Origin of the sequence: Rahnella aquatilis CIP 78.65 = ATCC 33071 (assembly GCF_000241955.1) — a bacterium.
Classification (GTDB): domain Bacteria; phylum Pseudomonadota; class Gammaproteobacteria; order Enterobacterales; family Enterobacteriaceae; genus Rahnella; species Rahnella aquatilis.
Genome location: NC_016835.1, coordinates 1 through 57,671, shown reverse-complemented (window position 1 = coordinate 57,671; position 57,671 = coordinate 1). Strand labels below are relative to the sequence as shown.

Genomic DNA, 57,671 nt, shown 5'->3' with positions numbered 1-57,671 from the left:
TTCAGCGCCGGATTGTCAGTGTCTAAAATCACATACGCGGCGGAATAATCCGGATCCGGGTTCATGGCATCCGAGCCATCGAGCGCCAGCGAGGTCGGGAAGCGCACATCTTCAACACGTAAAGCCGTAATCGTTGTCATCGCAAAATTCCTTTAGCGTAAAGGGGTTATGCCTGCACTGTCTTCTGACGCTGCTCACCCAAACCTTCAATCCCGAGGCGCATGACCTGACCGGCTTTCAGGTACACCGGCGGTTTTTGCCCCAGTCCGACGCCCGGCGGTGTGCCGGTAGAAATGATGTCACCGGGTTGCAGGCTCATGAAGCGGCTGAGATAACTGATGATTTCGGGGATCCGGAAAATCATGGTGCGTGTGTTGCCGTTCTGATAGCGCTTGCCGTCAACTTCCAGCCACAGATTTAACTGGTGCGGGTCAGGGATTTCATCCGCCGTCACCAGCCACGGACCGGTCGGGCCGAAGGTGTCACAGCCTTTGCCTTTGTCCCAGGTGCCGCCGCGTTCAATCTGAAATTCACGCTCGGACACATCGTTGATCACGCAGTAACCGGCGACATGCGACAGCGCATCGGCCTCGCTGATATAACGCCCGCCGGTGCCGATCACGACACCGAGTTCCACTTCCCAGTCGGTTTTTACCGAGTCCCGTGGGATTTCCACATCGTCATTGGGGCCGACAATCGCGCTGGTCCATTTGCTGAAAACCACCGGTTCTTTCGGGATCTCCGCGCCGGTTTCAGCCGCGTGGTCGGCGTAATTCAGGCCGATACAGATGAATTTCCCTACCTTGCCGACACAGGGGCCCAGACGGGGTTCACCGCTGACCAGTGGCAGGTTTTGCGGATCGAGCTGGCGCAGTTTATCCAGCGTTTCAGATTGCAAAAATTCGCCGCTGATATCGGCGACATGCGCGCTGAGATCCCGCAATTTGCCGTGGTCATCCAGCAGGCCGGGGCGCTCAGAACCTGGGTTGCCGTAACGTAATAATTTCATGGGTCAGTGTCCTTCTGTGAAAGTCAGGTCGGTGAAAATAAGGAATTCAAAGCCGCTGTCGCGTCAGTTGCTCCAGCCGCCGTCAATAATTTGTACCGTGCCGGTAGTGTATGAACTGGCGTCAGAGGCCAGATAGAGCGCCAGTTGGGCGATTTCTTCGGTTTTACCGATGCGCCCGATCGGCTGGCGGGAAACAAACGCCGCGTACACCTCGGCTTCGCTGCGGCCTTCGGCTTTTGCCTGTGCCGCGATGCGCTGGCGCAGGGACGGCGATTCCACCGTGCCCGGACAAATCGCATTACAGCGAATGCCGCGGGTGACGTAATCTGCGGCAACAGAGCGGGTCAGGCCAATCACGGCCGCTTTTGAGGCGCTGTAAGCAAAACGGTTCGGCACACCTTTGATGCTTGAGGCGACCGACGACATGTTGATCACCGAGCCGCTGTTGCGCTCAAGCATGGCGGGCAGAAAAGCGCGGATCATACGGAACATCGCGGTGACGTTGAGATCGAGCGCGAACTGCCATTCCCGTTCGGTGCAGGTCAGGATATCACCGCTGTGTACTACGCCGGCGCAGTTGAACAGCACGTCGAGCGCGCCGGTTTCTTCTGCCAGCGCGGCAATGGCCTGCGGGTCGGTGACATCAAGCAGGCGCGGGGTGATGCCCGGAATATTGTGTAACGCCTCAATGTTGATGTCGGTGGCAATCACCTCTGCACCTTCAAGGGCAAACAGCGTGGCGGTGTTGAAACCGATGCCTTGTCCGGCGGCGGTGATCAGAACTTTTTTCCCTGCCAGGTTCATAGCAACTCCCAATAAAATAGCGTTTTATAGGTCTAATGGTCAGGCCATTGGAGGTGAAAAAAATGCGTTAAAACCAGTGCTTTTTGCTAAGATGTCCGGCAAGCTTCTGCTTAAAACGCCATTTCAGTTAACCAATTTTTTACATGCATAAAACAAATCAGCAAGATTTTTGTCCGGAAAATGCTAGCTGAATCACTTAATGAGAATTGACCTCAGGTGTCCGATGCCGATAAAAAAATTAGAAAATCCCAGAATATACAGGCAGATAGCTGATCAGCTTAAGACGTTAATAGATAACAAAGAATTTCCGCCCGGCAGCCGTCTGCCGTCCGAACGTGAACTGGCGAGTCAGTTGCAGGTCAGCCGCGCCTCGGTGCGGGAGGCGCTGATTGCGCTGGAAGTGATCGGGCTGGTGGATGTGAGGGTGGGAAACGGCGTGATTGTCCGTCAGCCCCCGGCCGTTCCGCTGACGCCTTCGCAGGAACCGGTAATGTCGCAGGCGGGGCGCAATCAGTGGACGGACGTGGATGACGAGCTGAATATCGCGCTGGATTTTACCGCTGAACTGCCACCGTTTTCGCTGTTGCAAACCCGCCGTCTGATTGAACCTGAAACAGCCGCACTGGCGGCAAGAAACGCCACTGATGCGGAACTTGCGGCGATCAGGCAGGCATATGAACAAAACTGTCGTGATAACCGCAATGGCTCGGCAACCCACCCCGGCGACCGTTTATTCCATATCCGTATCGCGCAGGCCAGCGGAAATCCGGCTTACGCTTTTATCATCGCCCACCTGCTCGGCCACCGTTATGGCACCATGTTCCGCAGCCTGCAATTACACTACACGCCGCAGGACATGCCGCACCGTTCTGAGATCGAACACCTTGAGATCCTGACCGCGCTTGAAGCCCGTGACAGTCGTGCAGCGAAGAAAGCTATGAAAGAACATCTGGATGCGGTGATTAAGATTTTCGGGCAAGGGTAAGAAAGGCTGCTGGAAGTAATCTCTTATTTCAATGTGATTTCATTCCGGCGGCCGTCATCATCATTCTGAATAAGAATGCCACCACAGCCAGTGACAAAACGCTTAACGTATAAATGATTATCAGCCAGACAACGCGTTTCCAGAATGGCTTCTTACTATTAACGGTCAGACTCTTCATCAGGACCTCCTGTGATAACCGGGCGAAAATAATGCCGTCACGCCGCCCGGTAATATTCAGATCAATGGTAACCCTCGTTTTCCTTGATTTTCCCGCGGAACACGTAATAACTCCAGAAGGTATAAATCAGGATAACGGGAATAATCAACGCCGCGCCAACCAGCATAAACGCCAGGCTTTTTTGCGATGATGCCGCATCCCAAATCGAGATTGCCGGAGGAATAATATTCGGCCAGATACTGATCCCGAGCCCCGAAAACCCGAGGAAAACAAGCGCGAGGGTCAGCAGGAACGGCATATAATGTGCGTTGCTTTTTATTGCCCGCAAAATTCCCCAGGTACTGGCTAAGACCAGAACCGGCACCGGCAGAAATGCGATCAGATTCGGCATGCTGAACCAGCGATGCGCGATATCGGCATGCGTCAGCGGTGTCCAGATGCTGATAATACCCATGATCACCAGCAGTGTGATGACCAGAGGTTTAGCGAGTCTGCACATCTTCTGATGCAGGGAATTTTCGGTTTTCATGATTAGCCAGGTACAGCCGAGCAGCGCGTAGGCGACCACCAGGCCAACGCCACAGAAAAGGGGGAAGGGAGCCAGCCAGCTTAATGCGGAGCCGGTAAACGTTCTGCCCGTCACCTCAAAACCATTGAGTACCGCGCCGACAGCCACACCCTGACTGAAGGTGGCCACAACAGAGCCGGTAATGAAAGATTTGTCCCAAAACGGCCGGTGCTTCTCGGTGGCTTTGAAACGAAATTCAAACGCTACGCCGCGAAAAATCAGACCGAAAAGCATCAGGGTTAACGGGATGGTGAGTGCGTCGGCGATAACCGAATAGGCCAGCGGGAAAGCGCCGTATAAGGCCGCACCGCCCAGCACCAGCCAGGTTTCATTACCGTCCCACACCGGCGCAACGGTGTTGACCATCATGTCGCGTTCGGTTTTATCTTTATTGAACGGGAATAAAATACCGATACCCAGATCAAAGCCATCCATCACGATGTACATCAGGTTCGCAAATACGATAATTCCAAACCATATAATAGTGTAATCAATCATATTTTTTACTTCCCTCAGGATTGCTCAGCCCTTCGTGCGCAGCAGACAGCGGACGTGCGGGTGTGCTTTTCTTACCGGGTCCGCCATGCGAAACCTCATCGCCTTCACCGGTCACCGGCCCTTTCTTAATCAGGCGCATAAGATAGACGTATCCGATACCAAAGACGGATGAATAAACCAGCAGGAAAGCTAACAGGCTGAGGCTCATGTGCATTTCACCGTGTGCGGAGACAGCATCACGGGTGCGCTGAACGCCATAAACCACCCACGGCTGACGGCCAATTTCTGTGGTAAACCAGCCCGCCAGCAGGGCAATCAGACCGGAAGGCCCCATCAGCAGCGTAAACCACAGGAACGGGCGGGACTGATAAAGCCGCTTTTTATAACGCAGCCAGGCACCCAGCACGCCTGCCGTGATCATCAGCAGACCGAGCGCGACCATGATGCGGAAAGACCAGAAAATCACCGGTGAGAAAGGACGATCTTCTTTCGGGAAACTCTTCAGCGCAGGCACTTGTTTCTGCAAACTGTGCGTCAGGATCAGGCTGCCAAGATACGGGATCTCCAGCGCATACTTCGTGCGTTCCTGTTCCATATCCGGCATACCGAAAAGAATTAACGGTGTGGCTTCTCCGGGCGGGTTTTCCCAGTGGCCTTCTATTGCCGCAATTTTCGCAGGCTGATGTTCCAGGGTATTCAGGCCGTGAGCGTCGCCGACCATGGCCTGTATGGGGGCGACGATCAATGCCATCCATAACGCCATGGAAAACATTGTCCGAACCGCTGGCGTATCGTTGCCGCGAAGCAGATGCCAGGCACCGGAAGCCCCCACAAAGAACGCACTGGCGAGGAAAGCCGCGATGGACATATGGAACAGCCGGTAAGGAAACGAGGGATTAAAAATGACCTTAAACCAGTCCGTCGGCACCACGACGCCGTTCACAATTTCATAGCCCTGCGGGGTATGCATCCAGCTGTTCGACGCCAGGATCCAAAAGGTGGAGATAAGCGTTCCCAGCGCCACCATGCAGGTCGCAAAGAAGTGCAGGCCCGGACCGACCCGGTTCCAGCCAAACAGCATGACGCCGAGAAAACCCGCTTCCAGGAAGAACGCGGTCAGCACTTCATAAGTCAGTAAAGGGCCGGTAATACCGCCGGCAAATTGCGAGAACCCGCTCCAGTTGGTGCCGAACTGATAGGCCATCACCAGACCTGACACGACCCCCATGCCAAAGTTAACCGCAAAAATTTTGGACCAGAAATGATACAGATCCCGATAACTGCGGTTGCCGGTTTTCAGCCACATCCCTTCAAGCACCGCAAGAAAACTTGCCAGCCCGATCGTAATGGCAGGAAATATGATGTGAAAAGAAACGGTGAATGCGAATTGTATTCTTGCCAGGTGAAAAGCATCTAATCCAAACATTGCTGATATCCCCTCAGGAGAAAGTGGGACAAGTTAATTAAAATTAACATATATAGTACACTTGTGATTTATATGTGATTAACACGCAAGGATTGTGCACTGATATTATTTTTAGGGGTATATACAGTTTGGTGATCAAATACTATAACAGTTCGGGCGATTGTCATTTTTATCATTATAATTCAAAGGGTTGTTGTCTTCTCCGCTCACGGGGCGAAAATGATTTTATTTCCCGGCCAGATTTTATAAAAATGGAAAACATTGTCACCCGTAAAATATAATTTCTTGATTTATATGTATTTATATTTTATGTGTTTGCTTTTACTCCGCCGGGAGTAAAACGTATTCCTAAAACGCAGACTCAATTTTACTATAACTGTTATAGCTCAAATCCGTTCAATGAAATTAGCCGGAAAGAGTTTTAACATAATGATAAATTAAGTATTCGGACACGATGGCAACAATGTTTGTGCGGAATTAAATTTAGCTATTTTTAGGAATTTACTGAATGATGATCAGCGGATTTCCCTGAGGTTATCCTTGCTGAAGGGACGCGGTTTCTGCTCCGTATCCGGGCAGACCGACCCTGACGCACAAGGCAATGATCAGCGCGGCACTTAACATCACAATACCCGCCGTAATAAATACTCCGGAAATCCCCCCCAGTCCGAACATGACACCTCCCAGTGCCGCACCGGCCGCGATAGAAGATTGCACGGCAGCCACTACCATGCCTCCTGCGCTCTCAGCCTGATCGGGCACTGAGCGGGTTACCCAGTTTGACCAGGCGACGGGCACACCGCCGAATGCCAGCCCCCACAGCAAAACCAGCAGAGTGAGTCCGGTTATCTGAACGGGCAGTAATATCATTCCCAATGCCGCGATGCCCACCAGGCAAGGCATCACAATGAGCGTCAGACGAAGGCTGTAAGTCATTACCCAGCCCGCCAGCAATGTGCCTGCAAAATTGGCCACACCGAATCCGAGCAAGAGCAGGGCCAGTCCGCCCGCATCTACATGACTCACGCTTTCCAGAGAAGGGCGAATATACGTAAACAGGGCATACTGCCCGGTATGTGCCAGCACGCAACCGAACATCCCCGTTGCAATGCCGGGACGGCGCAGTAAGGTTAAGACGGATTCTGTATGCGTAACCTGACGGGGCGCCATGCGCGGTAATGTGAACCACTGAAAAGCAAGCGTGACGCCTCCCACCAGAGCCGCGGCAATGAACGCGCTGCGCCAGCCATAGAGTTCGCCGAGAAAACTTCCCAGCGGCACCGAAACGACGGTTCCCACGGCGATACCACTGAAGATAACCGACAGGGCTCTCGGTACGAATTTCTCCGGAACCAGCCGCATCGCCACCGCCGCGGCCATACTCCAGAATCCGCCCAGCGCGACGCCAAGAAGGATCCGCATTGCCAGCAACACGACAAGGCTTGAGGAAAGGGCGACCAGCAGGTTTGAGGCGATCATCAGCACGGTAAAACTTAACAGAACGGTTCTGCGGTCAAGCTTACGTGTCAGGCCCGGGACCAGCAGCCCGGCAAACAGCGCGATAACAGCGGTGACCGTCACCGCCTGACCCGCTAAGGCTTCCGTCACCTGCAGGTCTGAGGCCATGGGGGTTAACAGGCTGGCTGGCAGGTATTCCGCCGTGAGCAAGCCGAACACGCCCATGGTGAGGGAGAAGACGGCCATCCACGCCGGCGGAGCCTGTTGCACATCTCGTTGGATCGCGGGCGTTGAGCCCTGTGTTTTATGATTCATTTCAAACATTCCTGAAAATTAACGTAGCGCAAATTCTAGGCAGGATGGTTGAGATGATCTATGATTCATAATCCTTGTTTTTTGACTATTACTCCTGAAATGACACAGCACGATCCCTTTGCCCTTTCTTCTGACCTGATCAGTGAACTCCTGACAGGCATGCGTCTGCGCGGTGTGCAATATCGTCGCATCCAGACCGGCCCTGAGTTTGGCATGGCTTTCAAACCGAGGCCCGGCCATGCTTATTTTCACTATCTTGCCGTCGGTTCTGCTGTCCTTAAAACCGGGGATGGCGTGCTTCATCCCTTGTCTGCCGGTGATGTCGTTTTTATGCCGCATGGAATGGCACATCAGCTTCTTTCTGAACCAGACAATACCGCTCAGGACATTGACGATTTCGATGTCGCGCCACTGGGGGACGCCGTGAGTGGTGTGGATACCTGCCCGAGCAGGGACACGATACCGGGCGTGATTCTTTTTTATGGCTGCATGGAGTTTGATCTGGGCGGAATGCAAAGTCTGGGCAAACTGATGCCGGACACCATGGTGGCGGATGCCAAAGGCGAACGTTATCCCGGACTGCTGCCGGTAATTGATGCGATGAAACGTGAAATATGCTCCGGCCGCATTGGCTTTGCAGGCATTCTGGCCCGGCTTGCGGAAGTTGCTGCGGCAATGATTGTTCGCGGGTGGGTTGAATGCGGATGTGAAAATGCCTCAGGCATTGCCGCGGCATTGCGGGAGCCCCGGCTGGCAAGGGCTATTCTGGCGCTGCACCGGCAGCCGGGCAGAAACTGGACAGTTGCGGAGCTGGCGGCAGAGTCGCACATCTCACGCTCGGTTTTCGCCGCGCGCTTTCAATCCATGATTGGCGTATCGCCGTTGCGTTACGTGACAGAACTGCGGATGCAACTCGCCACGCAGTGGCTCGCAGACAGCAAGATCCCTATCGAGACCGTCGCATTTCGTCTGGGTTATACCTCACAGGCCGCTTTTAGCCGGGCTTATAAGCGCATTTCCGGGCAATCGCCCGGTGCCAGCCGTTAATCAATCCGGGTCAACGCCAGACGAATACCCCCCTTTCAGGCTGCTTCGGCATAGTTGCGACGCAGCCTGCAGGCATCATCAGAGTGAACCGTGGCTCGCCAAAAATGCCTCCACGCATTTCATACAGGCTTCCCGTTCCTCGACGTGGGGCATGTGACTCGAATTCTCGAAAATTACCCATTCGGCGCCTTTGATCAAATCCGCAAAAGGTTGTACCACTTCGGGAGCGGCTTCGTCGTAGCGGCCGGAAATCAGCAATACCGGCACATTAATGGCGGGGAGGCGGTCGATCACTGTCCAGTTTTTCATGCTGCCGATAACGTGGAATTCGGTCGGGCCGTTCATGGCCAGATATACGGTCGGATCGGCGTCCATCGCCGCAAAGGTGCGTTTTACTTCTTCCGGCCACGGATCGAGGCGGCAGACATGACGGGCATAAAACACCTGCGATGCGGCTTTGTATTCCGCGCTGTCGAGGGTTCCGGCGGCTTCATGTGCCAGTAAGGTTTCCTGAACGTCCGGCGGCAGTTCGCTGCGCAGGCGGGCGGCGGCCTGCAGCCAGAGTGCCATTGAGGCCGGAGAGTTGGCGATGACCAGCGCTTTCAGGCCGGGAGGTTGCGTGACCGCGTGTTCGGCACCGAGCATGCCGCCCCAGGACTGGCCGAGCAGCGCGTAATTTTGTCCGATGCCCAGATGGTGCAGCAGATTGTCCAGTTCCGCCAGAAAGAACGACGGCTGCCAGAAGTCTGCCGGTTTGTCAGGCAGGTGGGTTGAGCGGCCATTACCAATCTGATCGTAATGGATCACCGCGCGTCCGGTTCCGGCGATATCGCGGAAAGCATCCACGTAATCATGGGTGCAGCCGGGGCCGCCGTGGGCAATGACCAGCGGCGTTTTGCCGTTATGTAAATCGCCACAGATGCGATACCAGGTCTGGTATTCCTGAAACGGCGCATAGCCTTCAGTGATGTTGTACATTTTGTTTACCCCGTCGGTGAATAATATACAACAGGGTAAACATCGGGGCGGCACTGAACAGCTAGTAAAAAAGATAGAAAACAGGGCAGATCAGCTGTCGAGTAAACGGTAATGCATCGCGCGCACCACTGCCTGCACACGGTTGCTGGCCCCCAGTTTGCGGGCGGCGGTATTAAGATGCAGCGTGACGGTGGCAATGGACCGGTTGAGTTTGCGGGCGATCTCTTTAGCGGTTAATCCTTCCGCCGCCCACGTCAGACATTCACGTTCTCGCTTGCTTAACCGCACGTGGCGGCAGGTGAGAATACTGCTGTCGAACAGCGGAAACACGCACTCCTGAAAGGTCAGCGCCAGCAGGCTCAGTTCGGCCAGTACATCATGAATATCCAGCTCATGCCCCGCACCGGTATGAATGCCGGTGACGGTCACAAAGCCGCCGTTCGGCAGGTGCAGCGGTACCGTTGCACCGCTCGGCATGTTGTTATCGCACATGTAATGGGTGACAGGTTTGTTGAGATCGCTGAGGCGGTTTTGCAGCGAAGTATTGTCCGGACGCTGATAAGACCAGACAAACGGTGCGCAGCTTTCGAGGGCGTAATGCTGCACCGGATCGACCTGATAATACCCGTTTTCCAGCCATAACCGCTGCATGTCGCCGGGCACATTGCACATCCGCAACAGCGACGGCGTGATCAGTTCGCCCTCGAGCGTTCGCGGCACCGGCGTGTAATCGTAAATCAGGGCATCAAACCCCAGGCGTGAGGTTTGGGCGAAAAGCTGATCAAACGCACCATCAACGGTGGTTTCCCGCAAAGACACTGCACTCTCTTGTACCGCGAGCTTCATGAATTTATCTCCGCATCACTTCTTTACCGGCCTGAATGGGCTGATCGGGCACCGGTTTTGCTCAATCCCACGTGTTAAAGAAAAGTTATGCAATCGCGGTGCCACATCGCTGCGGGTGCAAACCTAGTATTTTTGCTAACTACCGGGGGAGTCTGACTGCGGCTAACGTAAAGCCACAGGGGAAAAGACTCTCGCTCTGCACCAGAAACTGCCATTAAGAGGATTGTCATGCACCGTTACCGATTTTTGCTCTGGCGCCCGCTGCAACTGCTGCCGGTGTTGCTGGGGATAAGCATTCTGACTTTCGTGATGGTGCGTGCCATACCCGGCGATCCGGCGCGGATCCTGCTCGGGGTGCGCAGCACACCGGAAGCCATTGCCCGCATCCGGGTGCAGTACGGTTTGGACCTGCCGGTCTGGCAGCAATATCTCTATTTTCTGCGCAACCTGTTTCATGGCGAGATGGGCAAGTCACTGATTTACCGCGTGGATACGCTAAAGCTTATCATGTCGCGCATTGAACCCACGCTGTATCTGGTGCTCGGCAGCGTGGTGCTGGCGATGCTGTTCACCGTGCCGCTGGCGGCCGGGGCGGCGCGACATCGCGGGCGGCTGGCGGATCAGGTGATCCGCTTGCTCTCCACGATCGGCCTTGGATTACCGGCGTTCTGGCTGGCGATCATGATGATTTTGCTGTTCAGCCTGTCACTCGGCTGGTTTCCGGTGTCGGGCTATGGCAGCGACTTTGGTGAGCGGGTTCATCATCTGTTTCTGCCGTGCCTGACCGTTGCGCTGGCGCTGTCGGCGGTACTGACCCGTAACCTGCGCGCCAGTCTGCTGATGGAGTTACAGAATGATTACGTCACCGCCGCCCGTGCGCGGGGACAGAACGAAAACCGTATTTTCTGGCGACATGTGATGCCCAATTCACTGGTGCCGACAGTCAATCTGCTGGCAGTAAATATCGGCTGGCTGATTGGCAGCACGGTGGTGATTGAAAGTGTATTTGCCATTCCCGGGATGGGGCAACTGCTGGTGAAAGCCATTATCAGCCGCGATTACATGGTGGTACAGGGCGTGGTGCTGGTGTTTGCGCTGGCGACGGTCGCAGTGAATTTGCTGGCGGACTTACTGACTGTGGCGCTGGATCCGAGGGTGAAGCTATGAGCATGACCGGAAAGATTGCGACACAACGCATGGGATATTTTCATCTGCGCGGGTTGCCGCGTCAGCAGGCGTTGCGGCTGGGGATTGTGATGCTCAGTGTCTGGGTTCTGATTGCGCTGCTCAGCCCGTGGATCGCGCCGTTTGACCCGATCGCGCAGGATGCAACAGTGACACTGTCACCGCCATCATTCACCCATCCTTTCGGCACCGATAACTTTGGCCGCGACATTCTTTCCCGTGTGATGTGGGGTGCGCGGATTGATCTGCAAATCTGTCTGATTGGCGTCATTTTTCCGTTTACCTTCGGCACGCTGACCGGCGCGTTTGCGGGGTATCTCGGCGGTGCAGTGGACACCTTTTTCATGCGGGTGATAGACGTGGTGCTGGCGTTTCCTTTTCTGGTGCTGATGCTGTCGATTATTGCCATTCTCGGGCCGGGACTGGGCAGTTTTTATATCGCGATGGCCATGGTCGGCTGGGTATCGTATGCCCGTCTGGTGCGCTCGCAGGTGCTGACGCTGAAACACCGGGATTTTATTCTGGCCGCGCGCAGCCTGGGCTACAGCCATCCGCGTATCTTACTTTTGCATTTGCTGCCCAACGCGCTGACCAGTTCGCTGGTGTTCTCAATGTCCGACTGCGTGCTGGTGTTACTCAGCGGCGCGTCGGTGAGTTATCTCGGCCTCGGCGTTCAGCCGCCGGTGGCGGAATGGGGTGTGATGGTCGCCGAAGGCCAGAGCTTTATCACCACGGCGTGGTGGATAACGACCTTCCCTGGTTTAGCCATTGTGGTACTGGCGATGAGTTTCAGCCTGCTGGCGGACGGGCTGGGTGACAAACTGGGGGAACGGCCATGACGTTAATGCAGGTTTCCGGCCTGACCATTGAAGACCGGCAGGGTGTGGCGCTGGTGGACAGGCTTTCTCTGACATTGAATGCGGGGGATATTCTCGGACTGGTCGGCGAAAGCGGTTCCGGTAAAACGCTGAGTTGCCGTGCCATGATGCGCCTGCTGCCCGGTGAAGGGCTGCATATCCGCGCCGGGGAAATCCGCCTCAATGGCACCGATTTACTGACGCTGAACGATAAACGCATGACGGCCATTCGCGGGCGGGAGATCGGCATGATTTTCCAGAATCCGGCCAGTCATCTGAATCCGGTGATGACCATCGGCCAGCAGATTGCTGAAAGCCGCCGTCTGCATTTTGGGGCCAGCCGCCGTGAGGCACAGAGACAGGCGGTGGAACTGCTGCGTCAGGTCGGTATTCCGGACCCGCAGCGACGGGCAGATAACTACCCGCATGAGTTTTCCGGCGGCATGCGTCAGCGGGCAATGATCGCCGTGGCGCTGGCCTGCGAACCCAAAATGCTGATTGCCGATGAACCGACCACGGCGCTGGATGTCACCGTACAGATGCAGATTTTGCATCTGCTCCGCGATCTGCGTGACCGGCTGGGTATCGCCATCATTCTGATCACGCATGATCTGGGCGTGGTGGCACAAACCTGTGACCGCATCGCGGTGATGTATGGCGGACGTTTGTGTGAAACCGGCGACAAAAGGCCGGTCCTGGCACAAGCGCAGCATCCTTATACGCGCGGCCTGATTGACTGCCAGCCGGTCAGCGAGGGGGGCGCCGGACGGCTGATCACGTTACCCGGTCAGCCGCCGGTCGCGGCGCGATTCCCGTCCGGCTGCCGTTTTCATCCGCGCTGTACGCAGGCGACGGCGTTGTGCCGGGACAGCCAGCCCGCGATGCAAACGGGCAGTCATGCCACCGCCTGTCATCATCCGCTGATCCACGGGAGGGAGAATGAGTCATTTGCCTGATCTCAAGCCGCAGCCGTATCCGCTGCTGGAAGTGGAAGCCCTTTGCGTGACGTTTCCCGTCTCAGGTTTGGGTTTTACAAAGCGCCATGTTCAGGCCGTGAACGATGTGTCACTGCACATCCGCGCTGGCGAAACGCTGGGACTGGTCGGTGAATCGGGCAGCGGAAAAAGTACCCTTGGCCGCGCGATGTTGCAGCTGGAAAACGTCAGCGCCGGACGGGTTCGTTTTAACGGCCAGCTGATCACCGGGGGAATGAAACCTGACATTGCCCGTCTGCGTCAGCAAACCGCCATGATTTTTCAGGATCCGTTTTCCTCACTCAATCCGCGCCAGACGATTGGCGAAAGTATCGGCGAGGTGCTGCGGGTACACAGGAAAGTGACGAAAGCGGAGATTCCCGCGCGGATTAATACGCTGCTGACCCTGGTCGGGCTAAGCCCGGAACATGCCACACGCCGTCCGCAGGCATTGAGCGGCGGGCAATGTCAGCGCGCCGGTATTGCCCGTGCGCTGGCTATCGAACCGCGCCTGATCGTCGCCGATGAATGTGTTGCCGCGCTGGATGTGTCGATTCAGGCGCAGATCATCAATCTGCTGATGGATTTGCGTGAAAGTATGGGGCTGGCGATCCTGTTTATCGCGCATGATCTGGCGATTGTGCGCCGCCTGTGTGACCGCGTGGCGGTGATGTATCTCGGGCGTATTGTCGAGAGCGGGCCGACGCAAACGGTGTTTAACGCGCCGCGACATCCTTATACCGCCGCGCTGGTGGCGGCCATTCCTGAAATCGACCCCGACCGGCCGCTGCCGGAACATCCGTTACAGGGTGAACCACCCAGCCCGGTTTCGCTGCCTGCGGGCTGCGCTTTCCATCCACGCTGTGCCTTTGCGCTCCCTGAGTGCAGGCATGGCGCAGTACCTGAAACCCGGCATATTGCCGACCATGCCTTCGCCTGTGTTCTTGAAAATCACAAAAGCGACGGGATCAATCCGATGACTGAAGGAATGTTACATGAAACAAAAGCATTTTAACGTTGTGGCCGCCGGGGTGCTGCTGGCGTTGAGTCTGGTCAGCGAAGTGGCGCAGGCGGCGGGGGTGCTGACCATTGGTCGTCGTGAAGACAGCACCACATTTGACCCGATCAGGTCAGCGCAAAACGCCGATAACTGGGTGTTCTCCAATGTTTTTGATCCGCTGGTGCGCGTTGACAATACCGGCACCCAACTGCTGCCGGGTCTGGCGGAAAGCTGGACGATTTCGCCGGACGGTAAAACCTATACGCTGAAAATGCGCGACGCGAAATTTTCTGACGGCACGCCGGTGACTGCTTCTGATGCGGTGTTCAGCCTGACGCGTATCCGTGATGACGCCGGATCGCTGTGGAAGGATTCATACAGCATTATCGATACGCTGAAAGCCCCCGATGCCCATACGCTGGTTATCACCCTGAAAACGCCATCGGCGGCATTCCTTTCTCAACTGGCGCTGCCGAATGCCTCGGTGATTTCGCAACAGGCGCTGACCAGACAGGGTGCGGATGACTTTGCGGAACACCCGGTCGGTTCCGGCGCGTTCAGCGTGAAAGAGTGGACACGCGGCGAGAAAGTCGAACTGGTCAAAAACCCGTATTACTGGGACGCCGCGAAAGTGAAACTTGATGGCGTCGAGTGGCTGACGCTGCCGGATGACAATACCCGCATGCTGAAAGTGCAGGCCGGAGAAATTGACGCGGCGCTGTCGATCCCGTTCTCGCGCATTTCATCGCTGCAAAAAGACCCGAAACTGGCGGTCGAACTGGATACCTCCACCCGTGAAGATCACCTGCTGATCAACCATTCGCACGGTGACCTGGGCAAAGTGGAGGTGCGTCAGGCGCTGGACTTCGCCATCGATAAAAAAGCCATTATTGATACCGTGACGTTCGGTTACGGCAAAATCGCCAACTCCTACATCCCTGACGGGGCGCTGTATCATTACGCCGGTAACCTGCAACGCCCGTACGACCCTGAAAAAGCCAGACAACTGCTGGCGGCGGCAGGGGTGAAAAACCTGACCCTGAAATATCTGGTGAATGCCGGTGATGAGGTGGATGAACAGATTGCCGTACTGCTGCAACAGCAACTGGCAAAAGCCGGGATCACCGCCAACTTGCAGAAAGTGGATCCGAGCCAGAGCTGGGACATGTTAGTGGCGGGAGATTATGACATTTCGGTGATGTACTGGACTAACGACATTCTCGACCCGGATCAGAAAACTACCTTTACGCTGGGCCACGACTCGAACATGAATTACATGACGCGTTATCACAATGACAAAGTGAAAGCGCTGGTGGCCGCCGCGCGTGTGGAGATGGATCCGAAGAAGCGTGAACAGATGTACATCGATTTGCAGAAAATGGCGAAAGCCGACGTGAACTGGATTGATCTGTATTACAGCCCGTATCGCAACGTGACGCGTAAAAATATCAAAGATTTCCACCAGAATCCGTTAGGGCGTTTCACGCTTGAGGAGACGGTGAAAGAATAAGAAATCCTGCACCAGGGAGATAATAAGAAAGTTGAGACAAAAGTCTGTTTTGTGGTTTTTAGCCCGCTTCCGAGCGGGCTTTTTTCTTGCCGAAATCCGCTATTTCTGGATTTTGTCAGGCTGGTGCCGCAGAAATAAAAAAGGAGAAGATATAGCAGAGTCGTCTGCTAAACCCTCTCCCGATCTTCTTCATTTAATGACTTCTCATTCCCGCTGCAAACATCAGCAGATGAAACACCGATGCCACAACAAATAACGCCAGCACACTGCCGCCCCAGATGACGGCCATCCAGCCGACACGCTTCAAAAAGGGGGCTTTAGTGATGTTGCTGTCATCCATTTTTCTGATGAGATTCATAATGCGATTCCTCAGTGATAACCCTGATCCGGTGTGACTTTCCCGCGGAACACGTAGTAGCTCCAGAAGGTGTACACCAGAATGATCGGGATGATGAACAGGGCACCCACCAGAATGAAGCCCTGACTTTGCGGCGGTGAAGCGGCTTCCCAGATAGAGATAGACGGCGGAATGATATTCGGCCAGATGCTGATCCCCAGACCGGTATAACCGAGGAACACCAGCGCCAGCGTCAGCAGGAACGGCGCGTGATGCGCATTTTTGCTGATGGCACGGTACATCCACGCCGAGACCAGCACCACCAGCACCGGCACCGGCAGGAACCAGTAAAGGTTAGGGCGCGAGAACCAGCGGGTGGCGATATCGCTGTGGGTCAGCGGCGTCCACAGGCTGACGGCCAGTGTCACCAGCAGGAATACCATCAGCAGCGGTTTGGCGATTTTGTGCATCGCTTCCTGCAATTCGCCTTCGGTTTTCATAATCAGCCAGGTGCAGCCGAGCAGGGCATAAGCCACCACCAGCGCAAAACCACAGAACAGCGTGAACGGCGTCAGCCAGTCGAGCGCGCCACCAGCGTAAGTACGGTTCACCACCGGAATACCGTTGATCACCGCGCCCAGCACCACGCCCTGACAGAAGGTGGCGATGACTGATCCGCAGATGAAGGATTTATCCCACACGTGGCGTTTGGCCGGGCTGGCTTTGAAACGAAATTCAAACGCCACACCACGGAAGATCAGACCAAACAGCATCAGGGTCAGCGGGATAGTCAGCGCATCCAGAATCACCGAGTACGCCAGCGGGAATGCGCCATACAGTGCCGCACCGCCGAGCACCAGCCAGGTTTCGTTGCCGTCCCAGACCGGCGCGACGGTGTTCATCATCACGTCACGGTCATGCTCTTTTTTCACCAGCGGGAACAGCAGGCCGATACCCAGATCGAAGCCGTCCATCACGATATACATCATCACGCCGAAGATGATGATCAAAAACCAGATCAGCGGTAAGTCGATACCCATTATCAAGCTCCCTTATTTTCGTCGGTCAGTGATTCTGAAATCGCAGACAGCGGACGCGCAGGTGTGCGGTGCTGGCCGGGACCCCCGTGATCAACACTTTCACCTTCGTGCGCCTGCGGACCCTTGCGGATCAGACGCATCATGTAGCCGTAACCGACACCAAACACTGAGCAATAGATCACGATGAACAGGATCAGGCTGACGCTCATTTGCAGCACGTTATGGTTGGATACCGCGTCTTTAGTGCGCAGCAGGCCATAAACTACCCACGGCTGACGGCCCATTTCTGTGGTGATCCACCCCGCCAGCAACGCCAGCAGACCGGAAGGCCCCATCAGGAAAGCAAAGCGCAGGAACGCTTTAGAGGTATACATTTTGCCGCCACGACGCAGGATCAGGCTCAGTACCCCCAGCAAAATCATCAGCATGCCGAGACCGGCCATGATGCGGAAGGTGTAGAAGATAACCGAAGAGTTCGGACGGTCTTCTTTCGGGAAGGATTTCAGCGCCGGGATCTGATGCGTCAGGCTGTGCGTCAGGATCAGACTGCCCAGATACGGGATTTCAATCGCGTAGCGGGTTTCTTCACGGTTCATATCGGGGTAGCCGATCAATACCAGCGGGGACGGTTTGTTGTCTTTATTTTCCCAGTGGCCTTCGATGGCTGCGATTTTAGCCGGCTGATATTTCAGGGTATTCAGGCCATGTGCATCGCCAAGAAATGCCTGAATCGGAGACACGATCAGCGCCATCCACATGGCCATTGACAGCATGGTACGGATAGCTGGCGTATCGCGACCGCGCAGTAAATGCCATGCCGCGGCAGAACCGACGAAGAAGGCAGAAGCCAGGAACGCGGCGGTGGTCATGTGCATTAAGCGGAACGGGAAGGACGGGTTGAAGATAACCTTCATCCAGCTGACCGGCACCACCAGGTTGTTGACAATCTCGTAGCCCTGCGGGGTCTGCATCCAGCTGTTGGAGGCGAGGATCCAGAATGTCGACATCAATGTGCCGAGCGCCACCATGCAGGTCGAGAAGAAGTGCAGGCCAGGTCCGACGCGGTTCCAGCCGAACAGCATCACGCCGAGGAAACCGGCTTCAAGGAAGAACGCGGTTAACACTTCATACGTCAGCAGCGGACCGGTAATACTGCCCGCGAACGAGGAGAACATGCTCCAGTTAGTACCGAACTGGTAAGCCATCACCAGACCGGAGACCACGCCCATACCGAAGTTAACGGCAAAGATTTTCGACCAGAAATGATACAGGTCGCGATAAGCCTCTTTCTTTGTTTTCAGCCACATGCCTTCGAGAACAGCCAGAAAACTGGCAAGCCCGATAGTAATAGCGGGAAAAATGATATGAAAAGAGACGGTGAAGGCGAACTGGATCCGGGCCAGTTCTAGCGCATCAAGACCAAACATAACAACCTCTTTTTGTGTGTCAGGTTACCCTTCCAAACAGCAATGCCGGTACGGGAACCGGCGATGTCTGACATTCGCAGGTGAAGTCTTGAATGAAAGGGGGACTGCCAGGGTTTCGCGAGGAGCCGATTTAAGCACATCGCGCGAAGGGATGAACAGGGACGGTTCCGGGGGGGAATGAGTCGCTGAAACACTTTCAGGGGATTAAAAAGCTACAGGCAGGAAAACTAAATTCGCGGAAAAACGACGGGAAGAGAATTAACCATAAAAAATGAGAGGTCATGTTGTTGCATTGATCTGGATCAAAAAGTTTTGATGTTTTTCAAATGTAATTCCCCTGCATCCGGTAATGACCTGTTGTGTGCAAAATTGGTAACAAGAAAGTTAAATTTGCAGAAGTGGCAGCGCATTCTTATTTTTAATGCAATGTAAATTTATGTCATCGATTTTGGCCAAAAATGCAGCCGGAAGGTAATGCTTGTAGCATTTTTTTACATTTGAGCTGCGCTTTATCGGGGTGATCGACAAAAAAAGACGCCCGAAGGCGTCAGGGTAATAATCCTTCAATCAGTTCAAAAAAGAGCTCTTCGCCAAACGTCCGCTCTTGCGCCGTGAAAGGATTCGCGGGACGCCATGTCCAGTCTCTGTTCTCACCCGCGCGCATAAATAACCGGCACAGAACAGTGACCCGGCCTTGCGTGCAAAGGCTGGTTTCCACACAGCCCGTGACGCCTTGTCCGTATAAAAACACCGGTGTGAAGGTCACCTGGCTGTCTTCATAGGTCAGCCGGATGCCCGGAATGCTGAACGATTTCCCGCCAATCAGGCATTCAACCAGCGAGACGGTGGTGCTTTCGACCCGGATACCGGTGCCTTCCAGCCATTCTTCTATGTTTTCCTGCAACAGGGTGATCCGCTGCCGGAATTCGGCGATATCCGCCTGACCTTTATTTTCAAATGAGCCAGTGCGGGGCTGGCTGTCCTGTAGTTTTTTAAGGAACCGTTCTTTTGCTGACATACTTCCTCTGTATTTAAGATGGCCGACGTCATCACATTTTCTGATCACGTCGCCATATTCATTGGTCAGTTATCTGCCTGACCATTTTTACCGGCGGTCGCCGGTAAGGTTTGAGTAAGCAACACATACCGGTTCAGCAGCTGCGTGAACTGATTATCCAGTTGCATCATCAACTGCGGTGAAACATCCTTATTTTGCTGTTTGTCCTGCGCCAGTTTACGCAGCGATTCTTCTACCGGCGGTGAACCGTTGAGCGCCTGCTGGATGGCAAAAACGGAGGATTTTAGCTGCGAGACAGTCATATATTTACCGCGCTGCTCATCCAGCCCGTTGAGTTTGTCCGCCAGTTGTTGCAGCTGAGTATTGGCCTGTTGCCAGCCGCTGAGGTTTTCCAAAGGCACGGCATTGGCGTTCAGTTGCTGCGTCCAGCTTTTCGCCAGCGCAGCGGTCGCCGGATTATCAGGCCACAGTATCAGTGCCTGACTGACCAGATGTGACCCGGTATCCTGCGCCCAGCGCGGCGACAAGGTGGCGAGCTGGCGCGTTTGCTGCTGCATGGCGGCCAGATACGCCGGTGCCTCACGGTGCAGCATCTCAGCCTGCCGGTTCTTCAGCGTTTCCAGTGTCTGGGCATTCAGCGGTTTTGGCATTACCGGCAGCGTCGCCATCAGTTGTTCACCGGAGGGCGGATGATAAAACGCCGTGATAGCTGCGCAGACTCCGCCGCCAGCCAGCAACGTTGCCATGATTCCGGCGATAAACCCTTTCCATTGCACCGGATGCTTCACCGGCGCGGGTGGCGTAATCGTCACCTGTGGTTCGGCAGGCTCAGCCTGTGCAACATACACCCACTGCTCGCGGGCTTGCGTAGCCCATCTTTTTTCCGTGTTCTCTGTTGCCGCCGCAGGTAATACGATTGTCGTATCGCTGGCCGCGTGCATATTTTCCAGCCTCACGGCAGCACCGTGCATAAAACTGCTCAGTGCTTCCAGTTGGCTGACATGCTTCAGCTCCAGACGCTGCAAGACCTCGCACAGCGCATTGATCAGTTTTTCGGCCTGATAGATCTGCGACAGATCGTGATAATCCAGGGTCATGCTGCGCAATGTCTGTTGCAGACGCTGGCTCAGGCCGGAGAGTATTTCCATCCGCGCATGCACCGGCTGCGGCCACAGTCCCGGCCACTGCCGTGAAATCAATGCCTCGAGGATCGCCAGCCCTTCATTTAATCCTGACATACCCGTTAACCGCGTTCTGGCCTGTGTGTACCACGACGCCGTTTGCAGTTCGATACCGTTCTGCTGAAACAGGTTCAGACACAGTTGTTCCACCTTTTTCCAGTCCACATCCGGACGCGCCGGATGGGTTAATTTGCTCAGTTCTTCGCGTAAAACGGCGTAATCAGCCAGCGCACGCGGGTCACCCCCGGTGCGTAGCTGGCGGTTTATGTCTTGGGCCATCATTTTGTCTTACCTGAGAAAGCGTTATTCGGTGTTGAAGTTTGTGCACCCGACTGTCTGGGTGCACATTGACTAGCATTGTAAATTAATAATTATCCCCGCCTAAAAATGCGATACGTTCATTCGTCATTTTTGTCTGACAATCATAAGTATTAATCCTGTTTTGAATCGGCGTGGTTTCCATATCCGCATCAGATAATTTTCCGCATTTAAGCGCTTTATCATTCACCCAGGCTTGTTGTGATTTCTTCATGGATGTCTTAATCGAGTCCGGCAGGCTTTTCCAGATATCATTCAGATTTCGGTCGCTTCTTGCATAATTGTTTTTTGAGCTGGATAATTTTACGGTGAATTTAGAAGTGATGATGTAATCTTTATTCACTGCGAGCGTGGACATTTGATATAAAGAGTTCTGAATGTAATTAATTCTGTTTACAGATATATCCTTTTTGTTATCTGCCAGGCTGAGGCTGTAGGGATAATTACTCCACACAACCTTGCCATTATTCATTTTTCCATTATCTGAAATGATACCGGACAGATACTCCGGGTTGTTTTTTAACACTTCAAGGGTTTCTGGTGGAAGTTGTGCCGCTATTGTTGCACTACAGTTCAGCATTCCGTCGGTTGTGGATGTTGTTGAGACATTTGAAATCGTCATGGGTATTGAATCGATTTTACTCTGAAATTCCTGAATGTCCTTTTTATGAAATATCTCAGGGCTGGTAATGTAATCGTTCTGCAGTTTCGCTCCTGCTTCACTTTTGATGTAATCCTGAACAGCTTTGACAGCATCATTTCTACCACATTTGAAGTCTTCGCCTCCAAATAGCCCCGCTTGTGCGCTTAAAGAAAATAATGAGGCGGTAGTCAGTAAAAAAATACCTTTAAACATTTATAAAAACCCTTTGTTAATTAAATTGACCAGGCAATGCGTCTGGTTAGCTTTTCCATGCATATCATCTGTTTTGTTTAGAGGTTATTTCATGATTGTGGGTTACCCCTCCCGATTGCCATTAAATTTTAAAAATAGGGATTAAAATATTTTAAATTTGTCACACGTAATTCTGCTGTTTCATATGGCGCATCAGTACGCGGCCTTCCGGCATAAATTCGGTACCGAATCGCACTAAGCCAAGCTCTTTCAGCTCGGCGTCAATGGCATATTCAAGATGTCCGGGGCTGGACTGGGGCAATAAAATAACGTGCAACTTTTTGATGCGCGGCTCGTATTTCAGCAGGGTTTCTGACAAGACATCCAGCAGTGAATGTGCCGTACCGGGCATCCCCTGCAGGATTTTGCTCATGTCCGGCAGGCCGTAATCCGGCAGATGGCTGAGCGTGCCGGCACGACAGTTGAGAATACGCTGCATGTTGTCGAGCACGGAGAGGATCACCTGATTCTCTTCGCTGACGTTGTGCAGATCGAGGCCGCCGGCAAAATTGCCAGTGAGGATTTCATACAGAGAAGGGGATTTTGAGTTCATTCGCGTTTAAATTCCTTTTTAAGCACACAGAACAGCCGCGCGTGCAGGATCAATAGAAACCAATCCGGCGAGCAGTTTGTCCATTTCAAGTGTGAGTTTGGCTTTATCAGTATCGCCGCGCTGGAATTGCATTCTCAGCAGTTTGAGTCGTCGTGCTTTTACTTCAAACAGCAGGGCAGGCTCCCATTGTTTCAGCGTCAGGCGATTTCCTGTGCTGTCCAGTTCTCCAAGTAAGTGGAGTGCCATTTCATTTTTTCCATATTGTTCAGCAACACGAGCCATGAGCAGCCGTATTAGCCAACGTTGGCGAGGTGTAGTGATCCCCGGGCGAATCTGCAACCAATTGAGTGCAGCTTCTATACCTTCACTGTCTGCCTGCGCCAGTGCTTCGGTTTCAAGCTGAAGGACATCTTCATCGCCACTTGCAGAGACTGCATTGGGTTCAGATTGCCATCGTCCGTCATTGTCCTGAATATCACGTGTGATCCAGCCTGCGGTCACTTCGTCGGCAAAGGGGGTACCGTCACTGTAGGCGAGCGTTTCCAGTCCCGGTAAACGAAGCAACAATAAACGCAGATCCTGCTCGATGAATTCTGCCCAGCTATCATAAGGAGCCCCCGACTTGCTGAGCGCCTGGTGCAAATACCACTGGATATCCAGCCAGAAATGATTCACGCCTTCGGTAAACATTCGATCGGCGTTTTCCAATAATTCGGTCCAGCTTTGTTGCAAATACAGGCGCTTGAGTTGGGCACGATATTCAGTTCTTGGGGGGGCCAAGCGAGTACAACCCTTGGCATCCAGCGGAGGCAGTTGGTCGACAGTGTCCCAGCGTATCGTAGTCATCAACCTGTGCCCTGATAACCAGCCTTGTGGCTGGTCTCGCAGGTACTGAGCTAACGCCTTAGCCTGATCGAGTAACTCACGACCAGACTGTATTACCTTTAATGTCGGCATGTCCGGCGATAAGGAGCGCGAATCAGACGTCGCCTGACCGCCGCTGTTTTGCGGAACAACGGCATCGAAGCCACCAGACTGAGCCAGTCGGGATTCTAGGGCATCATAAAGTCCGCCCAACTGTGGTCGGTTTACGTCCTCCCATGATGTAATAACGTCTTCAAACAGTGTGAGTGCAGCCAAAATGCGTTCAAATTTTGGCTTATCGACTTCGGGATACAGCGACAGGCTGTCGAGAACTTTACTGCCTGCCAGCCACTCCATGGCAGCCCGCCGGCTATTTTTTCGTGATGGCAACAACTGGTCGCCATAGCGTGAGACCAGTCCGCTCAACAGTTCCAGCCCTTCGGCCAGACCCGATTCGCCGTCGCGATGCAATCGTGCCCAGAGATAATAAGTGGCTACCCTTACGTCTTTGCATACAGTGGTCAGTAATTTCTCCGCCAGTTGGCACACCAGTTCAGTATCCGCGCCTGAAAGCTTATTAACTTCTTCACGCATACGTTGAAAGTCATCGTCATAACCGGGATCTTCACCAGTTGCGTTATCGCTGCTAACCGGGTTTAGCCATTTTTCCCACAGTGCTGTTTGCACTTTGGCCTTTTGCATCAATATATCTGGGTTTTCCTGTGGGCATAGCGCTAACAGGGTGTGTAATGTGGCCATGAGACATTCCTTTTCGTTATGGCATTTAATGCGGCGGTACTGGAAAGTGAAAATTTATACAGGTTTAAAATTCCTAACCTGATGAAAAAAATAAATTAAGTAGCAAGAAATACACAAGCAAGAGGAGATTTAAAATATTCCAAATAATATTATTGTGGGTTGGGGCAGCTTTTTTTGCCAACCCTACATTAAACTCATAGCTATACAGCTGGGTTTTGCCGTATTCGGTGGCGAGCTTGATGTGCTCCTCACCGCGCCGGTTCTCCATCCGCAGCTTGTTATTGGACGGGGTGCGCAGAACGTTGCGGGTGTGGTTCCTTTCCGTCACGTGGTCAGGATGTTCGGAGTCGTGCAGCGCGGCGGCGATATACGGCCGGTCGGGGTCGCCTTTGATCGGGCTTTCCACCCGCGCCGGTATCGTGCCGCTGAGCTCCGGACGCGCCGGCGGTTCGGGGCGAAAACAAATCGTTTCGCGGTAGGCCATGCCCCAGATATTGAGGCGGAAGTGGTCGGTGCGCGAGCCTTTGGCGGCGATGCGGGTAATCAGGATACCGTCCGGCAGTTCGCTGAACGGGTGGTTCTGCGGCTCCAGCACCTGACCCGGCGCCAGCGGCGGCGTCCACGACCTCATCGGCCTCGCGGTAGGGGCCGGCGTACCGCTGGTCACCGGCATGCCTCCTACCAGAATACCTACCATCAGAGACCTTTCCCTTCTCTATTAATCACGACATGTTTGAGTCTCTCAGGAGACCCTATGTAATCACAGCTAGAGTTCTGTCATTAGCGGCAAAAATCCAAGGTCTAACAGTTTGATCTCAATATCATTAGATTTTGTAATATGTTCTTCATTTTCACCATCGAAGAGTTCCTCAGTTGAAACGATAATAGTTCCTCTTTGCCGCCCATTATCCATGACAGGAATAACTCTGGTTCTTTATTTTATTAATGTCGATTATTGAGTTGGAGGTTGTTGATATACTAGTAAAGACAATAATTATAATCCCTTCAGTAAAGGCAAAAATCCATCAGCAGCAAGCTCTATCTCTACATTATTAGCATGGGAGATGTGGAGAGGGTTTTTACCATCAAAAATCTCGCTTGAGATAATTATTGTTCCATTTATTTCTTTTCGCTGAATGACTTTAAATGCCGATCGGGCATGTTCTGATGAAATCAATTGTGGTAAAAACAGAATCCAACCAACCGCCAATCTATCTTCGAAAACAGATAATTCTTTTCTTCTATATTGTTCTGTATCTAGAAAAATATATTTGAATTTCCATTCGTCTAAAGATGTTAATTTATTAAATATATCAAGAAAAACATTAAAATCATTTAGTTTTGAAAGTGATTTAATTGTAAGTGAGAATGTATACCTGTCTTCAGATATTGCTTGGGTGTTTTTAAACCATAGCGTTAGTATACTATCATCTTCATTTTCATCAGCAAGTATGACACTAATACTATTATTTGATTTTATCATTTCATCGACATAGCTAAGTGCATCTTGGGATGTTTGACCATTTTCGATACCTTTGACACTCCCTTTGGGAGTCGCTATAAACCATAGCTTCGGTTTTTCACTCCAGTTTGGTAGTGTATTAATGAATTTAATCAATTCATTGAATATATTTTCCGATGTTACTTTGTTTTTTCTGTAAATTAAACCTTGTATTTTATAAAACATATTTACACCTATTGTTTGTTTGTGATTATTGTTCGGACATACTCGGTGGGCATTGGCTTATCAATTACTGAAATATCTAACCCTTCTTCTGCAAATTCTGAACGCGCATATCTGGCACTAATGGGTTGCATGAAATACCAATGTAAACGACCGGGTGGCATTCCCTTCAATGCACAAGAGTTTTGAGAACGCGCTTGCTTCAGGAAAAGTCCGTCAGTTCCTTTAGTTATGTTCATGAAAAATTTAAGCTCTTCATTCATATCAAAAAATTGATCGTAATTAGCTTTCGTCTCAATCAGCAGGCATTCTTTAGGTACAAAACCATCGAATGCAACCCCATATGTCCACTCCATTATTTTCATTACCTGAAAATGGATTGGGAGCTTACAGATGTAGAACTGATATGCAATGCTGATATCGGACCAGCCTTTAATATTCTGGAGTGTCACTTCACCCTGAGTATAGACGCACTGGTCACATCCTTCCTCACTTAACTCCTTGGTCAAACTAGCTGCTTCTTCCTTAACATTCTCCATTTCAGCCATATAGGCTAAATATTCCTGTCTATGGGCTTCAAGATCTGAAAGAATACCAACAACGCCCCCCAGACGTCCTCTGGTCCCGGGTATAGTCCCGGTGCGGCCAGCTGGGACTGGCATAGTTGCTCCAACATTACTCATTTTCAACTCCAGAATTTCTTTTTAAAAAGTTGCTCCTGATTTGCTGGTATTTTACATATTCACGTTCAGGACTTTCCGTACCATTTAAAATCCAGTTCTGCATCGTATTTGTTTTGTAAAAACCAGGTTCATAAGCATTCATTATTAAAAATTCTGTCTTTATCTTTTTATCAGTGAAGCCGTTCTCATTTACAAATTGCTCGGCATCAATAAGATGAAATTTTAACCCCCCATCATCGGCAAGGGAAGGAGAGTGCTTAATAATTATTTGGTGCAGACTGTTTATATAATTATTGCTTTCTAACTCCCTGAGGTTTGAAAGTTGCTCTGTAGATATTTTTACTACCATAATGTTTTTCTACCTGAAGAAAACTTCATTAGTCCCAAAAATACTTTCCCTTGGATTTTATATCGTAAGTTTCGCCATTCAGTGTCAAAAACCAGCATTCAATACCAGCAATAAGTTCCTCATAATCTTTTTCAGCCAAAAGAAGCTCGATATCTTTAAGGATTCGAGGGTCATAAAATCGAAATAATGCTCCACGCCCGTCCGGAAGCTGTAAATTTAAAAAAGGTTTAAAATGATTTACAACATTCTCCATAGTCCAGCAGGAAAGGAACCATGAAACTGATGGATATATGCACTCCAGCTGTTGCAATTTTTCACGATACTCAATGGTTGTATTCAATGAGAACAGCCAGGGGCCTGCAAACTGAATGCGAGAGTCAGGACCACTATCAAACAGAGGTGCAACGATCCCTTTCTCAGTTTTTATCTCTTCACCAAAGTGACGTTCATATTGCAGGCCATCTACCAAAGCGAAACCTCCACATTCAGGATGAGATATTAATTGATTCATCACGGCGGAATATGCGGCAGTGTTCATGATTCTCCCCTTATAACAAATGCATTGCCCGACATTGCCGCTTTCATCAGGCAACTGAGGCAAATTCCGCCACCGGTCATGGCGGCCAGTTCTGCCGCCATGGTATTCGCCACCGTCAGCACCGTGTGCGGCGTTTTCCTGAAATACTCACCCGCCGTGCCGTACTCGATTTTGCCGTCCTGCAGGATGAGGTAGCTGCCGCCGCCAATCAGCGTGATGCGCTTTTTCGCGCTGAACAGGATGTCGCCGTCCACCGCCGTGATGCTCACTTTTTTGCCCGCCGCAAGCGCCAGCCGGTTGTTCTGCGCCTGAACGTCGACCCTGCCTTCGCTGGCCTTCAGGCTCATCTCACCCTTCAGCGCAAAGAGGCCCATTTTCTCACCGGTGTTGACGGTCAGGTTCTTAATCACCCCGATATCCGCATTGTTACCGGCGTTCAGTATCATGTTTTTGGCGGCTGCCAGTTGCCAGTTGCAGATGCTCGCCGCTGGTCAGCGCCATGCCTTGTGGCGCGCTGGCCAGCACCACCTGATTTATCGGCTTCAGCCGTTCGCTGAACATGGCGATTTGCGCCGCGATGTCGGCCTCCAGCGCTTTGGCCTCCGCGGCGGCCTGGCTGAGGGCTTTCACCTGACCCTGCAGGTATTCGATTTCAGCCATCGCCGCGCGGTTATCCGGCACCTGGCCCTGCGCCTGCGGCTGGGCGTCCGCGCTGAGAAAGACGCCCTTACCGCCGCGCAGGGCGCCGTGTTCGTCGGTGCGCAGCTCAAAACCTTGCCCGCGCGGCGCGTTTTGCGCATCGACGATATGCCCGCTATTCAGCTGGGTTTTGCCGTATTCGGTGGCGAGCCTGATGTGCTCCTCACCGCGCCGGTCCTCCATCCGCAGCGTGTTATTTGACGGGGTGCGCAGGACGTTACGGGTGTGGTTCCTTTCCGTCACGTGGTCAGGATGTTCAGAGTCGTGCAGCGCGGCGGCGATATACGGCCGGTCGGGGTCGCCGCCGTCAAAGGCGATGGCCACGTCGGTGCCGTCGGTCAGCGGCATATGCCAGCCGTAGCCGTCACCGCCGTAGGGTTTGGCGAGGCGCACCCACAGGTACGCATAACCGGCATCGGCCGAGGCGCGGTCGCCGTCAATCCGTACGCGGTAACGCCCCTGATTATCCAGCCACGCATAGGTGTCGCCTTTGGCCGGGCTTTCCACCCGCGCCGGTATCGTGCCGCTGAGCACCGGCCGCGCCGGCGGTTCGGGGCGAAAGCCAATCGTTTCGCGGTAGGCCATGCCCCAGATATTGAGGCGGAAGTGGTCGGTGCGCGAGCCTTTGGCGACGATGCGGGTAATCAGGATGCCGTCCGGCAGGTCGCTGAACGGGTAGGCCTGCGGTTCCAGCACCTGACCCGGCGCCAGTCCGCTGCCGGTGGTGCGGGCAAAAATGCGGCACTGGTGATTCAGCTGACGTTCATGGCGGATGCGGGCGTAGAACGCGCCGGTTTCGGCGGCGGCGTCCATGTCTCCACCGGCCTCGCGGTAGGGTCGGGCGTACAGGTAGCTTTCGCCGGTCACCGGCGCGGCGCTGCGCACCTGCGCGCTGGTATCGAGCGGCGTGGTCGCCTCGCGGTAGTTGTAATCGCGTTTGAAGATTTTGCCGGTCACGGCGTTCCAGTGGATTTTCAGTCCCCAGACGCTTTCGGCGTGGGCGTCGCTCATCCCCGACGGCTCGCAGTACGGCAGGGTGACGCCAAACCGGTACTGCTCCGGCCCGTCGCCGAACAGCACTTTCTCACACGTCAGGCGGGTGTCCGCCTCAAAGCGGAACCAGATACCGACCTCGGCCAGAATACGTTTGATAAACTGCAGGTCGGTCTCGCCCCACTGGGTGATAAGCTCGCGGTCGGGGTAGGTGTGGCTGAGGCGAAACTCAAAATCCTGCCCCTCCAGCCCGTGTTTGCGCAGAATAAATTCCACCACTTCAGGCACCGACTGGTTCTGAAAAATAAAGCTGTTGGTGCTGTTTTCCAGCAGCCGCAGGCGCGGCACCAGCTCGAGGCGGTACAGGGTTTCATCGGCGGAGGTGGAGAGGCGCTGAAAGTCACGAATAACGCCGTACACGGCGCGTTCAGGCTGGAAAGGCGTGCCCATCGTGAAGCTGGCGAACTGGCGCAGCATCTGTGCGGCATCGATATCCGGTTCGGGGCAGGTGACGTCAACGGTGTAGGAAAAAGTCTCGCTGAGCTGTTCCTCGCCGCGAAAATTCAGCACGTCCAAAGCGTACGGGCTGTTCCAGATAGCAAGTGAGTAGCGGGACAAACCTGCCGCATCAGGGAGAAGATTTTTCAGGATATCAACCACAGAAACCTCCATTTAATCTTTGAGTGGTAACAACGTAAGCTGCCCGTTACTGAGTTCCAGCGTGCGGGGCTTGTCGGGATCAAACTCTTCCCGTTTCAGCACCACCCGCCAGGTGTCATGTTGTCGGTCCGGGTTGCGAAACAACGCCACCACCGCGACAAACTGCGCATCGGGTTCCATGGGCATATCCAGTGATACATCACCGCCCGGCATCACCAGCACTTCCTTAGAGGCCAGGGAATCGGCTTTTAACAGGTCGTCGGACTGAAGCAGCAGCTTTTCATAATCCGCGGCGTCAAAAGCTTTGCGATCTTTAAGCTGATAAACACGAACCATGGTGGCGAGCGATGACTGATCGCCTTCATCTGTGTTCATAGAAGTGCGCGGGGAAAAATCGAGATGCAGTGTTTTAATTTGCTTATAGAAAATCGCTTTGGTCACGCCTTTGGTGCCATCGACCACTTTCTGAGTCAGGCCACAGCCGCTAAGCAGAACCACGAGCAGAAACAGGCTGCCATACTGCCATCCTGTATGTGAGGGAATTATTTTTGCCATCAGGGCATCCTTTTTCTTCATTCGCAAAAAATATAGTGTCCCTGCAATGTCTTGATTGCAGGGTTAACGGAACCGGTATTCTCCCGACTCAGCGGGTAATAAGGGTTCCTCATGTACACCCTGATAGGTGCCGAGGCTGACGGTCAGACTTTGCGGCAGGCTGTCACGTTTGCTTTCCTGTAAACCCAGTACACCGGTGCGCCCGAGCTGTATCCGTCGGGACCCGCCGAGCCGGGGTTCCGGCAGCAAGCGGGTAGGGACGGTGAGTTGCAGACGGGCATTGCACCGGTAGCCGAGATATACCCGCATCAGCACGAGTAAATCGGTATGCAAATGGCCGCCGGGTAACCATCCTTCAGCTTCTTCAGGATCGGAGGTCATCAGACTCACCAGTACCCGGCTATTACCGTCCTTTCCTTTGCGACCCAGTACGCTGCGCTGTGCCAGCGCAATACGGTTTTCAGCGCAAAACCCGCTACGACTGCGCATTTCCACTGACACCGGGTCATGCCCCTGAATATAAGCCTGCGTCAGGGGTGCCAGCAGATTCACCAGCGCACGGATCCCTTCTGCCGTTCGTGTCGGCAAACGCATAGTGCTTAAAAGCGCAAGAAATCGGGAAATCGGCGTCGCGATATGTTTGGCCGTGCCGGGTATCCCCAGACCAATCAGACCGAGCAGGCACTGTGATGTCTCATCCGTTCCGCCAGCCTGGAAACTAGCGGGGTAGGCGTATTTACGCCAGATGCGATAGAACTGCGTCATCAGCCGGTGGTTGAAAATATCCAGAAAATGCTCAACGCTTTCGTATCCTTCCCGCCGTTGGCTGATATCGTCGAGATAGCCTGTGGGTAAGGGGGCATCTACCCCATAGAGCCCCATAAAGGTGGTACGAACGGTGGGTGTGGCGTGTACATGTTCCCGGTCGGCTTCAATGACGCGTATTTCACTGACAGGAAAACCCATGCCCGGATGCGGGCGAAAGCGTATTGGATCTGTTGCGGGAGTGCTGGTTGTACCGAGCAGCGGAGCATCCCCGCCAGCCTGTTCCAGAAGCTGACAAAACCGGTAAAAATTCAGGTAGGACGCCCGCGGACTCAGGGCATCGATCAGCCCGGTACGTGTTGGCTGTGATTCTCGTTCCATCTCAGGCGTTTTCCTGTCGGTTGCAACACCAGCGTAAGCTGGTTGAAAAGGTGAATATCGGCGTACAAGGCAAAGAAGCGGTGCAGCATTTCACCAAAGAGATTGACGTCCCCTTCACCCGCGAAGTTGTCTGTATTCAGGGTGATTTCAATATCGACACCGCGCAGCATGAACCCTTTTTCAAATCGCTGGATCAGGTGGTGTTCGACGGCAACAATCGCTTCGAGCCTGCGGCAGTTCATTTCATCATCGGTCCAGTCATACAGCGCCAGCGTGCCCCGCAGCACTTCGGGGTTATCCATCATGCTGAGGAAGCTTGAACCCAGGTGACTCATCACCCGCCAGTGGAAGCGATCATTGGCAGGCGGGTATACCGGCATGGTCGGCGTGGTGAGGTTGCGAACCTGTACCGGGACTTTGCCGGCTTTCACAACCCGGTTGAGCAGGGTACTTTCCAGTGCCTTACGTGGAAGCTGGCCGTTGGTGCCGGTAATACGCAGTGAAAGTGCTTCGCGTTGTTCAGCAAGCTGTTCTGCTTCAAAAGATTTACCGCCGAGAATTAACCATGTGTCATGAAGGCCGGAAGGCCCGCGCTTAACACGTGTGTGGAAATAGCGTTCGGGGGCATCATGACGCATCATGCCCCCGCGGTGACGGAAACTGGTGAAGGGCACGTAGTCGTGTTTGCCGTTTTTAACGGAACCGTGTACCTGATCAACACTGTAGATTTCTACGTGGCCATCCTGCATACGCAGTGGCCGCAAAAGATATTCATTCGCCAGCGGATCAATTTGCAGCGGGTCGGCTTCCAGTGAAAACAAGTTAATGACCGGAACGCAGTGTAACCGGAAGGTATCGGTATCAAACGGCAGGTCGTAAGGCCACAGCTCACTCAGGACAATATCGAGTTCGAACCATGTCGTTCCCGGTACCAAATGGACATTTTGCAGTCCGTTCAGCTCAACGAACATAAATTTAGGGCGGAAGGTAAAATATTCCAGTAACAACTGATAGCCACTGAACGCTGAGCTTCCTTTAGGCCACAGGCGTTCATTTTCTTCAAATCCCATGGGCTTGAACCAGCCGTCTATCGCACGGCGATCCTGACCCAACTCCGGCTGGCGGATATACATGGCCTGAACTTTGCGGGTCAGGGCCAGATGCAGAGCGCTGCTAACCGGACTGTCGGCATCGAGATAGATTGCCACGCGGCTTAAATCTATCTTTCGCCAGTCCGCCAGCGGACCGCAGTCAAAACGCAGGCGTACGGTTGAACGCCCGTCTGTTTCAGTATGCAACTTCGCCTGTGAAATATTGATCGGCATAAGTGGCATATCCCGCGTCACCTGATACTGGCAGCAGGTGTGTTTTTGCCCGACAGGCTGTGACAGGACAGAGAAGCCCCGGGGCACGATCTCCACCTGCTTGAGTTGCCGGTAATCAGGTTTCAATTCAACAATGGCCAGTGAAGGGATTGTCCGCATATAGTGTGGCCACAAGAGGCTGACCAGTCCCTCGGTGAGTTCCGGCAGGTCATCGTCCAGTTTCTCCCGCAGACGCCCCATCAGAAATGCGAAACCTTCAAATAAACGTTCAACGTACGGATCGCGCGCCCCGGACTTATCCAGGTTGAGCATCGCGGCCCGGTCGGGATGGGCATGGGCAAATTCGCGCCCGGCCTCGCGCAGGTAACGCATCTCAGCTTCGTAATAGCGCAGGGTTAAATCATCCATAAACAGATTCCTGACTGAAAATTTCAGTGGTGTTGAAAATAAAAAAATAACGAAAGCGTGATGCCTGTGTTCACACACTGACACCACAAGGGGAGGGTATTACTCATCTCCGGCAGAGCCCGTTCCTGCGGGGATATCCTGATCGTCTGTCAGTACGGGTCCGGGATCGGCGGCAACGACAGAAGAGACAGGTGCATCATCTAAAAATACTTTTTTGGGCAGAGAGAAGTTACGTAAAGCCAGCAATGCCAGCGGACCATTGCCCATTTCTGTTCTCAGTATGTATTTCAATGGCAGACCATCAGGGGTTTTCCAGACCAGCTGATAACGGCTGCTGTCGAGTTGGGTAACCTGGGCTTTTTCAAGCAAACGTATTAATCCCCAGTTTCCAGAAAAGTCGCCAAACAGTTGCATACCGGAACTGACACTGCGCCAGCTGAGTTGCACACCGGCATAGTAGGAGTTTCCCGGCCATTTAAAGCTCTGCCAGCTTTCCATCTGGTTAAAATAATCCAGATTTTGCCCGTCGATAGCGAGCTGTGTGCGGACAACATTTTTTGACGGGCGTGCCATCAGTTCAAAACGTAGGCCTGCATCTCCCTCGGCAAATACGATGTCAGATAACTGGCCTAACTGGTTGATGGCATCAAGGAATGCCGGATTAAAGGTCAGCCCCTGACTGGTAATGGCATCCGGCACCCAGCGGTTACCTTCCTGGTGTAAGATGCCACCGAGTTGAGTTTTCAGAAATTGTGAGATACGCCCGGAGTCAGAGCGGAGATATTGCGCGACGACCGGTAAGGATGCATCGCTGCCCGTACTGGCAAACGGATAACGTCCGGCAAAAGAAGTATCCCACTGGTTCACCACGGTGCTCTGCCATTGCGCATTCAGACTGCCGGCGGCGGGTTGCAATACCTGACGCCAGGCAAGCTCCATAGGTTCCACAAACATCGCTTTCCCGAAGCCGCTCCATTCCTGACCCAGACTGGCTGCAACCAGACTGCCGTAATCACGGGTGTCGGTTAAATCGACGGCTTTACCCTGAAAGACAGTTTGAGCCAGCATCTGTGTCATCGCCTGCGGATCCGGTGCGGTAGTGACCTGCTGAAGTTTCAGGCGGACCTGTGTCACTCGGGTTAAATAGGCCTGAAAGCTGAGGTTGCCATTATTTAACCCGTTACTTTTGCCATCCATGATGGTTAGTAGGGGGCCGAAGGCGGCGTCGAGGGGGCCTTGTGGTCCGCCTGTTTGTTTAATAACAGGTTGTTGTTTTTTACCCACCAGAACTTTCGCTGAATTCACCAGCGTATCGGCCAGAGCTTCGTTTTTCTGCCCCGTTTTCCCCTGCCAGGCCAGCGTATTCATCAATGCCACCATCGGAGACTGGCGTACATCTGCCATCAGCGTGAGCTGGGAAATAGCCCCCGAAAGAGATCCGGGCTCCTGCCAGCGCAGGCTGTTAACCATATTTAGCCAGGCATTGCTAAAATCAGTGAAGTAACGTTCGGTGAGGCGTGCCTTTAGCGCCTCCGGGGAGATGTCTTCAGAAGCGGGTTGGGATTTACTGGTCAGAACCCAGTCAATTTCATTGCGTCGGGTAGTAACGACCTGATCAATCGCATCCTGAACCTGCTCTTCCCACGCCTGACGGGTGAACATTCCCGGTACGACCTCGTCTGTGTTGAACAGATAAGAAGCGTCGGTATCACCGACCATGTCTGTCAGGGTCATATCCGGATAGTTATTTGCCACTTTCTTCAGCATGGCCTGATACAGCGATGCTTCCGCATTGCGCTGGCCAATTTGTTTAAGCAGGATCTGCCGGACTGCGGTGACGAGGTTTTTATCCTGCGCTATTTTCCATTCCGGATGCGCGGGCAGGTTCTGCCCCCAGAAGGCGATCAGTTTGGGTCCGACATGTTGCCATTGCCCGTCCGGAACCCCGGTGCGTTTTGGCCAGAGGGTCATCAGAGTCTGGTTTAAAAACGGTGCATCGGCTTTATCCGGACGCGACATCATCAGGTAGGCTTTAAGCTCAGCATAGGTCTGCTGTGTCAGGGCATCACGCTGCGGGCTGCCCGGTGGTAACCGGATAAAGTCTGTTAATTTCGCCTTAAGTTTCGTGGCAGAAACATCCCGGATTAACACATTATTGTTGGCCTGATACAAAGGCCAAAGTGCCGCCAGCTGCACCGTATTTTGATTCAGGCCAAAACGGGTATACCAGGGAGAACCGGCAGTTGCCCGGTACTGTAATTTCGCGATTTCCTGTTGAAGTGCCAGTTGATTATTCAGGCGTGAGGCCAGAGGCTGAGACGTATCGGCTGCGATAGTGGCCTGTTTATGAGAGTCAGCAATCTGATGCTGATTGATAAACAGCGAAAGCAGAACACCTGTTCCCCAAACTACAGCAAGGGACAGAAGGGCGCATTGCAATATTTTTTCCCATGGCCATCCTGTTCGTTTCCCTTGCGCATTCCGGCAATCCTGAAGAATGCCCTGCCACTCAGGCAGAGCACCCCAGCTATGTGAAGACCCCTTATCTGCGCCGGATGGCAGACTGAACATCAGCCCGCGCAACATCATCGGAGAAGAACCTCGGGAAACCGTGGTCAGCACATTACTCAGGCCCGCGCGCCATTCTTTGCGCAATCTTTCAGTAAGACGCAATAAAAAGTCATATCGGGTGTCCTGGGCAAGCTGGGACATCCCTTGCTCACGTAGCGCTGGGATGAGCGCATCCAGTGCGGTAATTACAGATTCTGCTGAAGTTTTTCCTGATAACAAGCACCCGACTGGTTGTGTTTCCCGGCCTTCCTGCGACCATTTACACGTGTCGAGCACCCAAAAATACACCGGCGCCTGCCAGCCGAGCAGCGCATCGGTTTTTTGGCGCTGACGCAGGGTTTCATCGAGTGAGGTGGTGCCTGGTAACTGATTACCATCCAGTACATGAACAATTCCGTCTAACGGACGGCGCGGACGCAATTGTCGTGCGGCCATCGCACGTTCAGGATCAACGGGCACATCCGGTAAGCCGCCCCACAAAAGCAAGGTATCGTCACCTTCCTGCCAGTTTTGCTCTGTCAGCCCCGGCACAATCTTTTCAACCAGTTCTGTTTCTCCGTTCAGCCAGAGGATCTGCACTTTCCTGCGCCAAAACCGGCCATAGCGAAAACGCATCTGCTCGTCCAGACCGGTGAAAAATGAAGGTGATGGATTCACGGTATCTGAGACTGTTGGTGCCTCTGTCTGCTGATTTTTTCGTTTACGCCATTGGATACGAACGCCTGCCTTCCCGAGGCGATCAAACATACGCTCGATCAGCCAAAAAATCGCGCCCAGCCCGGCGGCAATACTCAGACAAAGTGTCCAGATACCGGAAGGTGATAACGGGCCGACGCCGACGCTGGAAGCCGCCCATTGTGGATAGAAGGTGAGGATGCCTCCCACAACGATGACGGTAAAAATTAAAAACAGAAAGGCGCTGCCTATTAGGGATCTGATTGTCACAGTGAAGTGTCCTGAATGTCTGAGGCAGGCGCAGAAACGCAACCCACCCAAATCTTGTCTGTGGCGATTTGAACCGCGACAGTCTGTGTGATGCCATCTTCACCGCATTGTGTGGCCGCCATGAGTAATGCCAGCCACGGTGCTGTGCATCCTGTATAACCCGTAACGTTATCGATAACACTGCATTGCTTTTGGATATTCATCCCAAGCGTGTTTTTTTCACAGGCTGTGCTCCATTCACTGTCAGTGAGCAATGCACCGCCAGTGAGCCAGGCCTGCGCGACGGATGCTGGCTGGACGTTAGCCCATAGCAGCGCGCGTGAAAGTGTTTTGGTGAGCGCGGCGTTTGTTCCGCACTCAGGACGATGGATGCGCACTGTTTTACGCTCATCAGGCATCGGACAATTGGTTAACAGCATGGCTGTTGCAGCTTCACCGCTGTTGATCTCAGGCCGGTTATTTATCTGAGTACCGATCACCAGCAAGGCAGAAGGGATACCCCAGGTCATATCAATCCATTGGTCTAGCGCCACAAACCCCGCTCCATTAATTTGCCGCAGCGGACGGGAAAACATCGCCATGACTTCCTGTGCATGCTTTGCGTTAACTTGCGGATCCTGATCAATGTGAACATCCAGCAGAACGTAACAGGGCATTCCGGCGGGCAGGGTATCGAGTAAGGCTGATATTCGCTGTTTAAGGTGGTCATGCCACTCCTGCAGCAGAACAGGTATCGTATTTGTTATACTGCCCAGCCGTGTATGTCTGACGGCGAAGCCACCGGCTCTGGGGATAACAGATGACATCAGCGGAGTGTTTTTCAAAACAGCGCTAAGGAGTTTTTCTGTACTTTTGCCAACAGAGGTAAAGGAAACGCCGCCGTGCCACCAGAGATAGCGCTGCCCACGTTGGGTCTCCTCTTCTATTAACTGATCGCGTTCTCTGTTCCATGAAGTGGCCCAGATCTGATCGCATTTGTAGCCGATACGTCGCAGGCTAAAAAGAATGCCCCAGGTCGCTGCGGGTAAGCCTATGGCGGTAAACCAGAATGCAATCCCCGTATGCTCATTTTTCCAAAACCAAAGCGTGGATGTCGCCCCTGCCAGCAGCATAAATGGCAAGAAAAGAAGCCAGCGACGGGTACGGGGACGAGCAATGCCGGGCGCTTTATCAGGAATAACATCAAGATTCACCGGCATAATTAACCTACTTGTGCCGTTGCGAGAGAACTAATTAGCGTGCAGCCGCAGGCACATTTATGTCCGTGAAAGGCGACAGGAATACCGTTGTCCAGATAATTGGGATTGCCTTCGGTAATGAAGGTCGGACCATGGAATGGGATAGGGCAAGAGACTTTATCCCCTTTACGGGCAACGGGAATATTACCAAAACTCATGGTGCCGGAACCGGTCATTACTGCACCGCCGTGTGTTGTTTTATCGCCGATACGGATAATAGGAAGCATGATTAAGTCCTTTTAGAAATAAAAATGTTTTATATTGTTCTCAGAGATTCTGAATTTGAATAATTAATGCAGCTTGCCGCTGGGAACTTTTTTAATAAGAGTGAGAATTTGATTTTGTAATGCATAATAGTTGTAAAAATGTTTTCTTGAGTATTCATTTATTTCATAGGTCACAAGAAGTTTGCTGGCTTTATTGATATAGAGTATCTCTTCACCGACGGGTTTAGAGCCCTCTAACTCTGCGCCATAGGCTGTAAAGGATTCATGAAGCGCATGACCGGTACGCTTATTAATAAATGAAATCATATAGCAACCGGAGCCTCCGCATCCCCATTCTGCTCTGGCCAGTTATCACCTCGTCAAATTTTGGTGATGAGCCCGTCTGCGCGGCAACGGCCTCGAGGTTCCCGCCGTCGGCAACGACCCAGACGCGCTCACCGCGTTTGAGCGGCGTGCCTGCGACGTCAGCGGTCATGGTCATCAGTTTAAATACCCGCTTATCGGGGCGGGTTATTGTCTGTGCGGTATTAGCGGTTTCCATGGTCATCTGCGTGTTGACAGGCAGCAGCTTCCCGGCCGGTTTTCCCCATTTTTTGTTCTGTCCGCTGACGACGGTTTCGAACGTCACATCTTCACTGCAGCGGTAGTAATTCAGGGCCGTTTTGTTTTTGTATACCGCCGCCGTTGAAGGTGTCACGGGATAAGCCGGTGAGCACTGGCTCCACCAGGGCGGGGGGCTTGCTCCGGTGCTGTCGGCCATTTTCAGAAAGCCGCCGTCGGAAACGGTCCATACCAGCCTGCCATCCTGCATTTTGACCTGGCTGAACTGATGGTTATCACTGCGCCTGACCATCGTTTCATCACACAGTGTGACGACGTTGCCGGCAGTAAATTTTCCGGCAAATGTGGTGGAGCAACACTCATACTTATATATACATAGAGATGGAGATAGTGCATCAGTAAAGGTTTTATTGATTGACGATCTTAAGTTTTTATTGCTAGTTGTTTTCATTTAGATATTTAATGCGCTCGCTGGTTTTATCTAACAAGCATTGTTCATATATACTTGAAAACGCAGTTCCAGTCCTCGACTCATAGGTTTCATAATCACAGTCGGCATCTCTTATTTTAATCCACGCAATTTGCGATTTTTTAAGGTAAATATCTTTTGACTCCCTTTGTCCGTAAAATTCAGCACCTACATTCTTATACTCTAGAATTTGCTGTCTATAAATATTATTTAGCTCACTATCTGCTTTAGCATATTCACTTTTAATTTTTAGATAATTACCCTGTTCACTTGAAGAATCAGCATACACAACTGTTGAAAGTGAAGAAACAGCTAGCATCAATGCAAAATACTTATTCATTATAAATATCCTTTCCGTTCATTGAATCTCTGCTCTGGTACGCCAAAAGAAGACTTCCAGTGAGAGTTTGAAATGTTGCTTTTAAATTGATCTTCTCCAGCTTTAAGATCTTTCATGAAATAGCGCCTTGTCCTCGGAGAGTTATCTCCTCGGAACGTTAAATCAACCAATACATCCTGGACCTTCTGACTATATGAACCCAATTCAGCTGAAATTTGTACACCATCAACTTTTGCGCCATTGGATATTACCCGTTTTGTTACATCGTACAAATTCTCATAAACTGCATTGAAGAGAAAGTGCTGCTGCTTCCTGGTTAAATATTGTTCAGTTCTGGGCACGAACTTATCAATATCAAGACAGTAGGTCAGTGCTGTTGACCCTTTTAATCCCACACTGCCCAGAAGCCATTTTTGTAAAGCTGGAGGTAATGGTTTAGCATCTCTCTCCATATCCATAAAAAGTGTATTGATATAAGTTTTTGACTGTTGATCCAAATCCAATCCTCGACCAAATGTAACTCCAGAGATCCCGATCACAACACCTTTATTATTCGGGACATGTGGATGGCGTGAGAAGTAAATACTGTTTTCAATATCATTACCCTCCACATTAAACGTGAGTTGTCCTTTGGGAACTTTTAGCCATTTAGTATCCATTTCATCGTTTTCAGAATCACGGATAGTATTCATAAACATCACCGGATGCATATGCCAGGGTGCTGGCCCCATGCCGGCGACTTTCTTCATCCAGATCATCTTATCCAGAAAGGCCTCGGTGTATTTCTTCCACTTCGAGGCATCGGGTTCTAATTTTTCCAGATATTTCGTCCACTTCGCATCCGTTTTCTCGTAATACCATTCGCTGGGGTGCTGCACTATCAGCTGATAAAGCCGGTCGCGATAGGCCGGGTTATGCACGGCATTGCGGTATTCGTCGACGGAGTAATACCCGTCATGGTTCTGGTCGATAACATCGAGCAGCTGTTTGTATTTGTGGCTGGCCAGCACGTTGCTGAACACCGGGTCATCCTCTGCCGCGGCTTTGAGCTTTTCAAAAAGTCCTTTCACCACGTTCTGCGGCTGATTCTCGGCATCCAGCAACTGAAAACTTTCGGGGTCGTCTTTGATGATAGAAAACCCCAGTTTGCCGAGGTCAAATTGTGACAACTTTTCGACAGAGTCCGCGGCCAGGAAGCCGCCTTCCGGGCGTATCTGATAATGTGTGGGTATTCCGTCTGCAGACACTGCCGGTACGTTAGACAATGTCAGTATTCCCGGTGCTTTTGTTTTGCGCGTGCTTTCTGCCATAGCACCTTTTGCATCTTTACTGAAAAGCTTCGCGTCTGCCGGATATTTCAGGAAGGCAGGACTCTCGCGACCGGCGGCTTCCGGATTGGTGAGAAAACTGGCCACTTTGCTGTCCGTCGTCAGGCATTCAATGTGCACCATATAGCGCGAGCGGAAGCCGGTCTCGGTGGGTATCTGAAAGAACCCCAGGTGACCGAGCGCCGCGCCGGCCTGTACCGGAATTGTCTGGTCAGTTATCACCTCGTCAAATTTTGGTGATGAGCCTGACTGCGCGGCAACGGCCTCGAGGTTCCCGCCGTCGGCGACGACCCAGACGCGCTCACCGCGTTTGAGCGGTGTGCCTGCGACGTCAGCGGTCATGGTCATCAGTTTAAATACCCGCTTATCGGGGCGGGTTATTGTCTGTGCGGCATTATCGGTTTCCATGGTCATCTGCGTGTTGACAGGCAGCAGCTTCCCGGCCGGTTTTCCCCATTTTTTGTGCTGTCCGCTGACGACGGTTTCGAACGTCACATCTTCACTGCAGCGGGAGCGCCACTCATATAAATTGAAATTTTTTCTTCTAAATATAAATTAGTCTCATATCTAAGGAAGTTATTGAAGCAGCGGAGGAAGAATTCATGACAATATCCTATATTGCAACTAAATCCACGCTATAATTAACTTCCGGCTTCATGTTTTTATTATTCTAAGGGTCTAATTTTTTTCCAGATAAGATAAAACATCGCTTGCCGTCTTAAATCTATACTTAACCACTTTCCCATCAACAAATCCATCATGTCCTTCTTTAAACTTAATTGTTAAATTCTCATTTTTTGTGATTTTTGTTTTTTCGTAATCATAAGCAAATACACTATAATATTTCCCTACTGTGCTAACGCCATCTGCGTTATAATTCCAGCTGACAATTATGAATAAGTTTTTTTTATACTTTCCTCTCCCCCAGAAAACAGATTCTATATTTGCCACGCTGCCATCATAAGAGTAAGTGTCAAAGGTTATACTTTGGCTTGCTACGCACCTATCGGAAGCATAGGATGCTATTATATCTGGATGCTCATCATTTTTAGAGGTGTAGTGGAAAAAAATGGTACTGCCTGATGATATGCGATCTGAACTTAAGGCTTGGACAAGAAACCCTTGGTTGTTATTAATATAATCACTTATTTTGCCATTATCACATGCTAGGCAATTTCCTGAAATAAGAGCTATCAGCAACACTAGTTTTCTTAAAATCATTTTTTACATCCTATATTGTTCTGTTTTATATAGTTAATTGCAAGATCTTTAATGGTACCCCTAGCCGCCATTTCTAATCTTGCTGCATTGATTTTGTATGTTACCATGCTTAGATTATCTGCATCAGCCAAGGGATTGATATTGGCGAACTTCGACCAGTACCAGCATGCAGAGTCAACAGCTAATGCAGAATTAGTTTCTATTATTTTAGGGTTTGTTATGACGTCATTTTCACTGAATATTTTGTATTTATTATAGTTTTCCTCATGCGTTAAATGTATCAACCCTCTTCCACGGTAATCCATTCCCTCATAATTACTTGGGAATAACGTTTGTGCTAATTCATCTTCATTTCTTACCAAGTGATCTTTTGTGTATTGTTTTCTTTGCTCTTCAGAATAGGTTGGGAATCGCCTTTTCAGGCCCGCGTTTAGTAGTGAATAGTATATTCCCCATAATCTGTCACCGTTTGTATAGTACAAGCTTTCTTTTAACTTTGTAAGTCTTTGAGTCTCTATACCAATTTGACCTAGAAAGTGTGATATTCTTAAACAGTTATTGATTTCATATTTTATAAAGCCGGTAGTTAACAATGGGGCATAAAGATCCGCTTTCTCTTTGCTGATTCCAAAGCAGTGAATAAGTAATTCTGGATTTATTTCTATACCACTTTGGCAGAATGAACAGGAAACTAAATTGGTAGGCTTACGGTCCAAGTTCCCCATAAACATCACCGGATGCATATGCCAGGGTGCTGGCCCCATGCCGGCGACTTTCTTCATCCAGATCATCTTATCCAGAAAGGCCTCGGTGTATTTCTTCCACTTCGAGGCATCGGGTTCTAATTTTTCCAGATATTTAGTCCACTTACCGTCCGTTTTCTCGTAATACCATTCGCTGGGGTGCTGCACTATCAGCTGATAAAGCCGGTCGCGATAGGCCGGGTTATGCACGGCATTGCGGTATTCGTCGACGGAGTAATACCCGTCATGGTTCTGGTCGATAACATCGAGCAGCTGTTTGTATTTGTGGCTGGCCAGCACGTTGCTGAACACCGGGTCATCCTCTGCCGCGGCTTTGAGTTTTTCAAAAATCCCTTTTACCACGTTCTGCGGCTGGTTCTCGGCGTCCAGCAACTGAAAACTTTCGGGGTCGTCTTTGATGATAGAAAAACCGAGCTTGCCGAGGTCAAATTGTGACAGCACTTCGACGGAAGCTGCGGCCAGAAAACCACCCTCCGGGCGTATCTGATAATGTGTGGGTATTCCGTCTGCAGACACTGCCGGTACGTTAGACAATGTCAGTATTCCCGGTGCTTTTGTTTTGCGCGTGCTTTCTGCCATAGCACCTTTTGCATCTTTACTGAAAAGTTTCGCGTCTGCCGGATATTTCAGGAAGGCAGGACTCTCGCGACCGGCGGCTTCCGGATTGGTGAGAAAACTGGCCACTTTGCTGTCGCTCGTCAGGCATTCAATGTGCACCATATAGCGCGAGCGGAAGCCGGTCTCGGTGGGTATCTGAAAGAATCCCAGGTGACCGAGCGCCGCACCGGCCTGTACCGGAATTGTCTGGCCAGTTATCACCTCGTCAAATTTTGGTGATGAGCCTGACTGCGCGGCAACGGCCTCGAGGTTCCCGCCGTCGGCGACGACCCAGACGCGCTCACCGCGTTTGAGCGGTGTGCCTGCGACGTCAGCGGTCATGGTCATCAGTTTAAATACCCGCTTATCGGGGCGGGTTATTGTCTGTGCGGCATTACCGGTTTCCATGGTCATCTGCGTGTTGACAGGCAGCAGCTTACCGGCCGGTTTTCCCCATTTTTTGTGCTGTCCGCTGACGACGGTTTCGAACGTCACATCTTCACTGCAGCGGTAGTAATTTAAGGCTGTTTTGTTTTTGTATACCGCCGCCGTTGAAGGTGTCACGGGATAAGCCGGTGAGCACTGGCTCCACCAGGGCGGGGGGCTGGCTCTGGTGCTGTCGGCCATTTTCAGAAAGCCGCCGTCGGAAACGGTCCATACCAGCCTGCCATCCTGCATTTTGACCTGGCTGAACTGATGGTTATCACTGCGCCTGACCATTGTTTCATCACACAGTGTGACGACGTTGCCGGTGGAAAATTTTCCGGCCACCTTATTTGAGGCAACATCTTCTTTTGTAAGATAAAACTTAACGCCGCCTTTGGTGGTTCGCTGCCGCGGGCCGGTCTGCGACGCATAGGCAGAGAAGGGGGCGAGATGCATATACAGCGTATAAAACGTCAGACCGCTGGCTGCTGTGGTGCCCGGCTGAATATAATGGCGCACCAGGACAAAAGAGCCGGAGAGATAAAGCGTCCCTTTTTCCCAGGGGATGGTCGGGCAAACAAACTCCAAAACTGAGCAGAATTTAAATGCGAATTTAATATTGGGAGTTATTTTTACCCCCATCTTTAGTCGATGCCTTGCCATTATTTTATGCATCTATAAAAGACAACACCTCCACCAACAATCTCATTATTTATTATAATATCTGGGTCATTAACCCAAGAATGTACTTTTTTTATTTCATCATAAAAACCATACCATTCAAAATTCGCACTCTGCTCATGCAATTTCAATGTGGCTATTTTTGATTTTTTTGAAAAATTACTCCAACTTAGCTTCATTCCACCCGAACCCAGATCGACGGGCTTAACCAAAAAAAAGTCGATAGACTCCTTAGTGGTTTTTGTTTGCATGGAAATAACTATTTGGTTGTGATTTACAACAAAAAATACTGGACTATTACCATTCGTCAATGTAATTCCTTCCTCATCATCACATGAGGGACTCCACCTTCCTGTAACATCAGAGCTTGCCATAGAACTAAATGATATCGCCATGAGTAAATAAAAAATAATTTTATGCATTCTCGCTCCTAATAATATCATTTATATACCCTTTAGGTAAGTATAAGTCGGTGGAACCAGACAACTCTTCTTTGAGATAATTCTCGTAGAGATAAAGGGCTTCACTCATTGATTTGGCTGGTTGTCCATATCTTACCTGGAGGTAAATCTGCCCTAATATACTGACTATATGAACCCAATTCAGACGAAGTTACGGGAATGCGAAATTATCATCATCGACATATGGAACATCGCTTATATATTTGCTTGTGATGTCAGCACTCCTGAATGAGCTATGAAGGCAATCATCAGATTGTACAACTTTGTTATTTTTTTTAATATCGAATGATATTGTGTATTCTTCCTGTTCAGCCCCATTAATTATATCAACAATATAACTGTACGCCCCCCGTTTAAACCCATAATATGTAACTCCCATTTTACTATCTGTAAGGCGTTTCAATTTATTTTCTTCATTAAACAACACGGCCAGTTCTACCTTGCCTTCTTTTTCAAAACTGTAGTTTATTTCTTTGGTTTTATTGTCTATAGATAATGATACCTTCCTAGATAATTCTCCAGGTAACGTGCAAGAGATAATCTCAGTTGAGTTTCCCCCAGACGCCATGGAATCTATGGACATAAATGAAAATAGTGCCCCAAATAAAAATACACTAATTTTTTTCATAAAAATACCTTTTCGCACAATGTATAAGCCGTTTGGCGTTCATCTAGCCCCATACTCCCACCATTTACTCTTTTAGTAACACCAACTACATCACTGTAACCTTCACCATGATCAAATAAATATACTTCATAGTGCAACCAAAACCATAATGCGCTACGAATTGCATAAGGCATTTCATTTATTTTTTCTGGTTCCGAAACAGTATCAGGAATATCACCTTTCCAATATTTATTATACTCTCCCATAAACCCATGGTATTTCTCATAACCGGTAACTTGAATTAACCCTCTCCCTCTAAAGTTATAACCATTCACTGGGGTGCTTTGCAATAATTCTAAATAGTGTATCCCTTAGAACTGGATTATGGATTGCCTGCCGGTATTCATCAGGTGAGTAATGGCCGTCTGGGTTTGTGCCAATCATGTCAATCAGACGCTGATAATTTTGGGGTATCAGTGCGTAATCGACCCGAGTTTCTTGTTTCGCCGCGTTATGTAAGATATCCAGTATTTTCCTGATCAGTGTTTCAGGAGGTGTTTTGCCATCGAGCTTATCAAAATTGCCCGGCGAATCATCTGTGAGCGTAAAACCAAGTTCAGCAAGATCATACCGCGATAACAACTTAACATCTTTTTTTGCCAACCACGCAGTTTCGGGATAGATCTGAAAATACGTTTCCGCTGATTTATCATCTGCAGCTTTCTCATTTACTGACTTCACTTTCTTTAAGGTGGCAATACCTGTAGAACGGGTCGCCTCAGCCTCCTTGACAAACTTACCAGTAGTCAAGTTTTTATTATATCGCGGCAGACCCGGTGTATATTTCAAAAATAACGGACGATCCTCTTGTTCAAGCTTTTCCGGGTTAGTCAGGAACGTGGGGAGATTTTCATCTATGCTAAAACATTCAATATGCGACTGATAACGCGGTACGTAGCCCATTGCAACCGGGTTCTGGTAATAGCCAAGATGTCCGACGGGATCTTTTGCGTTTATGCGGAATGGGACAGGGCATGTGACCTGTTCAAATTCGAGTTTCTCTTCGATTTGTGGCTGGAAGTGCGCCCACCAGGCTGGAGGAATGACGACGGGTTCCGTTGTTTTCAGATTAGTTCTGTCAGCAACTACCCATACTTGATCGCCCTGACTAAACAGTTTTTTCTCAGGGGTATTTCCTCGCGCCTTGACGATCACATCCTCCTCAAGGGTAACATTGCCATATATTCGTCCTTTGTCTGTCTGAGTCTTAAATCCTTCATCCGTCTCATCCCAGCGCACTTTTGTCCCATTAGGAAGTGTACCTTTACGTACAGTCCGGCCGGCATCCTCGTAAGCAGACAGGCCTTTTCTTTCGTTTACTTTCCATGTTTTCTCGCCTTTACCAGCCTGATAAGCTGACCAGGGAGCAAGATGCATATAAAGAGTATAAAAGGTAAGGCTGCTTTTTTTGTCATCCCCGGGTTGCAGATAATGTCGTATCAGGACGAATGAACCTGAGTAACTTAGTATTCCAGAAGTCCAGGGAGCCTCGAGATAATCTTTACATACCCGATAAGCAACGACTTCGCCATCTGCCATACAGCGCAGAGGCTGCTCACCTTTGTAGGGAACAGGAAAATCGACAGACTCAGAAGTACCTTTACCACTTAATGCGCTCCATGGGGTGGTGACAGAACTGATGTGAATGCCGCCGTGCCACATACCGTTGCGTCCTACCAGATAAAACCCTGCGGGTTCTCCGCCGAGATGCGCAAGGATCTCTTCAGCGTTGCCGAATTCATTGCCCTTTGGGTTTTTCGTAATGGGGTAGCAGATGTGGAGGTCTTTGTTGTCAGCGCTGCTTTGGTCAGAGGGCGTATTTTTTTCCGTCTCTCCATAGCGATACATCTTGAACGCGGATTTTAATGAACTATAAGCCCTTGCCGGGTAGAACCCCATTGGTTGTCTAAAATCAGAGACCCATTGAGTTCCATTAAACATGGCCATATGACCATACCGATGACCCGGAATATCTTGAACTACGACAACATCGCCAGCTTGCTGGCCAGGTATGGTGGTTGTATCTGTCAGTTCTGACCCGCCAGTATTATGGGTAAATACGATGGTGAATCCTTTAGCCAACAATGAGGCACCATAATCTGCCGCTGCAGGATAGTCATAGTTTGGACGAAGTGGTGGAGAAATAATATTAACTCCCCCAGCCTTAATTGCAAGCCTCACAAATTTGGCACAGTTACCATGACTTTTTTCGGATGCATTACTATTTAGATGGGCTAGTGCTGATTCTACATTCAACATAGTAGATATTACTCAGTTATTGAAAGCGATATTTAGCAGGACTAAGATCGGATACAGAGTCTATTTTCCAGTGCGTATTGATTTTTTTAAGCGAGACCGTCAGGACATGGGCCTTTTCATGGAGTCCTCCTAGTGAAACCTTTACAACCGATAAGCCTGAACTGATTTTTATCGGTTCTACAATGACATGTGTCCAGTCATCGTAGGCATCTTGAGCCCTTATAATATAAACATACCCATCTTTTGGCCTAACCTCTTCGATTGTGCAAACGGGGTCTTTTCCTTCCTGGCAAATTTTTGCACTTTTTATTTTTTTCAAAAAGCTTGGCGTAATATTATTCTGCATTAATTTTTTAAATGCAGGGGCTTCAGGTGGGACAATTTTGAAATACAACTGCATATATTGTGTATAAAATGATTGTGTTATTTTTACGGGATCTTCTTTTATATTAGCAGATGCATTAACGCCGAATGGTAATAGGATTAGCATTGATAAATATAAGAATGATTTCCAAATGGTTTTGTTTTTCATTTATACCTCACGAAGTATGTTCAACTTATTTTCATGTTACTTCGAGTCAACATGCTTTTACCCATTCTTTTTACACAGCAAGTCAAACACTGACATCTCTCGAGCAGCTTAGCCTTATCCAGAAAAATCCTTCCCATCCTCTTCAGTCAAGTTTTCCATCGTGACAATAGGAAATTTAGGTGTATCGCTTGGTTTTGAAGCTCCCACCATCGGCACCAGGTGGTTCGTGCACTTAATTGTCATATCCCCGGAAGACCCGTGCTCGATTTTGCTGGCCTCCAGCGTCAGATAAGAGCCGCCGCCGTTGAGGGTCAGTTTTTTCGGAGTGGTAATGATAATTTCATCATCCGAGCTGGTGATGGACAGGGTTTGTCTTGTAGTTCATTGCTCTCAGGTTTATTAAATCCCCCGTAACTCATTATTGGCAAGAGTGATATGGAAACACATATAATAAATTTAGTTTCTATCATGCAAGCCATCTCTTCACTTAAAGTCTATCTCGTGGGACATTATCTCACAATCCACTGAATGAATGGGTGGGGAAAATTCCGCCATGTATGGGTGGGGAATTAATGTTGTGAAGTTAAAGTTTTAATGTTGCACACAAAACCCTACCATTAACTTTTTTATTAGCCTTATTAAGATAACTTATTTCACACCATTTTTCTCCTTCACTCATATTCAGTAAGTTAACAAAGTCCCCATGCACCAAATATGATTTTTTAATTTCATTATTCTCGTTATAAAAAAATGACTTTTCAGATTTAACGCTAAACATCTGGAATGATTGGCAACTACCTTCTTCAGAAGGTCTATGCGAATTTGTAATGGCATCCTCTAAAAACACAACTCCATTCTTTGTGATTTCGTTTAAAACCTGTGGCAAACCTTTATTTGAAAAGTTCTCAACAACCCAAACAGTTCCTTCATAAGATTGACATGTTGTTTTATTTGAAATCGATAATATCGAATATTTATCATTTAGGAAATCATTTTTATTTTTATAGAGTTGATATAAAAAATTATCATTATTCCTAAAAATTAAAATTGGTAGTTTTTTTGTTCCTCCATTTATAACATAAGAGGTTTCTATATTATTTATGCGATTTCCTTTGTCTTCAACGAAACCCTCAATAACATCTTGATACTCATCAGTGATTTTTTTATCCAATCCACAAATGCCGTTTTTCGATGAAATTCCATTTTCTTTACTCTTCATGTCAATATAAATGCAATCGATGCTAAATGTATCGTTAATGTAATTCAGCGTTGCATATGCTGTATAATCATTTACCGAACGACCGGAGAGAACGATTGACGGATTGCCATTGAAGAAGCTAAACATAACTATCGGGTTACCAGTATAGTTTTCTTCAAAGTACAGTGTTTTTTTATCGCTGCCGATTTTTGCATAAATTTGTTTATGATCTTTATCATAACCATAGGAGACAGGAGAATTCGCAGCATAGGAAAATTGAAAAACCATAAGAAGAATTGAACTGAGGATTATTTTGAGCATACTAAAATCCTTGTGGGGCAGAAGATGTTTCTTCTAAGATAAGTTGAAATTTTTCGGCGTATGAAGCTATTAGTGATTTTTGATCATTTCCATTGATTATTTTCCTAGCATTCAGGTAATCAATAGTGGTTTCATTAATGTAACTTGAAAGTTTTCTTCCTGTAAATACACCATTTTCCATGCCCCAGATCATTATTGGGACAGCATAGTTAAAATCTCCTGCAAGATCCGGAGTTGCAACGAAATTAACTCCGTATTTAACCATCGCTTTTCGGTAATTTATCTTCCATGTTAAGTGTACACAGCCACGACCTCGATATTTAAATCCATCTCCTTCTACTGTATTCTCATTTGCCTTCGCTGCATCCTTTCTGATTTGTGTATCTGCTCTTATAGGGTCATACTTGTTAAAATATGCTTCATTGCCCACCTCTGGTTGCTCGCTAAAGTACTCCTGATCTGTAAAGTGATATGTTTCATGCCTGGTTGTGGCTAGCATGTATGCCAGCTTATATAAGTTAGGTTTATACTCAATTTGTTCAGCATAAAAGGAATTTAATCGGTTTACTATTTTCCTCAGATTTTCTTTAGAGACTGATTTTAATGGGGGAGTATTAGGGGCGAATGAGGAATGTAACTTTTCATATCCCGCCATAAATTCATCGACTCGAATTAACTCTTGCTTACCAACTAAATTCCCCATAAACATCACTGGATGCATATGCCAGGGTGCTGGGCCCATGCCCGCGACTTTCTTCATCCAGATCATCTTATCCAGAAAGGCCTCGGTGTATTTCTTCCACTTCGAGGCATCGGGTTCTAATTTTTCCAGATATTTAGTCCACTTACCGTCCGTTTTCTCGTAATACCATTCGCTGGGGTGCTGCACTATCAGCTGATAAAGCCGGTCGCGATAGGCCGGGTTATGCACGGCATTGCGGTATTCGTCGACGGAGTAATACCCGTCATGGTTCTGGTCGATAACATCGAGCAGCTGTTTGTATTTGTGGCTGGCCAGCACGTTGCTGAACACCGGGTCATCCTCTGCCGCGGCTTTGAGTTTTTCAAAAATCCCTTTTACCACGTTCTGCGGCTGGTTCTCGGCGTCGAGCAACTGAAAACTTTCGGGGTCGTCTTTGATGATAGAAAAACCGAGCTTGCCGAGGTCAAATTGTGACAGCACTTCGACGGAAGCTGCGGCCAGAAAACCACCCTCCGGGCGTATCTGATAATGTGTGGGTATTCCGTCTGCAGACACTGCCGGTACGTTAGACAATGTCAGTATTCCCGGTGCTTTTGTTTTGCGCGTGCTTTCTGCCATAGCACCTTTTGCATCTTTACTGAAAAGCTTCGCGTCTGCCGGATATTTCAGGAAGGCAGGACTCTCGCGACCGGCGGCTTCCGGATTGGTGAGAAAACTGGCCACTTTGCTGTCGCTCGTCAGACATTCAATGTGCACCATATAGCGCGAGCGGAAGCCGGTCTCGGTGGGTATCTGAAAGAACCCTAGGTGACCGAGCGCCGCACCGGCCTGAACCGGAATTGTCTGGTCAGTTATCACCTCGTCAAATTTTGGTGATGAGCCCGACTGCGCGGCAACGGCCTCGAGGTTCCCGCCGTCGGCGACGACCCAGACGCGCTCACCGCGTTTGAGCGGCGTGCCTGCGACGTCAGCGGTCATGGTCATCAGTTTAAATACCCGCTTATCGGGGCGGGTTATTGTCTGTGCGGCATTATCGGTTTCCATGGTCATGGGCGTGTTGACAGGAAGCAGCTTACCGGCCGGTTTTCCCCATTTTTTGTTCTGTCCGCTGACAACGGTTTCGAACGTCACATCTTCACTGCAGCGGTAGTAATTCAGGGCCGTTTTGTTTTTGTATACCGCCGCCGTTGAAGGTGTCACGGGATAAGCCGGTGAGCACTGGCTCCACCAGGGCGGGGGGCTTGCTCCGGTGCTGTCGGCCATTTTCAGAAAACCGCCGTCGGAAACGGTCCATACCAGCCTGCCATCCTGCATTTTGACCTGGCTGAACTGATGGTTATCACTGCGCCTGACCATTGTTTCATCACACAGTGTGACGACGTTTCCGGCGGAAAATTTTCCGGCCACCTTATTTGAGGCAACATCTTCTTTTGTGAGATAAAACTTAACGCCGCCTTTGGTGGTTCGCTGCCGCGGGCCGGTCTGCGACGCATAGGCAGAGAAGGGGGCAAGATGCATATACAGCGTATAAAACGTCAGACCGCTGGCTGCTGTGGTGCCTGGCTGAACATAATGGCGCACCAGGACAAAAGAGCCGGAGAGATAAAGCGTCCCTTTTTCCCAGGGGATGGTCGGGTACTCCTTGCATACGCGGAACGCGACGATATCACCGTCGGCCATACAGCGCAGGTGTTGCTCCCCTTTATGGGGAGTAGGTGCGTAAGTCAGCTCTGGTGGAGCATTGCCCGTCAGTGCACACCAGGGCGCGGTGGTATCGGTGATATGAATACCGCCGTGCCACATGCCTTTACCCCCGACCAGATACAGGCCGGAAGCCTCTCTGTCCAGTCTCTGCAGCAGGTCGGCGGCGGTGGAAAACTCAGTACCGGTGGCACCGGCAGGAACCGGAAAACTAATTTTAGGGATGACGGGCGACGTTGTTTCAGCCATGGTTAACAGCTCCTTGTTATTCAGAGGCAGGATTACCGGTATTCTGGCTGTCCTGCTCATTCTGCTCATCCGGCTTGCTCTGATCGTTCGGGGAGTTCAGAGACAAGTTCACCTTACTAAAGCTGGGTACGTGATAACCCAATACTGCCCCCACCATCGGCACCAGGTAGTTCGTGCACTTAATTGTCATATCCCCGGAAGACCCGTGCTCGATTTTGCTGGCCTCCAGCGTCAGGTAAGAGCCGCCGCCGTTGAGGGTCATTTTTTTCGGGGTAGTGATGATGATTTCATCGTCCGAGCTGGTGATGGTCAGGGTTTGTCTGGCAGTCAGGGACATGACGTTGTTTTGCGCCTGGATAGTGACCTGTCCCTGATTGGCAATCAGCGTGGCATCCTGTTTATGCACAAACATGCTCATCGCTTCTCCCGCACCGATGAACAGGTTTTTCATGACGCCGACGTCGGCATTGTTACCGGCGTTCACCATCAGGTTCTGTCTGGCTGCCAGCTGTAAATGTTCACCGCTGGTAAGAGCCACACCCATCGGGGCGCTGGCTAAAATGGCGGCGGACTGCAACTGCGTCAGACGGTTATCGACAAAGCTGAGCTGCTTTTGAATATCTGATGCCAGCGCGGTAGCCTGTGTGGCGGCGTCACTCAGAGCCTGCATCTCATTGTTGGCCTGATGGATTTGACCGAGGGCCGGATCCATATCCAGCACTTTTCCCTGTGCCTTCAGTTGTTCTTCTGCACTGACAAATATTCCTTTTCCCGCACGCATCACGCCGTGTTCATCTGTTCTGATTTCAAAGCCGGCACCGCGTTGTGCGCGTCCCGCATCCACCAGATGCCCCATGTTCAGCTGCGTTTTGCCAAACTCGGTGGCAAGCTTGATGTGTTCCTCTGAGCGTTTGTCTTCCATCCGCAGCTTGTTGAAAGACGGAGTGCGCAGAACGTTGCGCGTATGGTTATCGTCGGTGACGTGGTCACTGTGTGCTGAATCATGCAGGGCATACGCGATATAAGGCCGGTCACAGTCGCCGGAATCGAAAGCGATAGCGACTTCAGTGCCATCGATTAAAGGCGCGTGCCAGCCGTAGGTATCACCGGCATAAGGTTTTGCCATCCGCAGCCAGAGATAGGCGTAGCCCTGTTCCTGTTCGTCGCGGTCAAAATCGAGTTTCACGCGGTATCTGCCCTGATTATCCAGCCAGGAATAGATATCGCCTTTGGTGGTGCTTTCTACCCGGGCAGGAAGGGTACCGGCGATAACCGGGCGCTGCGGCAGAGCAGGGCGGAAGCAGACGGTTTCACTGTAAGGCTGACCGGTCAGATGCGCGGTAAAACGACTCTTGCGCGAACCGTAGGTTTTTATCCCCGTCAGCAGGATGCCTTCATTTAACACAGCAGGAAGTGTGCCATCGACTTCCAGCACCTGACCCGGTGCCAGATGCGGGCAACTGCTGTGACCGGTGACGCTCTTCTGAGCATTCAGAATGCGTTCATGACGCAGGCGGGCATAAAATGCACCGGTTTCTACCCCGTCTTCTGATCCGGATTGCAGAAAAGGCTCCGCGTACTGGTAAACCTCGCCAATAGTGGTTTCATCACTTCCTGCCGCACTGGCAGTGGTGTCCATCGGACTCAACGCTTCCCGGTAGTTGTAATCACGGGTAGAAACCTGTTGCGTGACGACCTGATGCTTCGTACTCAGCCCCCAGACGCTTTCGGTACCGCTGTCGCTCATGCCCGCCTGATTGCGTAAGGGTAAACGGATTCCAAATTTATATTGTTGCTGGCTGTCAGCAAATATGATGACGTCATGCTCAAGGCGGGTGTCCATCTCGAGATGCCAGTAGATCCCGACTTCCGCCAGTAAACGCTGGATGAAAGCTAAATCTGTTTCCCGCCATTGGGTGATGAGCTCACGTGCCGGGTATGACCTGGAAAGCTGGAATTCGAAGTCCGGGCCTTCCAGACCGTGCGCACGAAGAACCTTTTCAACCACTTCCTGTACTGACTGATTTAAATAAAGTGCGCACTTTGCAGTGTGGTCCAGTAAGGCCACGCGCGGCACCAAAACCAGCCGGTAAATCGTCTGATCCGCTGACGTAGAGATACGGGAGAAATGTTGAATAACACCATGTACAGCGCGGACCGGTTCCGCAACGCCTGCAATATCAAACACAGGAGCCTGCATGGTAAAGGTAGCCGGTTTGAGAACCAGCTGTTCAGCGGTTAAATCAGTGGCCGTGCTGGTGACATGAATAATGTATTCAAAGGGTTTGCTAAGTTGCTCTTCCCCTTCGAAGCGCAACACGTCGAGAAAGGCCGGGCTTTGCGAAACGTCCAGACGGTAGCGGGACTGATTGAGCAATCTGTTGATAACATCGGATGTACTCATTACTCTTCTCCGTCAAATTCCAGTGTGATCCCTTCCTCTTCATCCCAGCCCAGTGCCAGTGCCGTTGTGCACTGTTGTCCGGCCTTGCGTTGCAGCAATTGCTGGCTCAGCACCGGCAGGATCTGCTGATTTAGCAGGCTGTCGATGTTGCGCGCGCCGGTGTCAGGTAGCAGGCAGGCGGTGACCAGCGTGTTGTACAGACTTTCTTCGATGGAGCAGGTCAGGCCATAGTGCTTGTTCAGACGTTTCGCGACTTGTGCCAGTTTCATCTCAACGATAGTGCGCAGTGCGACGGCGTTCAGCGGACGATAAATCAGCGTCTGAAAACGGGCGAGCAGGGCGGGCTGGAAATGATCGCGCAGGATCGGGCGCAGAAGTTCCTGTAAATCGCTGTCAGTGGCTTCCGGCCGTTCATCCAGCAGTTGCATCAGGTGGTCGCTGCCGAGATTGGCGGTCATCAGGATCACGGTATTGCGGAAGTCGATTTCACGTCCTTCACCGTCGCGCATAAAACCACGGTCGAATACCTGATAAAACAGGTTAATGACGTCGCGGTGCGCCTTTTCCACTTCATCGAGCAGCACGACGCTGTAGGGGCGTTTACGCACGGCTTCGGTGAGAATGCCGCCCTGACCGTAACCGACATAACCGGGAGGTGAACCTTTCAGCTGGGAAACGGTATGCGCTTCCTGATACTCGCTGAGGTTGATGGTTATGAGGGATTTCTCGCCGCCGAACAGACAGTCAGCAAGGGAAAGTGCGGTCTCGGTTTTACCCACGCCACTCGGACCGACCAGCAGAAACACACCCAACGGACCATTCTCGGATGTCAGGCCGGTTTTAGCGGCGCGCAGACGCTGTGCCATATCGGTCAGCACATGATCCTGCCCGACGACGCGTTTGTTCAGGTGATCTTCCAGTTGCAGTAAATCAGTCTGCTCATCTTTCAGCAGGCTGGTGAGCGGCACGCCGGTCCAGTCAGCGATCACGTTCGCGACGGTACGCACATCAACGTCCAGGGACAGCAGCGGCGTATTGCCCTGCAAATCACTCAGTTGTTCTTGCAGGCTGGCGATTTCTTCCTGACGGCTGATGTCCTGACGGGTCTCCAGCAATTGTTGTGTCAGGTTTTTTTCCGCATGGTACTGAGTGTTCAGCGCAGTAAGCTGTTCGCATAAGTTGTCAGCCTGTTGTTCAATCTGTTCCAGACGGTCGCCGTGCGTTTTATTGCCCAGCACGATATCTTCCAGCAGTGCTTGTTCTTCCATTTCCAGCGCGGTGATTTGCGCTTTCAGACGTATCAGATCTTCAGGCAGAGTATCAAGGCTCATGCGCACGCGCGCAGACGCAGTATCAAGCAGATCGACCGCTTTGTCGGGTAACTGGCGACCTGTGATATAACGGCGGGAAAGGCTGACGGCGGCTTTTACCGCTTCGTCAGTAATATGGACGCCATGATGTTGAGCGTAACGGGATTTCAGGCCGCGCAGCATCAGGCAGGCCATCTCGTCATCCGGCTCATCGACTTTGACGATTTGGAAGCGGCGCTCAAGGGCAGCGTCGCGCTCAAAATACTGTTTGTACTCAGACCAGGTGGTGGCAGCGATAGTGCGCAGCTCGCCACGGGCAAGGGCCGGTTTTAGCAGGTTAGCGGCATCTGCACCACCGGCCTGATTACCGGCACCGATAATGGTATGGGCTTCATCTATAAACAGCAGAACCGGCGTTGGCGACTGTTGCACGGCATCGATAATATTTTTCAGACGCTGCTCAAACTCACCTTTCACACCGGCACCGGCCTGCAACAGACCCAAATCCAGCGTGCGCAAACTAACGGTTTTGAGGCTGTCCGGCACGTTGCCTTCCGCAATGCGTAATGCCAGGCCTTCGACCAGTGCGGTTTTCCCCACGCCCGGTTCGCCGACCAGAATCGGGTTGTTTTTACGGCGGCGGGAGAGAATATCGACCATCTGACGGATTTCATTGTCGCGGCCAAATACCGGATCAATCTGCCCGGCTTTGGCTTTTGCGGTGACATCCAGCGTAAATTTATCCAGTGCGGCCTGCAGCGCTTCGCTTAATGACTGGCCGCCCATACCTGCATCATGTTTAGAAATGGCAGTATTATCGGAGAGCGACGATGACATCCGCTTGAGGCTTTCCTGTTGTTGCAGCTCCGGACGTTCTTCGGACAATGTATCCAGCACCGGTTTAAGGCGTCGGATATGCTCTTCGCTCAGGCTGAACAGCGGCCATAATCCTTCGCAATGCAGCAGGCGCGGCTGCTCTATCAGTGCTTCCAGCAGATTGACGCTGCGGATGTTCTGATTGTCATCCTGAAGTGACGCTGCGAGCCAGCCCGCTTTCATCAGTGCCTGTAGATCCTGAGAAAGTTGCGGGCGGGAATGCACGGAACGAGGCAGGGCGTCGAGGTGCGCCAGCAGGCTTTGCCATAAGGTGTCCATATCCCACTCGTAGCGGCGGGCCAGTACGGTAATGTCACCTTCGCCCAGTTCCAGCAATTTGAGCAGCCAGTGCTCGACGGTAATTTCACTGTGAGCGCGGGTCTGGCAGAGCGTTGCGGCGGCTTCCAGTGCTTTGGCGCAATACGGGTTTAAGCGGCGAAGTAATACGGCTGACTGATGTTCCATGCTGAGTTCCTTTTTTGGGTACGCTACCGCCCTTAGCCATTTCCGTTGCAGGAAACCCAGGCCCATAAGGTCGATGTCCGTTTCTGT

50 protein-coding genes and 2 pseudogenes (1 of these 52 running past the window's edge) are annotated in these 57,671 nt (G+C 51.0%); 7 read left to right on the top strand and 45 right to left on the bottom strand.

Annotation, left to right across the window (positions count from 1 at the left end; translation table 11 throughout):
- From RAHAQ2_RS22245 to RAHAQ2_RS22235, 3 genes are all read right to left on the bottom strand, one after another.
- Positions 1-140, bottom strand: the start of a protein-coding gene (locus tag RAHAQ2_RS22245) for an L-fuconate dehydratase (RefSeq protein WP_014341636.1). It extends 1,138 nt beyond the left edge of the window; 140 of the gene's 1,278 nt are visible here — the first part of the coding sequence; it begins with the start codon at positions 138-140; its stop codon lies beyond the left edge, outside the window.
- Between the two features lie 26 nt (positions 141-166).
- The gene (locus RAHAQ2_RS22240; protein WP_014341635.1) at positions 167-1,009 is read right to left on the bottom strand and encodes an ureidoglycolate lyase; all 843 of its coding nucleotides are present in this window, start codon (positions 1,007-1,009) and stop codon (positions 167-169) included.
- Positions 1,010-1,072: 63 nt separating this feature from the next.
- Complete coding sequence (locus RAHAQ2_RS22235) at positions 1,073-1,813, bottom strand: SDR family oxidoreductase (protein WP_014341634.1); 741 nt, start codon at positions 1,811-1,813, stop codon at positions 1,073-1,075.
- 223 nt (positions 1,814-2,036) lie between these two features.
- Between RAHAQ2_RS22235 and RAHAQ2_RS22230 the strand changes: the two genes are divergently transcribed.
- A complete protein-coding gene (locus RAHAQ2_RS22230) occupies positions 2,037-2,798 on the top strand; it encodes a FadR/GntR family transcriptional regulator (protein WP_014341633.1) in 762 nt (253 codons plus the stop codon).
- A gap of 28 nt (positions 2,799-2,826) precedes the next feature.
- On the opposite strand, the gene RAHAQ2_RS25285 is transcribed toward RAHAQ2_RS22230, so the two are convergent.
- The 4 genes from RAHAQ2_RS25285 to RAHAQ2_RS22215 all read right to left on the bottom strand — a co-directional run bounded on the left by RAHAQ2_RS25285 (position 2,827) and on the right by RAHAQ2_RS22215 (position 7,241).
- Entirely contained in the window at positions 2,827-2,976 is a 150-nt protein-coding gene (locus RAHAQ2_RS25285) for a DUF2474 domain-containing protein (protein ID WP_014341632.1), read from the bottom strand.
- A gap of 61 nt (positions 2,977-3,037) precedes the next feature.
- Entirely contained in the window at positions 3,038-4,042 is a 1,005-nt protein-coding gene (cydB, locus tag RAHAQ2_RS22225) for a cytochrome d ubiquinol oxidase subunit II (protein ID WP_014341631.1), read from the bottom strand.
- Complete coding sequence (locus RAHAQ2_RS22220; RefSeq protein WP_014341630.1) at positions 4,035-5,468, bottom strand: cytochrome ubiquinol oxidase subunit I; 1,434 nt, start codon at positions 5,466-5,468, stop codon at positions 4,035-4,037. Before RAHAQ2_RS22220 ends, cydB (RAHAQ2_RS22225) begins: the two co-directional genes overlap by 8 nt.
- Positions 5,469-6,002: 534 nt before the next feature.
- Positions 6,003-7,241, bottom strand: a complete 1,239-nt coding sequence (locus tag RAHAQ2_RS22215) for an MFS transporter (protein ID WP_014341629.1) — start codon at positions 7,239-7,241, stop codon at positions 6,003-6,005.
- A gap of 60 nt (positions 7,242-7,301) precedes the next feature.
- Between RAHAQ2_RS22215 and RAHAQ2_RS22210 the strand changes: the two genes are divergently transcribed.
- Complete coding sequence (locus tag RAHAQ2_RS22210) at positions 7,302-8,288, top strand: AraC family transcriptional regulator (protein ID WP_014341628.1); 987 nt, start codon at positions 7,302-7,304, stop codon at positions 8,286-8,288.
- 78 nt (positions 8,289-8,366) lie between these two features.
- On the opposite strand, the gene RAHAQ2_RS22205 is transcribed toward RAHAQ2_RS22210, so the two are convergent.
- On the bottom strand, positions 8,367-9,266 hold the full coding sequence (locus tag RAHAQ2_RS22205) for a proline iminopeptidase-family hydrolase (RefSeq protein WP_014341627.1): 900 nt from the start codon (positions 9,264-9,266) through the stop codon (positions 8,367-8,369).
- 90 nt (positions 9,267-9,356) lie between these two features.
- Positions 9,357-10,112, bottom strand: coding sequence for a LuxR family transcriptional regulator (locus RAHAQ2_RS22200; RefSeq protein ID WP_014341626.1), 756 nt, complete (start codon positions 10,110-10,112; stop codon positions 9,357-9,359).
- Between the two features lie 228 nt (positions 10,113-10,340).
- Between RAHAQ2_RS22200 and RAHAQ2_RS22195 the strand changes: the two genes are divergently transcribed.
- Genes RAHAQ2_RS22195 through RAHAQ2_RS22175 form a run of 5 tightly spaced genes read left to right on the top strand, consistent with a single transcriptional unit; the run spans position 10,341 to position 15,638 of the window.
- Positions 10,341-11,279, top strand: a complete 939-nt coding sequence (locus RAHAQ2_RS22195) for an ABC transporter permease (RefSeq protein WP_014341625.1) — start codon at positions 10,341-10,343, stop codon at positions 11,277-11,279.
- Complete coding sequence (locus RAHAQ2_RS22190; protein ID WP_014341624.1) at positions 11,276-12,136, top strand: ABC transporter permease; 861 nt, start codon at positions 11,276-11,278, stop codon at positions 12,134-12,136. The genes RAHAQ2_RS22195 and RAHAQ2_RS22190 overlap by 4 nt, the downstream gene beginning before the upstream one ends.
- The gene (locus RAHAQ2_RS22185) at positions 12,133-13,110 is read left to right on the top strand and encodes an ABC transporter ATP-binding protein (protein ID WP_014341623.1); all 978 of its coding nucleotides are present in this window, start codon (positions 12,133-12,135) and stop codon (positions 13,108-13,110) included. The genes RAHAQ2_RS22190 and RAHAQ2_RS22185 overlap by 4 nt, the downstream gene beginning before the upstream one ends.
- The gene (locus RAHAQ2_RS22180) at positions 13,094-14,143 is read left to right on the top strand and encodes an ABC transporter ATP-binding protein (protein ID WP_014341622.1); all 1,050 of its coding nucleotides are present in this window, start codon (positions 13,094-13,096) and stop codon (positions 14,141-14,143) included. Before RAHAQ2_RS22185 ends, RAHAQ2_RS22180 begins: the two co-directional genes overlap by 17 nt.
- Positions 14,124-15,638, top strand: coding sequence for an ABC transporter substrate-binding protein (locus tag RAHAQ2_RS22175; protein WP_014341621.1), 1,515 nt, complete (start codon positions 14,124-14,126; stop codon positions 15,636-15,638). Before RAHAQ2_RS22180 ends, RAHAQ2_RS22175 begins: the two co-directional genes overlap by 20 nt.
- Positions 15,639-15,831: 193 nt before the next feature.
- Here the strand turns inward: RAHAQ2_RS22175 and RAHAQ2_RS25280 are convergent, their stop codons facing one another.
- From RAHAQ2_RS25280 to tssH, 36 genes and pseudogenes are all read right to left on the bottom strand, one after another.
- Positions 15,832-15,996: a DUF2474 domain-containing protein gene (locus RAHAQ2_RS25280; RefSeq protein WP_013577857.1), complete on the bottom strand. Its 165-nt coding sequence runs from the start codon at positions 15,994-15,996 to the stop codon at positions 15,832-15,834.
- Between the two features lie 11 nt (positions 15,997-16,007).
- Positions 16,008-17,015, bottom strand: coding sequence for a cytochrome d ubiquinol oxidase subunit II (cydB, locus tag RAHAQ2_RS22170; RefSeq protein WP_014341620.1), 1,008 nt, complete (start codon positions 17,013-17,015; stop codon positions 16,008-16,010).
- 2 nt (positions 17,016-17,017) lie between these two features.
- Positions 17,018-18,442: a cytochrome ubiquinol oxidase subunit I gene (locus tag RAHAQ2_RS22165; protein WP_014341619.1), complete on the bottom strand. Its 1,425-nt coding sequence runs from the start codon at positions 18,440-18,442 to the stop codon at positions 17,018-17,020.
- 547 nt (positions 18,443-18,989) lie between these two features.
- Positions 18,990-19,460, bottom strand: coding sequence for a hypothetical protein (locus RAHAQ2_RS22160; protein WP_014341618.1), 471 nt, complete (start codon positions 19,458-19,460; stop codon positions 18,990-18,992).
- A gap of 65 nt (positions 19,461-19,525) precedes the next feature.
- A complete protein-coding gene (locus RAHAQ2_RS22155; protein ID WP_014341617.1) occupies positions 19,526-20,923 on the bottom strand; it encodes a VasL domain-containing protein in 1,398 nt (465 codons plus the stop codon).
- Positions 20,924-21,005: 82 nt separating this feature from the next.
- Complete coding sequence (locus RAHAQ2_RS22150) at positions 21,006-21,815, bottom strand: lysozyme inhibitor LprI family protein (RefSeq protein ID WP_014341616.1); 810 nt, start codon at positions 21,813-21,815, stop codon at positions 21,006-21,008.
- A 160-nt stretch (positions 21,816-21,975) separates the two neighbouring features.
- Positions 21,976-22,407: a type VI secretion system baseplate subunit TssE gene (gene tssE, locus RAHAQ2_RS22145; protein ID WP_014341615.1), complete on the bottom strand. Its 432-nt coding sequence runs from the start codon at positions 22,405-22,407 to the stop codon at positions 21,976-21,978.
- Between the two features lie 18 nt (positions 22,408-22,425).
- On the bottom strand, positions 22,426-24,030 hold the full coding sequence (gene tssA / locus RAHAQ2_RS22140; protein ID WP_014341614.1) for a type VI secretion system protein TssA: 1,605 nt from the start codon (positions 24,028-24,030) through the stop codon (positions 22,426-22,428).
- Positions 24,031-24,229: 199 nt separating this feature from the next.
- Positions 24,230-24,523 (bottom strand): annotated as a pseudogene (locus RAHAQ2_RS22135) (type VI secretion system tip protein VgrG); the annotation flags it as partial.
- A 501-nt stretch (positions 24,524-25,024) separates the two neighbouring features.
- A complete protein-coding gene (locus tag RAHAQ2_RS24705) occupies positions 25,025-25,717 on the bottom strand; it encodes an Imm52 family immunity protein (RefSeq protein ID WP_014341613.1) in 693 nt (230 codons plus the stop codon).
- A gap of 8 nt (positions 25,718-25,725) precedes the next feature.
- On the bottom strand, positions 25,726-26,397 hold the full coding sequence (locus tag RAHAQ2_RS24700) for a restriction endonuclease fold toxin 5 domain-containing protein (RefSeq protein ID WP_014341612.1): 672 nt from the start codon (positions 26,395-26,397) through the stop codon (positions 25,726-25,728).
- The gene (locus RAHAQ2_RS22120; protein ID WP_014341611.1) at positions 26,390-26,746 is read right to left on the bottom strand and encodes a hypothetical protein; all 357 of its coding nucleotides are present in this window, start codon (positions 26,744-26,746) and stop codon (positions 26,390-26,392) included. The genes RAHAQ2_RS24700 and RAHAQ2_RS22120 overlap by 8 nt, the downstream gene beginning before the upstream one ends.
- A 28-nt stretch (positions 26,747-26,774) precedes the next feature.
- Positions 26,775-27,284, bottom strand: coding sequence for a DUF4123 domain-containing protein (locus tag RAHAQ2_RS22115; RefSeq protein ID WP_049796160.1), 510 nt, complete (start codon positions 27,282-27,284; stop codon positions 26,775-26,777).
- A pseudogene (locus RAHAQ2_RS22110) lies at positions 27,281-29,648 on the bottom strand (type VI secretion system Vgr family protein). The gene RAHAQ2_RS22115 and the pseudogene RAHAQ2_RS22110 overlap by 4 nt, the downstream one beginning before the upstream one ends.
- Positions 29,649-30,191, bottom strand: coding sequence for a type VI secretion system lipoprotein TssJ (tssJ, locus tag RAHAQ2_RS22105; RefSeq protein WP_014341608.1), 543 nt, complete (start codon positions 30,189-30,191; stop codon positions 29,649-29,651).
- A gap of 63 nt (positions 30,192-30,254) precedes the next feature.
- Positions 30,255-31,337 carry a type VI secretion system baseplate subunit TssG gene (gene tssG / locus RAHAQ2_RS22100; RefSeq protein WP_014341607.1) on the bottom strand — a complete coding sequence of 361 codons (1,083 nt, stop codon included), beginning with the start codon at positions 31,335-31,337 and terminating at the stop codon, positions 30,255-30,257.
- The gene (gene tssF / locus RAHAQ2_RS22095) at positions 31,301-33,070 is read right to left on the bottom strand and encodes a type VI secretion system baseplate subunit TssF (RefSeq protein WP_014341606.1); all 1,770 of its coding nucleotides are present in this window, start codon (positions 33,068-33,070) and stop codon (positions 31,301-31,303) included. The genes tssG and tssF overlap by 37 nt, the downstream gene beginning before the upstream one ends.
- Positions 33,071-33,169: 99 nt before the next feature.
- Positions 33,170-36,586: an ImcF-related family protein gene (locus RAHAQ2_RS22090; protein WP_014341605.1), complete on the bottom strand. Its 3,417-nt coding sequence runs from the start codon at positions 36,584-36,586 to the stop codon at positions 33,170-33,172.
- The gene (locus tag RAHAQ2_RS22085) at positions 36,583-37,785 is read right to left on the bottom strand and encodes a hypothetical protein (RefSeq protein WP_014341604.1); all 1,203 of its coding nucleotides are present in this window, start codon (positions 37,783-37,785) and stop codon (positions 36,583-36,585) included. The genes RAHAQ2_RS22090 and RAHAQ2_RS22085 overlap by 4 nt, the downstream gene beginning before the upstream one ends.
- 2 nt (positions 37,786-37,787) lie before the next feature.
- The gene (locus tag RAHAQ2_RS22080) at positions 37,788-38,051 is read right to left on the bottom strand and encodes a PAAR domain-containing protein (RefSeq protein ID WP_014341603.1); all 264 of its coding nucleotides are present in this window, start codon (positions 38,049-38,051) and stop codon (positions 37,788-37,790) included.
- A gap of 63 nt (positions 38,052-38,114) precedes the next feature.
- Complete coding sequence (locus tag RAHAQ2_RS22075; protein ID WP_014341602.1) at positions 38,115-38,357, bottom strand: hypothetical protein; 243 nt, start codon at positions 38,355-38,357, stop codon at positions 38,115-38,117.
- Complete coding sequence (locus tag RAHAQ2_RS26060) at positions 38,341-38,904, bottom strand: hypothetical protein (protein WP_037041198.1); 564 nt, start codon at positions 38,902-38,904, stop codon at positions 38,341-38,343. Before RAHAQ2_RS26060 ends, RAHAQ2_RS22075 begins: the two co-directional genes overlap by 17 nt.
- A 145-nt stretch (positions 38,905-39,049) precedes the next feature.
- Entirely contained in the window at positions 39,050-39,421 is a 372-nt protein-coding gene (locus RAHAQ2_RS22065; protein ID WP_014341601.1) for a lysozyme inhibitor LprI family protein, read from the bottom strand.
- Positions 39,421-41,244, bottom strand: a complete 1,824-nt coding sequence (locus RAHAQ2_RS26055) for a lysozyme family protein (RefSeq protein ID WP_014341600.1) — start codon at positions 41,242-41,244, stop codon at positions 39,421-39,423. The genes RAHAQ2_RS22065 and RAHAQ2_RS26055 overlap by 1 nt, the downstream gene beginning before the upstream one ends.
- Positions 41,245-41,427: 183 nt before the next feature.
- On the bottom strand, positions 41,428-41,970 hold the full coding sequence (locus RAHAQ2_RS22055; RefSeq protein ID WP_014341599.1) for a hypothetical protein: 543 nt from the start codon (positions 41,968-41,970) through the stop codon (positions 41,428-41,430).
- Complete coding sequence (locus RAHAQ2_RS22045; protein ID WP_014341598.1) at positions 41,967-44,399, bottom strand: glycoside hydrolase family 19 protein; 2,433 nt, start codon at positions 44,397-44,399, stop codon at positions 41,967-41,969. Before RAHAQ2_RS22045 ends, RAHAQ2_RS22055 begins: the two co-directional genes overlap by 4 nt.
- Positions 44,400-44,419: 20 nt before the next feature.
- Positions 44,420-44,860: a hypothetical protein gene (locus tag RAHAQ2_RS22040; RefSeq protein ID WP_014341597.1), complete on the bottom strand. Its 441-nt coding sequence runs from the start codon at positions 44,858-44,860 to the stop codon at positions 44,420-44,422.
- A 190-nt stretch (positions 44,861-45,050) separates the two neighbouring features.
- Positions 45,051-45,527, bottom strand: coding sequence for a hypothetical protein (locus tag RAHAQ2_RS22035; protein ID WP_014341596.1), 477 nt, complete (start codon positions 45,525-45,527; stop codon positions 45,051-45,053).
- The gene (locus RAHAQ2_RS22030; protein ID WP_049796159.1) at positions 45,524-45,841 is read right to left on the bottom strand and encodes a hypothetical protein; all 318 of its coding nucleotides are present in this window, start codon (positions 45,839-45,841) and stop codon (positions 45,524-45,526) included. Before RAHAQ2_RS22030 ends, RAHAQ2_RS22035 begins: the two co-directional genes overlap by 4 nt.
- Positions 45,828-47,825: a hypothetical protein gene (locus tag RAHAQ2_RS25870; RefSeq protein WP_014341595.1), complete on the bottom strand. Its 1,998-nt coding sequence runs from the start codon at positions 47,823-47,825 to the stop codon at positions 45,828-45,830. Before RAHAQ2_RS25870 ends, RAHAQ2_RS22030 begins: the two co-directional genes overlap by 14 nt.
- 16 nt (positions 47,826-47,841) lie before the next feature.
- Positions 47,842-48,357: a YqhG/Tai3 family protein gene (locus tag RAHAQ2_RS22020; RefSeq protein ID WP_014341594.1), complete on the bottom strand. Its 516-nt coding sequence runs from the start codon at positions 48,355-48,357 to the stop codon at positions 47,842-47,844.
- 114 nt (positions 48,358-48,471) lie between these two features.
- Entirely contained in the window at positions 48,472-48,723 is a 252-nt protein-coding gene (locus RAHAQ2_RS25265; RefSeq protein WP_086935304.1) for a DUF2345 domain-containing protein, read from the bottom strand.
- Between the two features lie 217 nt (positions 48,724-48,940).
- Positions 48,941-49,876: a hypothetical protein gene (locus tag RAHAQ2_RS22015; protein ID WP_014341593.1), complete on the bottom strand. Its 936-nt coding sequence runs from the start codon at positions 49,874-49,876 to the stop codon at positions 48,941-48,943.
- Between the two features lies 1 nt (position 49,877).
- On the bottom strand, positions 49,878-52,529 hold the full coding sequence (locus RAHAQ2_RS26050; RefSeq protein ID WP_014341592.1) for a hypothetical protein: 2,652 nt from the start codon (positions 52,527-52,529) through the stop codon (positions 49,878-49,880).
- A 16-nt stretch (positions 52,530-52,545) separates the two neighbouring features.
- Positions 52,546-54,933 (bottom strand): type VI secretion system Vgr family protein, encoded by a 2,388-nt coding sequence (locus RAHAQ2_RS22000; RefSeq protein ID WP_014341591.1) that lies wholly within the window; start codon positions 54,931-54,933, stop codon positions 52,546-52,548.
- On the bottom strand, positions 54,933-57,584 hold the full coding sequence (tssH, locus tag RAHAQ2_RS21995) for a type VI secretion system ATPase TssH (protein ID WP_037040961.1): 2,652 nt from the start codon (positions 57,582-57,584) through the stop codon (positions 54,933-54,935). Before tssH ends, RAHAQ2_RS22000 begins: the two co-directional genes overlap by 1 nt.
- Positions 57,585-57,671: the final 87 nt, after the last annotated feature.

Coding starts and splice junctions, on each gene's coding strand:
- RAHAQ2_RS22115 (WP_049796160.1), bottom strand. CDS start 27,284: ATGAACACTGCCGCATATTCCGCCGTGATGAATCAATTAATATCTCAT.
- RAHAQ2_RS22155 (WP_014341617.1), bottom strand. CDS start 20,923: ATGATGGCCCAAGACATAAACCGCCAGCTACGCACCGGGGGTGACCCG.
- tssJ (WP_014341608.1), bottom strand. CDS start 30,191: ATGGCAAAAATAATTCCCTCACATACAGGATGGCAGTATGGCAGCCTG.
- RAHAQ2_RS26050 (WP_014341592.1), bottom strand. CDS start 52,529: ATGGCTGAAACAACGTCGCCCGTCATCCCTAAAATTAGTTTTCCGGTT.
- RAHAQ2_RS22150 (WP_014341616.1), bottom strand. CDS start 21,815: ATGTTTAAAGGTATTTTTTTACTGACTACCGCCTCATTATTTTCTTTA.
- RAHAQ2_RS22040 (WP_014341597.1), bottom strand. CDS start 44,860: ATGCATAAAATTATTTTTTATTTACTCATGGCGATATCATTTAGTTCT.
- RAHAQ2_RS22185 (WP_014341623.1), top strand. CDS start 12,133: ATGACGTTAATGCAGGTTTCCGGCCTGACCATTGAAGACCGGCAGGGT.
- RAHAQ2_RS22195 (WP_014341625.1), top strand. CDS start 10,341: ATGCACCGTTACCGATTTTTGCTCTGGCGCCCGCTGCAACTGCTGCCG.
- tssA (WP_014341614.1), bottom strand. CDS start 24,030: ATGGCCACATTACACACCCTGTTAGCGCTATGCCCACAGGAAAACCCA.
- RAHAQ2_RS22230 (WP_014341633.1), top strand. CDS start 2,037: ATGCCGATAAAAAAATTAGAAAATCCCAGAATATACAGGCAGATAGCT.
- RAHAQ2_RS22055 (WP_014341599.1), bottom strand. CDS start 41,970: ATGATTTTAAGAAAACTAGTGTTGCTGATAGCTCTTATTTCAGGAAAT.
- RAHAQ2_RS22220 (WP_014341630.1), bottom strand. CDS start 5,468: ATGTTTGGATTAGATGCTTTTCACCTGGCAAGAATACAATTCGCATTC.
- RAHAQ2_RS22085 (WP_014341604.1), bottom strand. CDS start 37,785: ATGCCGGTGAATCTTGATGTTATTCCTGATAAAGCGCCCGGCATTGCT.
- RAHAQ2_RS22240 (WP_014341635.1), bottom strand. CDS start 1,009: ATGAAATTATTACGTTACGGCAACCCAGGTTCTGAGCGCCCCGGCCTG.
- RAHAQ2_RS25280 (WP_013577857.1), bottom strand. CDS start 15,996: ATGAATCTCATCAGAAAAATGGATGACAGCAACATCACTAAAGCCCCC.
- RAHAQ2_RS22165 (WP_014341619.1), bottom strand. CDS start 18,442: ATGTTTGGTCTTGATGCGCTAGAACTGGCCCGGATCCAGTTCGCCTTC.
- RAHAQ2_RS25870 (WP_014341595.1), bottom strand. CDS start 47,825: ATGTTGAATGTAGAATCAGCACTAGCCCATCTAAATAGTAATGCATCC.
- RAHAQ2_RS22045 (WP_014341598.1), bottom strand. CDS start 44,399: ATGGGGGTAAAAATAACTCCCAATATTAAATTCGCATTTAAATTCTGC.
- RAHAQ2_RS22075 (WP_014341602.1), bottom strand. CDS start 38,357: ATGATTTCATTTATTAATAAGCGTACCGGTCATGCGCTTCATGAATCC.
- RAHAQ2_RS22120 (WP_014341611.1), bottom strand. CDS start 26,746: ATGGTAGTAAAAATATCTACAGAGCAACTTTCAAACCTCAGGGAGTTA.
- RAHAQ2_RS22015 (WP_014341593.1), bottom strand. CDS start 49,876: ATGCTCAAAATAATCCTCAGTTCAATTCTTCTTATGGTTTTTCAATTT.
- RAHAQ2_RS25285 (WP_014341632.1), bottom strand. CDS start 2,976: ATGAAGAGTCTGACCGTTAATAGTAAGAAGCCATTCTGGAAACGCGTT.
- RAHAQ2_RS24705 (WP_014341613.1), bottom strand. CDS start 25,717: ATGTTTTATAAAATACAAGGTTTAATTTACAGAAAAAACAAAGTAACA.
- tssG (WP_014341607.1), bottom strand. CDS start 31,337: ATGGAACGAGAATCACAGCCAACACGTACCGGGCTGATCGATGCCCTG.
- RAHAQ2_RS22205 (WP_014341627.1), bottom strand. CDS start 9,266: ATGTACAACATCACTGAAGGCTATGCGCCGTTTCAGGAATACCAGACC.
- RAHAQ2_RS22180 (WP_014341622.1), top strand. CDS start 13,094: ATGAGTCATTTGCCTGATCTCAAGCCGCAGCCGTATCCGCTGCTGGAA.
- RAHAQ2_RS22000 (WP_014341591.1), bottom strand. CDS start 54,933: ATGAGTACATCCGATGTTATCAACAGATTGCTCAATCAGTCCCGCTAC.
- RAHAQ2_RS22210 (WP_014341628.1), top strand. CDS start 7,302: ATGATTCATAATCCTTGTTTTTTGACTATTACTCCTGAAATGACACAG.
- cydB (WP_014341620.1), bottom strand. CDS start 17,015: ATGGGTATCGACTTACCGCTGATCTGGTTTTTGATCATCATCTTCGGC.
- RAHAQ2_RS22065 (WP_014341601.1), bottom strand. CDS start 39,421: ATGAATAAGTATTTTGCATTGATGCTAGCTGTTTCTTCACTTTCAACA.
- RAHAQ2_RS26060 (WP_037041198.1), bottom strand. CDS start 38,904: ATGGTCAGGCGCAGTGATAACCATCAGTTCAGCCAGGTCAAAATGCAG.
- RAHAQ2_RS22235 (WP_014341634.1), bottom strand. CDS start 1,813: ATGAACCTGGCAGGGAAAAAAGTTCTGATCACCGCCGCCGGACAAGGC.
- RAHAQ2_RS22175 (WP_014341621.1), top strand. CDS start 14,124: ATGAAACAAAAGCATTTTAACGTTGTGGCCGCCGGGGTGCTGCTGGCG.
- RAHAQ2_RS22035 (WP_014341596.1), bottom strand. CDS start 45,527: ATGAAAAAAATTAGTGTATTTTTATTTGGGGCACTATTTTCATTTATG.
- RAHAQ2_RS22215 (WP_014341629.1), bottom strand. CDS start 7,241: ATGAATCATAAAACACAGGGCTCAACGCCCGCGATCCAACGAGATGTG.
- cydB (WP_014341631.1), bottom strand. CDS start 4,042: ATGATTGATTACACTATTATATGGTTTGGAATTATCGTATTTGCGAAC.
- RAHAQ2_RS22020 (WP_014341594.1), bottom strand. CDS start 48,357: ATGAAAAACAAAACCATTTGGAAATCATTCTTATATTTATCAATGCTA.
- tssH (WP_037040961.1), bottom strand. CDS start 57,584: ATGGAACATCAGTCAGCCGTATTACTTCGCCGCTTAAACCCGTATTGC.
- RAHAQ2_RS22200 (WP_014341626.1), bottom strand. CDS start 10,112: ATGAAGCTCGCGGTACAAGAGAGTGCAGTGTCTTTGCGGGAAACCACC.
- RAHAQ2_RS24700 (WP_014341612.1), bottom strand. CDS start 26,397: ATGAGTAATGTTGGAGCAACTATGCCAGTCCCAGCTGGCCGCACCGGG.
- tssF (WP_014341606.1), bottom strand. CDS start 33,070: ATGGATGATTTAACCCTGCGCTATTACGAAGCTGAGATGCGTTACCTG.
- RAHAQ2_RS22160 (WP_014341618.1), bottom strand. CDS start 19,460: ATGTCAGCAAAAGAACGGTTCCTTAAAAAACTACAGGACAGCCAGCCC.
- RAHAQ2_RS22080 (WP_014341603.1), bottom strand. CDS start 38,051: ATGCTTCCTATTATCCGTATCGGCGATAAAACAACACACGGCGGTGCA.
- tssE (WP_014341615.1), bottom strand. CDS start 22,407: ATGAACTCAAAATCCCCTTCTCTGTATGAAATCCTCACTGGCAATTTT.
- RAHAQ2_RS22190 (WP_014341624.1), top strand. CDS start 11,276: ATGAGCATGACCGGAAAGATTGCGACACAACGCATGGGATATTTTCAT.